This is a genomic window from Ruegeria sp. AB11 (assembly GCF_056536325.1).
On sequence record NZ_JBQFJO010000001.1, the window covers coordinates 2,328,073 to 2,383,466 of the forward strand.

60 protein-coding genes (2 of these 60 only partly in view) are annotated in these 55,394 nt (G+C 56.6%); 31 read left to right on the forward strand and 29 right to left on the reverse strand.

The genetic code is table 11. The features are described 5' to 3' along the window. A protein-coding gene (locus tag ACR3EJ_RS11725) for a carnitine 3-dehydrogenase (protein ID WP_170540188.1) crosses the window boundary here: on the forward strand, window positions 1–398 show its 3' end. 1,069 nt of this gene lie to the left of the window's left edge; 398 of the gene's 1,467 nt are visible here — the last part of the coding sequence; its start codon lies off the left edge, out of view; it ends in the stop codon at window positions 396–398. Next, the gene (locus ACR3EJ_RS11730) at window positions 395–1,156 is read left to right on the forward strand and encodes an SDR family oxidoreductase (RefSeq protein WP_170540184.1); all 762 of its coding nucleotides are present in this window, start codon (window positions 395–397) and stop codon (window positions 1,154–1,156) included. The genes ACR3EJ_RS11725 and ACR3EJ_RS11730 overlap by 4 nt, the downstream gene beginning before the upstream one ends. Before the next feature lies 1 nt (window position 1,157). On the opposite strand, the gene ACR3EJ_RS11735 is transcribed toward ACR3EJ_RS11730, so the two are convergent. Beyond that, entirely contained in the window at window positions 1,158–1,340 is a 183-nt protein-coding gene (locus ACR3EJ_RS11735; RefSeq protein WP_010440418.1) for a hypothetical protein, read from the reverse strand. Window positions 1,341–1,416: 76 nt separating this feature from the next. Next, window positions 1,417–2,283 carry a helix-turn-helix domain-containing protein gene (locus ACR3EJ_RS11740; RefSeq protein WP_170540181.1) on the reverse strand — a complete coding sequence of 289 codons (867 nt, stop codon included), beginning with the start codon at window positions 2,281–2,283 and terminating at the stop codon, window positions 1,417–1,419. A 108-nt stretch (window positions 2,284–2,391) separates the two neighbouring features. Here ACR3EJ_RS11740 and ACR3EJ_RS11745 point away from each other — a divergent pair, with 108 nt between their 5' ends. The 3 genes from ACR3EJ_RS11745 to ACR3EJ_RS11755 are packed head-to-tail and all read left to right on the forward strand — an operon-like array spanning window position 2,392 to window position 4,414. Beyond that, on the forward strand, window positions 2,392–2,595 hold the full coding sequence (locus tag ACR3EJ_RS11745) for a DUF2061 domain-containing protein (protein WP_010440411.1): 204 nt from the start codon (window positions 2,392–2,394) through the stop codon (window positions 2,593–2,595). Then, a complete protein-coding gene (locus tag ACR3EJ_RS11750) occupies window positions 2,588–3,490 on the forward strand; it encodes a fatty acid desaturase (protein WP_170540178.1) in 903 nt (300 codons plus the stop codon). The genes ACR3EJ_RS11745 and ACR3EJ_RS11750 overlap by 8 nt, the downstream gene beginning before the upstream one ends. 21 nt (window positions 3,491–3,511) lie before the next feature. After that, complete coding sequence (locus ACR3EJ_RS11755) at window positions 3,512–4,414, forward strand: EamA family transporter (protein ID WP_170540175.1); 903 nt, start codon at window positions 3,512–3,514, stop codon at window positions 4,412–4,414. Here the strand turns inward: ACR3EJ_RS11755 and ACR3EJ_RS11760 are convergent. From ACR3EJ_RS11760 to ACR3EJ_RS11770, 3 genes are all read right to left on the reverse strand, one after another. After that, entirely contained in the window at window positions 4,411–5,763 is a 1,353-nt protein-coding gene (locus ACR3EJ_RS11760) for a DEAD/DEAH box helicase (RefSeq protein ID WP_170540172.1), read from the reverse strand. The two genes, ACR3EJ_RS11755 and ACR3EJ_RS11760, sit on opposite strands and share 4 nt — an antisense overlap. Window positions 5,764–5,946: 183 nt before the next feature. Next, complete coding sequence (locus ACR3EJ_RS11765; protein ID WP_170540169.1) at window positions 5,947–6,852, reverse strand: glycosyltransferase family 2 protein; 906 nt, start codon at window positions 6,850–6,852, stop codon at window positions 5,947–5,949. A 41-nt stretch (window positions 6,853–6,893) separates the two neighbouring features. Next, window positions 6,894–8,498 carry a peptide chain release factor 3 gene (locus ACR3EJ_RS11770; protein ID WP_170540165.1) on the reverse strand — a complete coding sequence of 535 codons (1,605 nt, stop codon included), beginning with the start codon at window positions 8,496–8,498 and terminating at the stop codon, window positions 6,894–6,896. A gap of 109 nt (window positions 8,499–8,607) precedes the next feature. Here ACR3EJ_RS11770 and ACR3EJ_RS11775 point away from each other — a divergent pair, with 109 nt between their 5' ends. From ACR3EJ_RS11775 to ACR3EJ_RS11810, 8 genes are all read left to right on the forward strand, one after another. Next, a complete protein-coding gene (locus ACR3EJ_RS11775; RefSeq protein WP_170540162.1) occupies window positions 8,608–8,970 on the forward strand; it encodes a SnoaL-like domain-containing protein in 363 nt (120 codons plus the stop codon). A 70-nt stretch (window positions 8,971–9,040) separates the two neighbouring features. Beyond that, window positions 9,041–9,820 carry an SDR family oxidoreductase gene (locus ACR3EJ_RS11780; RefSeq protein ID WP_170540158.1) on the forward strand — a complete coding sequence of 260 codons (780 nt, stop codon included), beginning with the start codon at window positions 9,041–9,043 and terminating at the stop codon, window positions 9,818–9,820. 2 nt (window positions 9,821–9,822) lie between these two features. Continuing rightward, window positions 9,823–10,935, forward strand: a complete 1,113-nt coding sequence (locus tag ACR3EJ_RS11785) for a hypothetical protein (RefSeq protein ID WP_170540151.1) — start codon at window positions 9,823–9,825, stop codon at window positions 10,933–10,935. Between the two features lie 97 nt (window positions 10,936–11,032). Beyond that, window positions 11,033–12,079 (forward strand): methyltransferase domain-containing protein, encoded by a 1,047-nt coding sequence (locus tag ACR3EJ_RS11790; RefSeq protein ID WP_170540149.1) that lies wholly within the window; start codon window positions 11,033–11,035, stop codon window positions 12,077–12,079. A gap of 80 nt (window positions 12,080–12,159) precedes the next feature. After that, on the forward strand, window positions 12,160–13,245 hold the full coding sequence (locus tag ACR3EJ_RS11795; RefSeq protein ID WP_029621845.1) for an ABC transporter ATP-binding protein: 1,086 nt from the start codon (window positions 12,160–12,162) through the stop codon (window positions 13,243–13,245). Between the two features lie 118 nt (window positions 13,246–13,363). Next, window positions 13,364–14,146 (forward strand): 5'/3'-nucleotidase SurE, encoded by a 783-nt coding sequence (gene surE, locus ACR3EJ_RS11800; RefSeq protein ID WP_170470720.1) that lies wholly within the window; start codon window positions 13,364–13,366, stop codon window positions 14,144–14,146. After that, the gene (locus ACR3EJ_RS11805) at window positions 14,143–14,793 is read left to right on the forward strand and encodes a protein-L-isoaspartate(D-aspartate) O-methyltransferase (protein WP_010440386.1); all 651 of its coding nucleotides are present in this window, start codon (window positions 14,143–14,145) and stop codon (window positions 14,791–14,793) included. The genes surE and ACR3EJ_RS11805 overlap by 4 nt, the downstream gene beginning before the upstream one ends. Window positions 14,794–14,852: 59 nt before the next feature. Then, a complete protein-coding gene (locus ACR3EJ_RS11810) occupies window positions 14,853–16,016 on the forward strand; it encodes a peptidoglycan DD-metalloendopeptidase family protein (RefSeq protein WP_170540141.1) in 1,164 nt (387 codons plus the stop codon). A 63-nt stretch (window positions 16,017–16,079) separates the two neighbouring features. Here ACR3EJ_RS11810 and ACR3EJ_RS11815 read toward each other — a convergent pair whose 3' ends face one another. Together ACR3EJ_RS11815 and ACR3EJ_RS11820 are read right to left on the reverse strand one after the other, a co-directional pair. Continuing rightward, on the reverse strand, window positions 16,080–16,751 hold the full coding sequence (locus ACR3EJ_RS11815) for a helix-turn-helix transcriptional regulator (protein WP_170540139.1): 672 nt from the start codon (window positions 16,749–16,751) through the stop codon (window positions 16,080–16,082). Between the two features lie 21 nt (window positions 16,752–16,772). Further along, window positions 16,773–17,078 carry a hypothetical protein gene (locus tag ACR3EJ_RS11820; protein WP_010440382.1) on the reverse strand — a complete coding sequence of 102 codons (306 nt, stop codon included), beginning with the start codon at window positions 17,076–17,078 and terminating at the stop codon, window positions 16,773–16,775. A gap of 219 nt (window positions 17,079–17,297) precedes the next feature. Between ACR3EJ_RS11820 and ACR3EJ_RS11825 the strand changes: the two genes are divergently transcribed. From ACR3EJ_RS11825 to ACR3EJ_RS11840, 4 genes are all read left to right on the forward strand, one after another. After that, window positions 17,298–17,513, forward strand: coding sequence for a twin-arginine translocase TatA/TatE family subunit (locus tag ACR3EJ_RS11825; RefSeq protein WP_010440381.1), 216 nt, complete (start codon window positions 17,298–17,300; stop codon window positions 17,511–17,513). A gap of 6 nt (window positions 17,514–17,519) precedes the next feature. Then, window positions 17,520–17,978, forward strand: a complete 459-nt coding sequence (gene tatB / locus ACR3EJ_RS11830) for a Sec-independent protein translocase protein TatB (RefSeq protein ID WP_170470712.1) — start codon at window positions 17,520–17,522, stop codon at window positions 17,976–17,978. Beyond that, window positions 17,975–18,898, forward strand: coding sequence for a twin-arginine translocase subunit TatC (gene tatC / locus ACR3EJ_RS11835; protein ID WP_010440379.1), 924 nt, complete (start codon window positions 17,975–17,977; stop codon window positions 18,896–18,898). The genes tatB and tatC overlap by 4 nt, the downstream gene beginning before the upstream one ends. A 114-nt stretch (window positions 18,899–19,012) precedes the next feature. Then, window positions 19,013–19,855 (forward strand): ATP-binding protein, encoded by an 843-nt coding sequence (locus ACR3EJ_RS11840; protein WP_170540135.1) that lies wholly within the window; start codon window positions 19,013–19,015, stop codon window positions 19,853–19,855. Between the two features lie 59 nt (window positions 19,856–19,914). Here ACR3EJ_RS11840 and ACR3EJ_RS11845 read toward each other — a convergent pair whose 3' ends face one another. From ACR3EJ_RS11845 to ACR3EJ_RS11870, 6 genes are all read right to left on the reverse strand, one after another. Continuing rightward, a complete protein-coding gene (locus ACR3EJ_RS11845) occupies window positions 19,915–20,559 on the reverse strand; it encodes an SDR family NAD(P)-dependent oxidoreductase (protein ID WP_170540132.1) in 645 nt (214 codons plus the stop codon). Between the two features lie 42 nt (window positions 20,560–20,601). After that, entirely contained in the window at window positions 20,602–20,850 is a 249-nt protein-coding gene (locus ACR3EJ_RS11850; RefSeq protein ID WP_029621843.1) for a hypothetical protein, read from the reverse strand. Window positions 20,851–21,088: 238 nt separating this feature from the next. Continuing rightward, the gene (gene purF / locus ACR3EJ_RS11855; RefSeq protein WP_170540129.1) at window positions 21,089–22,609 is read right to left on the reverse strand and encodes an amidophosphoribosyltransferase; all 1,521 of its coding nucleotides are present in this window, start codon (window positions 22,607–22,609) and stop codon (window positions 21,089–21,091) included. Window positions 22,610–22,625: 16 nt separating this feature from the next. Then, window positions 22,626–22,781, reverse strand: a complete 156-nt coding sequence (locus ACR3EJ_RS11860) for a hypothetical protein (protein WP_010440374.1) — start codon at window positions 22,779–22,781, stop codon at window positions 22,626–22,628. 329 nt (window positions 22,782–23,110) lie between these two features. Further along, a complete protein-coding gene (locus ACR3EJ_RS11865) occupies window positions 23,111–23,443 on the reverse strand; it encodes a hypothetical protein (protein ID WP_170540126.1) in 333 nt (110 codons plus the stop codon). 150 nt (window positions 23,444–23,593) lie between these two features. Then, complete coding sequence (locus tag ACR3EJ_RS11870) at window positions 23,594–24,061, reverse strand: Lrp/AsnC family transcriptional regulator (RefSeq protein WP_480423342.1); 468 nt, start codon at window positions 24,059–24,061, stop codon at window positions 23,594–23,596. A gap of 489 nt (window positions 24,062–24,550) precedes the next feature. On the opposite strand from ACR3EJ_RS11870, the gene ACR3EJ_RS11875 reads away from it, so the two are divergent. From ACR3EJ_RS11875 to ACR3EJ_RS11895, 5 genes are all read left to right on the forward strand, one after another. After that, on the forward strand, window positions 24,551–25,642 hold the full coding sequence (locus ACR3EJ_RS11875) for an aromatic ring-hydroxylating oxygenase subunit alpha (RefSeq protein WP_170540123.1): 1,092 nt from the start codon (window positions 24,551–24,553) through the stop codon (window positions 25,640–25,642). A 19-nt stretch (window positions 25,643–25,661) separates the two neighbouring features. Beyond that, window positions 25,662–26,096 carry a lactoylglutathione lyase gene (gene gloA / locus ACR3EJ_RS11880; RefSeq protein WP_010440370.1) on the forward strand — a complete coding sequence of 145 codons (435 nt, stop codon included), beginning with the start codon at window positions 25,662–25,664 and terminating at the stop codon, window positions 26,094–26,096. A gap of 4 nt (window positions 26,097–26,100) precedes the next feature. After that, window positions 26,101–26,499, forward strand: a complete 399-nt coding sequence (locus ACR3EJ_RS11885; RefSeq protein ID WP_170470699.1) for a cupin domain-containing protein — start codon at window positions 26,101–26,103, stop codon at window positions 26,497–26,499. Between the two features lie 101 nt (window positions 26,500–26,600). Continuing rightward, window positions 26,601–28,040 (forward strand): glutamine synthetase family protein, encoded by a 1,440-nt coding sequence (locus ACR3EJ_RS11890; protein ID WP_170540120.1) that lies wholly within the window; start codon window positions 26,601–26,603, stop codon window positions 28,038–28,040. Between the two features lie 19 nt (window positions 28,041–28,059). Then, window positions 28,060–29,073 (forward strand): alpha/beta fold hydrolase, encoded by a 1,014-nt coding sequence (locus ACR3EJ_RS11895; protein ID WP_170540117.1) that lies wholly within the window; start codon window positions 28,060–28,062, stop codon window positions 29,071–29,073. A gap of 305 nt (window positions 29,074–29,378) precedes the next feature. Here the strand turns inward: ACR3EJ_RS11895 and ACR3EJ_RS11900 are convergent, their stop codons facing one another. From ACR3EJ_RS11900 to ACR3EJ_RS11970, 15 genes are all read right to left on the reverse strand, one after another. After that, the gene (locus ACR3EJ_RS11900; RefSeq protein ID WP_170540114.1) at window positions 29,379–29,960 is read right to left on the reverse strand and encodes a CvpA family protein; all 582 of its coding nucleotides are present in this window, start codon (window positions 29,958–29,960) and stop codon (window positions 29,379–29,381) included. 40 nt (window positions 29,961–30,000) lie between these two features. Then, window positions 30,001–31,365: a DNA repair protein RadA gene (gene radA / locus ACR3EJ_RS11905; protein WP_170470696.1), complete on the reverse strand. Its 1,365-nt coding sequence runs from the start codon at window positions 31,363–31,365 to the stop codon at window positions 30,001–30,003. A gap of 121 nt (window positions 31,366–31,486) precedes the next feature. Then, window positions 31,487–32,263, reverse strand: a complete 777-nt coding sequence (locus ACR3EJ_RS11910; RefSeq protein ID WP_170540111.1) for a DNA repair protein — start codon at window positions 32,261–32,263, stop codon at window positions 31,487–31,489. A 148-nt stretch (window positions 32,264–32,411) separates the two neighbouring features. Beyond that, entirely contained in the window at window positions 32,412–32,864 is a 453-nt protein-coding gene (locus ACR3EJ_RS11915; RefSeq protein ID WP_170540108.1) for a paraquat-inducible protein A, read from the reverse strand. Between the two features lie 10 nt (window positions 32,865–32,874). Further along, on the reverse strand, window positions 32,875–33,267 hold the full coding sequence (locus ACR3EJ_RS11920) for a hypothetical protein (RefSeq protein ID WP_170540106.1): 393 nt from the start codon (window positions 33,265–33,267) through the stop codon (window positions 32,875–32,877). After that, window positions 33,267–34,013, reverse strand: coding sequence for an ABC transporter ATP-binding protein (locus tag ACR3EJ_RS11925; protein WP_170540103.1), 747 nt, complete (start codon window positions 34,011–34,013; stop codon window positions 33,267–33,269). The genes ACR3EJ_RS11920 and ACR3EJ_RS11925 overlap by 1 nt, the downstream gene beginning before the upstream one ends. After that, window positions 34,010–34,792: an MlaE family ABC transporter permease gene (locus ACR3EJ_RS11930; protein WP_170540100.1), complete on the reverse strand. Its 783-nt coding sequence runs from the start codon at window positions 34,790–34,792 to the stop codon at window positions 34,010–34,012. The genes ACR3EJ_RS11925 and ACR3EJ_RS11930 overlap by 4 nt, the downstream gene beginning before the upstream one ends. After that, complete coding sequence (alr, locus tag ACR3EJ_RS11935) at window positions 34,789–35,823, reverse strand: alanine racemase (RefSeq protein WP_170540097.1); 1,035 nt, start codon at window positions 35,821–35,823, stop codon at window positions 34,789–34,791. Before alr ends, ACR3EJ_RS11930 begins: the two co-directional genes overlap by 4 nt. Window positions 35,824–35,871: 48 nt before the next feature. Beyond that, window positions 35,872–36,810 carry a 2OG-Fe(II) oxygenase family protein gene (locus ACR3EJ_RS11940; RefSeq protein ID WP_170540094.1) on the reverse strand — a complete coding sequence of 313 codons (939 nt, stop codon included), beginning with the start codon at window positions 36,808–36,810 and terminating at the stop codon, window positions 35,872–35,874. A gap of 166 nt (window positions 36,811–36,976) precedes the next feature. Further along, window positions 36,977–38,467, reverse strand: a complete 1,491-nt coding sequence (locus ACR3EJ_RS11945) for a replicative DNA helicase (RefSeq protein WP_170470688.1) — start codon at window positions 38,465–38,467, stop codon at window positions 36,977–36,979. A 199-nt stretch (window positions 38,468–38,666) separates the two neighbouring features. Next, on the reverse strand, window positions 38,667–39,344 hold the full coding sequence (locus ACR3EJ_RS11950) for an orotate phosphoribosyltransferase (protein ID WP_170540091.1): 678 nt from the start codon (window positions 39,342–39,344) through the stop codon (window positions 38,667–38,669). A 140-nt stretch (window positions 39,345–39,484) separates the two neighbouring features. Next, the gene (locus tag ACR3EJ_RS11955; protein WP_170540088.1) at window positions 39,485–40,666 is read right to left on the reverse strand and encodes an ammonium transporter; all 1,182 of its coding nucleotides are present in this window, start codon (window positions 40,664–40,666) and stop codon (window positions 39,485–39,487) included. 199 nt (window positions 40,667–40,865) lie between these two features. After that, window positions 40,866–41,342, reverse strand: coding sequence for a CinA family protein (locus ACR3EJ_RS11960; protein ID WP_170540085.1), 477 nt, complete (start codon window positions 41,340–41,342; stop codon window positions 40,866–40,868). Then, window positions 41,339–41,836 (reverse strand): phosphatidylglycerophosphatase A family protein, encoded by a 498-nt coding sequence (locus ACR3EJ_RS11965; RefSeq protein WP_170540082.1) that lies wholly within the window; start codon window positions 41,834–41,836, stop codon window positions 41,339–41,341. The genes ACR3EJ_RS11960 and ACR3EJ_RS11965 overlap by 4 nt, the downstream gene beginning before the upstream one ends. Then, window positions 41,833–42,963 (reverse strand): bifunctional 2-C-methyl-D-erythritol 4-phosphate cytidylyltransferase/2-C-methyl-D-erythritol 2,4-cyclodiphosphate synthase, encoded by a 1,131-nt coding sequence (locus ACR3EJ_RS11970; protein ID WP_170540079.1) that lies wholly within the window; start codon window positions 42,961–42,963, stop codon window positions 41,833–41,835. Before ACR3EJ_RS11970 ends, ACR3EJ_RS11965 begins: the two co-directional genes overlap by 4 nt. 178 nt (window positions 42,964–43,141) lie before the next feature. Here ACR3EJ_RS11970 and dusB point away from each other — a divergent pair, with 178 nt between their 5' ends. The 7 genes from dusB to ACR3EJ_RS12005 all read left to right on the forward strand — a co-directional run bounded on the left by dusB (window position 43,142) and on the right by ACR3EJ_RS12005 (window position 52,196). After that, window positions 43,142–44,125: a tRNA dihydrouridine synthase DusB gene (dusB, locus tag ACR3EJ_RS11975; RefSeq protein WP_480422944.1), complete on the forward strand. Its 984-nt coding sequence runs from the start codon at window positions 43,142–43,144 to the stop codon at window positions 44,123–44,125. Next, the gene (locus ACR3EJ_RS11980) at window positions 44,122–45,201 is read left to right on the forward strand and encodes an ATP-binding protein (protein WP_170540072.1); all 1,080 of its coding nucleotides are present in this window, start codon (window positions 44,122–44,124) and stop codon (window positions 45,199–45,201) included. Before dusB ends, ACR3EJ_RS11980 begins: the two co-directional genes overlap by 4 nt. Further along, window positions 45,201–46,568, forward strand: coding sequence for a sigma-54-dependent transcriptional regulator (locus ACR3EJ_RS11985; protein WP_170540069.1), 1,368 nt, complete (start codon window positions 45,201–45,203; stop codon window positions 46,566–46,568). The genes ACR3EJ_RS11980 and ACR3EJ_RS11985 overlap by 1 nt, the downstream gene beginning before the upstream one ends. Before the next feature lie 162 nt (window positions 46,569–46,730). Further along, window positions 46,731–48,956 (forward strand): sensor histidine kinase NtrY-like, encoded by a 2,226-nt coding sequence (locus ACR3EJ_RS11990; RefSeq protein WP_260026359.1) that lies wholly within the window; start codon window positions 46,731–46,733, stop codon window positions 48,954–48,956. Next, complete coding sequence (gene ntrX / locus ACR3EJ_RS11995) at window positions 48,953–50,362, forward strand: nitrogen assimilation response regulator NtrX (protein WP_170540063.1); 1,410 nt, start codon at window positions 48,953–48,955, stop codon at window positions 50,360–50,362. The genes ACR3EJ_RS11990 and ntrX overlap by 4 nt, the downstream gene beginning before the upstream one ends. A 9-nt stretch (window positions 50,363–50,371) precedes the next feature. Further along, window positions 50,372–50,959, forward strand: coding sequence for a helix-turn-helix domain-containing protein (locus tag ACR3EJ_RS12000; RefSeq protein WP_170540060.1), 588 nt, complete (start codon window positions 50,372–50,374; stop codon window positions 50,957–50,959). A gap of 43 nt (window positions 50,960–51,002) precedes the next feature. Then, complete coding sequence (locus tag ACR3EJ_RS12005; RefSeq protein WP_170703192.1) at window positions 51,003–52,196, forward strand: MFS transporter; 1,194 nt, start codon at window positions 51,003–51,005, stop codon at window positions 52,194–52,196. Here the strand turns inward: ACR3EJ_RS12005 and ACR3EJ_RS12010 are convergent. After that, a complete protein-coding gene (locus tag ACR3EJ_RS12010) occupies window positions 52,161–52,640 on the reverse strand; it encodes a hypothetical protein (RefSeq protein ID WP_170540054.1) in 480 nt (159 codons plus the stop codon). The two genes, ACR3EJ_RS12005 and ACR3EJ_RS12010, sit on opposite strands and share 36 nt — an antisense overlap. A 96-nt stretch (window positions 52,641–52,736) precedes the next feature. On the opposite strand from ACR3EJ_RS12010, the gene trkA reads away from it, so the two are divergent. Together trkA and ACR3EJ_RS12020 are read left to right on the forward strand one after the other, a co-directional pair. Next, the gene (gene trkA, locus ACR3EJ_RS12015; protein ID WP_010440342.1) at window positions 52,737–54,113 is read left to right on the forward strand and encodes a Trk system potassium transporter TrkA; all 1,377 of its coding nucleotides are present in this window, start codon (window positions 52,737–52,739) and stop codon (window positions 54,111–54,113) included. Beyond that, a protein-coding gene (locus tag ACR3EJ_RS12020; protein ID WP_170540051.1) for a TrkH family potassium uptake protein crosses the window boundary here: on the forward strand, window positions 54,113–55,394 show its 5' portion. Its footprint extends 260 nt past the window's final position; only the first 1,282 of its 1,542 coding nucleotides appear in the window; the start codon lies at window positions 54,113–54,115; its stop codon lies off the right edge, out of view. The genes trkA and ACR3EJ_RS12020 overlap by 1 nt, the downstream gene beginning before the upstream one ends.

The following is a 55,394-nucleotide window of genomic DNA, read 5'->3' on the forward strand; positions in this document are numbered from 1 at the left end:
TGAACGAGGCCAAATACCTTGAAGCTTTTGCAGCCGCCACGGATCGGTTCATGGAGATAATCGGCTGCGACATGGAGTATATCTCGACTGGCGGCAGCTATTTCACCGCCGAGAACCACATCCGATATATGCAAGAGACCCATGCCGGTTCGCGGATCGAGTGCCGTACGCAGATGCTGTTGGGGCAGGGCAAGAAGCTGCATGTCTTCCACAGCATGTACGAAGGTGAGACGTTGTTGGCCACTGGCGAAAGCTTTTTGTTGCATGTCAGCCTTGAAACCCGCCGCCCCAGTCCGCCATCACCCGAAATCGAGGCTGCAATGGCGCGGATTGCTGAGGCGCAGGCCGGATTGCCTTATCCGGAAGGTGCGGGCGCTGCGATCCGTAAGCCTGCATGAGCAGCCGGGTTCTGATTACTGCCGGCGCCTCGGGTGTCGGTCGCGCAATGGCGGAGGCGTTTGATGCTGCCGGGGCGCAGGTCTGGGTGGCGGATATTGACGTAGATGCGCTGGCAGAATGTCCATCAGACTGGAAGCAAAGTCTATTGGACGTTTCGGATGAAACCGCTGTTTCATCTACATTCAAAGAAGTTGAGGCAGCGTGGGGTGGGCTCGACGTGCTGTGCGCGAATGCAGGGGTCGCCGGGCCGACCGCTGCGGTTGAGGATGTGCCTCTAACTGATTGGCGTTTTTGTCTTTCAGTAAATCTGGAAGGGGCGTTTTTGTGTTCCAAATACGCTGCTCCAATAATGAAGCAGCAGAGGAGTGGTGCGATCCTGATCACGTCTTCGACTGCAGGCCAATACGGCTATCCCAACCGCGCGCCTTATGCGGCGGCGAAATGGGGCATGGTGGGCCTGGGCAAAACGCTGGCGATGGAACTGGGGCCGCACGGAATCCGATGCAATGTTATCTGCCCCGGTTCAGTAGAAGGACCACGCATGGAGGGCGTGCTGCAACGCGAAGCCGTTGCAAAGGGCATGACCCGGGATCAGGTTTACAACGGTTACGCCTCGGGCACGTCCATGGGCCGCTTCGTCGAGGGGCGGGACATTGCAAACATGGCTGTATTTTTGGCGTCAGATGCGGCGCGGCTGGTGTCGGGTCAGGTGATCGCGGTGGATGGTCATACAGTCAATCCTGACCCGAAACTGTAGATCAGCCCTGATTGGGGCCGCGGATCTGGCGGATGGCGCTGCGGACGGCTTTCCAGTCCTGCGCCTCCTGCTGGTTTCCGGCGGCTTGGCTTTCGCGCATTTTCTGCGCAGCTTCGGCCTCGGCCCGATCTCCATGAGCCGTGTAGAGGGCACGTGCGTATTCTGCGGTTTTGAGTGCGTCCATTCCCGTCTTCCTCCATCTCAGATCGGAATGTCTATGGGTTCGCGCCAAGTGACTATACAACAGGATATCACTCAGGTCATGTCTGTGTAATTTCGGCACGCAATTGCTGCAAATGCGTTGGGAAATCACGGGCGGTCATCTCCGCCTCGCGTACAAGCCGATCGAAATGAAGCGTGAACACCTCAATCCGGTCGCGGTCGCGGAAGGCCATATAGTGGCTTCCAGCATAGAATACACATAGAAGCGGACCGAATATTGTAACCGGGGCAGAGTAAAGCCGTTTGGCATCAAACAGATAAATGCGAAGGCGGGGGTAGAGCTGTTTGCATAGGCTTAGCAGATGGTCGATCTGATCCAGCCGGACCTGCAGGGGCAGCCCCTCGTAGTATCCGGTGGCGTGAGCAAAGCTGTGGAGCTCATAAAGCGGCATCGCAATTTCATAATCGGACTGAGCGCTACGCATCCAGGCCAGCCGGTCCGCCGAAGCGCCAATGGCTTGATCCGCAGTACGGCCCAAATGCGGAGCGTATTCCCATTCCAAAACTGCACGGGTCTTGAGCATGTCGGGCAGGGTGGCGGGGACATAACGTATTTTGTAGCCGGCGGCCTCTTGGTGCCATTCAAAGATTCGCTCATCTACAAGGGCTCGCGCGGCCTCAGTCAGCGTAAGGGAGCTGGCCAGCAATTCCGCCGCGCTTTCAGGTCGGTTGGAGAGGCCCAACAACCAGTCGGCGGATACCCCGAGCGCCGAGGCGCAGCTGCCAACCACATGCGCATTAGGCAGGCGTGCGCCTGCTCCGGTCAGCAATTGTGAGACAGTTGATCGGTCAACACCGATGCTACGTGCCAGCACACTCTGACTGACGTCGCGATCTTGCATCGCCCTGGCCAGGCGTTGCCGGAACTGCGAGGCACGATCCCGTTTGTCGATTTTTTCAATCATATGGTGATTTATATCACCTATGTTGTGAATTGTTAATCATATTCAGAATTCCCGACCCTTGGATGTGCCTGTAACGCTGGTGTTACAAAAACAAGAATGGGGTCTGGAATGGAAACGCGACGCAGGTCGGTCGTGAAAGCGCTGGTGTGGAATGCGATGGGACTGGCGATGATGACGCTGGTTGGTTTGATCGCTACAGGCTCGGCAGCGCTTGGGGGAATGGTTGCTCTGGTCAACACGGCCATTGGTCTGACGATGTACGTGATTTACGAACGCGTATGGGCCGGGATTTCGTGGGGCCGCAATGGCTGATCCCACCACACCCAAATCGCCCGAGTGGGCGACATTTGCCCTGATCCTCGCGTGTTATTCCGTTTGGCTTGGTGTGATCTTCTGGCTGGCTGATGTGTCTCTTTGGCTGGCAATCCCAGTCATGGGGCTGGTGGCCGCTTTGCATTCCTCGCTGACCCATGAGGCGCTGCACGGGCATCCCTTTCACCAGAAATGGCTAAATGAGGCGCTGATGGCACTGCCGCTGACCTTGTTCATTCCATACAATCGGTTTCGGGACCTGCATCTGGCGCATCACTGTGATGCGAACCTGACCGATCCTTACGATGACCCTGAGACCAACTATCTTGACCCGCAGGTCTGGGCGTCTCTGGCCGGTTGGCAGAGGCGGATGTATCAGGTGAACAATACTCTGCTTGGGCGGATGGTTCTGGGGCCTGCAATTGGGCAGATTGCGTTCCTGAGGGATGAAATACGAGGTGCATTGCGCGGGGATCGGGAGATTCTGTTGGCATGGGCGTTACATTTGCCCGGCGTTGTTGCGGTGCTTTGGATCGCCGCACTTTCGCAAATGCCGATTTGGGCCTTTGCCTTATCTGCATATATCGGGCTGGGTCTGGTCAAGATCCGCACATTCCTGGAGCATCGCGCCCATGAGAAATCCCGTGCCCGGACTGTGATTGTTGAAGACCGTGGAATCCTTGCATTTCTGTTTCTTAACAACAATTTGCACGTCGTTCATCATATGAATCCAGCCGCGCCGTGGTACCGTTTGCCGACACTCTACCGTGCAGGAAAAGAGCGCTATCTGGCTTGTAACGAGGCCTATGTATACCGTTCATATACGCAGATATTTCGGGAATATTTCTGGCGCGCCAAGGATCCGGTGGCGCATCCGCTCTGGCCAAAGCCTTGATTTAACGACAGAAGGGAAACCATGAGTTTATGGATTCCCGTCACTATCGCAGCCGCATCGTTCCAGACGGTGCGGTTCATGCTGCAGAAATCGCTGAGCAGTGCGAAACTTACGGCTGCCGGGGCGACATTTGCACGATTTGCCTATTCGATGCCGTTGGCCTTGTTGGGGCTTATTATAGCCTTGGGCGCGACAGGGTACGAATTACCAGCGTTGACGGCGAAGTTCTGGATCTTTGCAGTCATCGGCGGGACCTCGCAGATATTGGCCACGATCTGTGTGGTGGCGCTGTTCAAGCAGCGTAACTTTGCGGTTGGGATTACGTTCAAGAAAACCGAGGTTATTCAAACCGCTATCGTTGGGTTCCTCATCCTTGGAGATCAGGTGTCAACCGGGGCGCTTGGAGCAATTCTGCTTGGATTGTTGGCCGTTCTGCTGCTGTCAAAAACACCCGGAGGCACCGGGGCTTGGTGGCAACATCTAACAAACAAAGCCTCGCGCCTTGGTCTGGGCTCAGGCGTATTGTTCGCCTTTTCCTCGGTCAGCTATCGCGGTGCCTCACTGCAACTGGGCGATATCGATGCGTGGTTCCGGGCACTGGTGACGCTGGCTGCGGTGGTCACGTTCCAGTTCCTCAGCATGTGGCTTTGGCTGTTGTGGCGAGACCGGGCCGAGTTGCGCGCAGTGTGGGAAACCCGTCAGACCGGGATCTTCGTAGGTCTGACCAGCCTATGCGGTTCGTTCTGCTGGTTCTTTGCATTCACACTACAGAACGCGGCCTATGTGAAGGCGCTGGGTCAGATCGAACTGATCCTAAGCCTGTTCGCATCTCTGCTGTTTTTCCGCGAAACCATTACCCGGCGAGAGGTCGCCGGGATGGCGTTATTGGGCCTGTCGATATTGGCGCTTGTACTCGCGATCTAACCGGCGCGACGCTCGTCAAAGCTGAGGGCGATAAAGCTGGGAAGGTGATCCCCCATGCCCACAACTGCTGGCCCGCCATCGTCGCGGCGCCCACGGCCACGACTTTTGGGCTCACGATCTTTCCGGCTTTCGCTTTTCTTGCTGTCTGCGGCCTTGGCCTTTTTCTCAGGCTTTGGCGCTTCGGGCTTGGGCTCGTCTACCTTGACCGGATTGTCGATGCGCGGAATGTCCTTCTGGATCAGGCTCTCGATCGCGGCCAGCGCCTTTTCATCGCGGCCCGAACAGATCGTGATCGCTTTGCCTTCACGTCCAGCCCGACCAGTACGACCGATACGGTGGACATAATCCTCGGCATGGCCGGGAACGTCGAAGTTGAACACATGGCTGACCGAGGGGATATCCAGACCCCGCGCCGCGACGTCTGACGCAACAAGTAACCGCAAGGATCCATCGCGGAACCCGTCCAGCGTTTTCATCCGCTGAGACTGGTCTAGATCGCCATGAATGGCAGCGGCGTTATAGCCGTATTTCTTCAGCGACTTGGCGCAGATATCTACATCGGTCTTGCGGTTGCAGAAGATGATTGCGTTGGTGCACTTTTCACCTTCGGCATCGATCAACGCGCGCAAGGTCTTGCGTTTCTGGCTGGCTTCGCGATCACGACGGCCGCCTTTGAACATCACCACACCCTGTTCGATAGTTTCCGAAGCTGTGGCCTGTCGGGCAACCTCGACACGGGTGGGGGCCGACAGGAAGGTGTCAGTGATCCGTTCGATCTCGGGCGCCATGGTGGCTGAGAAGAACAGGGTCTGGCGGGTAAATGGCGTCAGCGAGAAGATGCGCTCGATATCCGGGATAAAGCCCATGTCGAGCATCCGGTCGGCCTCATCCACAACCATGATCTGCACGCCGGTCAGCAACAGTTTGCCACGCTCGAAATGATCCAGCAGACGGCCCGGAGTGGCGATCAACACGTCAACACCGCGATCGATCAGGGCATCTTGTTCCTTGAACGAAACGCCACCGATCAGCAGCGCTTTGGTCAGCTTAAGGTGCTTGGCGTAGGTATCGAAGTTCTCGGCCACTTGTGCCGCCAGTTCCCGCGTCGGGCACAGCACTAGCGAGCGAGGCATACGTGCGCGGGCACGCCCACGGGCCAACAGAGTGATCATCGGCAGGGTGAAGCTGGCGGTTTTGCCGGTGCCAGTCTGGGCGATCCCAAGAACATCGCGCCCTTCCAGTGCGGCTGGAATTGCGCCTTCCTGGATCGGGGTCGGAGTTTCGTATCCGGCTTCCTCAATGGCTTTGAGGACCTTCGGGTTCAGGTTCAGTTCGTTAAATTTTGTCATGTATGTCCGGTTCATGCGGACACTCGACCTGGCCCGCGCGTCAGAATATGCCGGGCCCGGATGGCCATGCGCCTCATGCGCGTTTCGGCTGTGGCGCGGGCATAACAAAAACGTGGGGCAGGGTCAAATGAAGTCGACTTAACCTTTTCCATATCCGCCGATAACAGGGATTTCCGCAACAATTCAGATGCTTCCGGGGAAGTGTTTCGCGACTTTCCGGTCCAGATCCAGCGGGCGGTGGCGCATCATGTCATTATCTTCAAGCCGTTCTAGAACCTCAGGGTCAGCGGCACTGATTTCATCATAGAATTCCTTAAGACCATCTAGCCCGTATTCGGCTTCCAGAAGTGTGAACAATTCGAACCTGTCGAGCGCGCCGATCTTTCGCGGGCGATCCGGGCTGGCCTGGTACGAGCCGCGTTCAAGGCGGAAGCGGTAATGCGCCAGCCAATGCTCCCAATCCGGGGCGTGGCGGTGGCAGAGATCGATCTGCGGCAGTTCTTTTCTGACCGGTAGAAATTCGCCGTGCTGATAAAGATTGTGGATGCGGTCGCTCAGTTTCTTGAGGCCACTGCGCACGAACAGTTTGCCCTGAATGTGGCTCATGAAACCGGCCAGAACATAAGCGCCGAATTTGGGGTAGAGCGACTCGACCAGCGCCTGTCTGTTCTTTCCTTCGGGAATGAAGGCTTTGTAGAGGTCATCGCCCCCCGCCAGAGCCTCTATCGGGCGGACGCGGACGGCGGGGGTGTCATCCGGAATTTGGCTCAGCAGATCTGGGATCGGGGACATCGGCCAAAGGAACTCGTCGACGTCGATATGCGCGACCCAGTCCAGATCGGTCCGATTATAGATCAAATTGGCATTCGACGATTGCCGGACCTGATGTTTGTCCGGCCTCTCACGACCGCGACGCTTCCAGAACGCCGCATCGCAAGCGCGCACCCGGATCCGGGGGTGTTCGCGCAGGGCGGTGATGTCGCCTTGGACCGGCTCGTCCAGAAAGATGTGAATCCGGTCCGCGCCGATATCGAGGTGGTGGGCGGCAAAGCGCAAAATATCCTTACGCGGGGCACGGATGGTGGTCACAATTCCCCATGTGGTCTTATCTGGATTGGCCGCAGAATCCGTCAGGTCATCATTTCCTTCGTCGCGGTCAGGTTCAGCGCTGGATAGTCACGAACCACCCGGTCAATATCCCATTGCAGACGCGTCAGATAGACGATGTCGCCGTCATGGTCATGCGCGATGTGCTGTTTGTTGGCGTTAACGAATTTGTCGACCTCGGGCTTGTCACCGCTGACCCAGCGGGCCGAGGTGAATTGAGACGCCTCAAACCGCACAGGGAGACCGTATTCCATCTCGATCCTACTGGCGAGCACTTCGAATTGCAGCGCACCGACAACCCCGACGATAAAGCCTGAGCCGATCGAGGGTTTAAAGACCTTGGCCGCGCCTTCCTCGGCAAACTGCATCAGGGCTTTTTCCAGATGCTTGGCCTTCATTGGGTCACCAGCGCGCACCGTTTGCAGCAGTTCTGGTGCGAAGGAGGGGATGCCGGTTACTCGGATTGCCTCACCCTCGGTCAGCGTGTCACCGATGCGCAGTTGACCGTGGTTAGGGATGCCAATGATGTCTCCGGCCCAGGCTTCTTCGGCCAGTTCCCGGTCGGACGCGAGGAACAGGACGGGGTTCGAGATCGCCATCGGCTTTTTCGACCGTACATGGGTCAACTTCATGCCACGTTTGAAATGACCGCTTGCCATGCGGACAAAGGCCACCCGGTCGCGGTGCTTGGGGTCCATATTGGCTTGAACTTTAAACACGAACCCGGCCACTTTCTTCTCATCAGGTGCGATCTGACGCGGTTCTGCCGACTGAACCTGAGGCTGCGGGCCATAGGCGCCGATGCCCTCCATCAACTCTTTCACACCAAATGAGTTGATCGCCGAGCCGAACCAGATCGGGGTCATGTGCCCTTCCAACACCGCCTGCGGGTCGAGTTTAGGCAGCAATTCGCGCGCCATCTCGACCTCTTCCAGCAGTTTGTCCAGCAGTTCAGCCGGCACATGCTCGGCCAGCTTGGGGTCATCCAGCCCGTTGATCTGGATGCTTTCGGCCACCTTGTTGCGATCGGCGCGGTCCATCAGCTCGAGCCGGTCACGCAGCATGTCGTAGCAACCAATAAAATCGCGACCCACACCAATCGGCCACGCGGCAGGCGTGACGTCGATGGCCAGCATCTCCTGAATTTCGTCGATGATCTCGAATGTATCGCGGCTTTCGCGGTCCATCTTGTTACAGAAGGTCAGGATCGGCAGATCGCGCAGGCGGCAGACCTCGAACAGTTTCTGCGTTTGGCTTTCCACACCTTTCGCACCGTCAATGACCATAACGGCGGCGTCTACGGCGGTCAGCGTGCGATAGGTATCTTCCGAGAAATCCGAGTGGCCGGGGGTGTCCACCAGATTGAACCGGAAATTCCCGTAGTCGAAGGACATCGCCGAGGCCGAGACCGAGATACCGCGATCTTTCTCCATCTGCATAAAGTCCGACCGCGTGCGCCGTGCCTCACCCTTGGCGCGCACCTGACCGGCCATTTGAATGGCACCCCCGTAAAGCAGGAACTTTTCCGTCAGCGTTGTCTTGCCCGCATCCGGGTGCGAGATAATGGCGAATGTCCGGCGACGGGCAATCTCGGGCGGCAGGGTGGGTTGGTTCGAGGTATCAAGCATAAACGCGCGTATAGGCGGGGAATCCTGCTGAGGCAAGACAAAGGGGATGGTTCGAATCGTGGGGGTATGGCAATAAGAACATATAGTGAACAAAATATGGAGTGGACCAATGAATTTGAGAGAAATCGCAGACGAATTGGTTGCGGGTTGCCGAGAAAACCGAGCCAAAGAAAATCTGGACAAGCTTTACGCAGCGGATGCTGTCTCGGTCGAGGCTGCGGATGCAATGGGCATGGGGCGCGAAACTCATGGCCGTGACGCAATACGAGGCAAACATGAGTGGTGGGAAGGCGCACACGAGGTTTCAGACGCGTCTGTGAGTGATCCGTTCCCGCATGGCGAAGACCGCTTTGCCGTCATCTTCGAAGTTCAGGGCAAGGTGAAGGAGTCTGGTGAGAGCTTTGATATGCGCGAAGTTGCTGTTTATCACGTCGCCGACGGCAAGATCGTGCGGGAAGAGTTCTTCTATTGAGCCACTGATCCGTTTCTGGCCTTCCTTGTCGGGCCGATGCTAAATGAAGGCAAAGATAGGGAGGGTCAGAATGGATCTTGGAATTCGTGGAAAACGTGCGTTGGTTTGCGCCAGCAGCAAAGGTTTGGGTCTGGGCTGCGCCGAGGCGTTGGCCGAAGCCGGTGTCGACCTGGTGATGAACGCACGCGGGGCTGAGGCGCTGGAAGCCGAGGCAACGCGTTTACGGTCGTCATATGGCGTTGCCGTACAGACCGTCGCTTGTGACGTCACTACATCTGAGGGTCAGGCTGAGGTGATAAACGCCGCGCAGGGAGTTGATATCCTTGTTACAAACGCAGGTGGGCCACCTCCGGGGCTTTGGTCTGATTGGGAACGCGACGACTTCATCAAAGCGCTGGATGCAAACATGCTGACACCGATTGCGTTCATGAAGGCTCTGCTTCCGGGAATGATGGATAAAGGCTGGGGCCGTGTGGTGAATATCACCTCACAATCCGTACGTGCACCGATCGCTGTTTTGGGTTTGTCAAATGCGGCGCGTACTGGTCTGACCGGATACGTGGCGGGCACTTCGCGTCAGGTGGCCCCGCATGGGGTAACAATTAACAATCTGCTGCCAGGAATCCATGCAACCGATCGGGCGGACGCACTGGATGGCGGCGTGTCGGCGCAGAAGGGGATCTCGATCGATGATGCACGGGCAGAGCGCGCCGCGACCATTCCAGCGCGCCGCTATGGAACGCGGGAAGAATTCGGGGCGACTTGCGCGTTTTTATGTTCGCAACATGCCGGTTTCATCGTCGGGCAGAATATTTTGCTGGATGGTGGGGGCACTAATCTGACGATGTAAGCATGGCGCAAAACTTTTCTCTGAAAGATCAACTCTTCAACGCTGAAAAAGTAAGCTATTTTGCGGGCTTGTTCGCGGAAGCTGACCCTCATTTCGACGCAGGTGCACTCGAAGCACGAATAATGTCGCGATTGCTTGAGCTGGAATTGAAAGAGCGGATGGCCTGGATTGCAGAATGTTTGCAAGAAACCGTTCCGGGTGATCTTCCAACGGTTGCCCCGGTCATTTTGGATGCGCTGCCGCCGCCGCTTGATCCCGGCCAGAGTGATAATGACTTCGGCGATTTCATTTTTGCGCCTCTGGGCGATTGGGTCTGCGCGATCGGGCTGGATCACCCTGAATTGTCGCTGGACGTCTTGGAAGAGCTTACGCAACGCTTTTCTATGGAATGGGCGATCCGCCCTTTCCTGAACCACCATCCCGAGAAAGTTTTTGAGCGTATGCAGAACTGGTGTTGCCATCCCAGCTACCACGTGCGTCGTTTGGTCAGTGAAGGGACGCGACCACGTTTGCCTTGGGGGCAGGCCGTTGGCTTGGACGTGTCCGATCCTTTGCCGTTGCTTGACCAGCTGCATGGGGATCAGACGCGGTACGTGACACGTTCAGTCGCCAACCATCTGAATGACATCACCAAGAAAGACCCCGGTCTGGTGCTGGAACGACTGCGTAAGTGGGAGGAGGAACAGCAACAGGATCCGGAAGAGTTGCAGTGGATGACAGCGCACGCTTTGCGGGGTCTGGTAAAGTCTGGGCACCCGGGCGCGATGAGAGCTCTTGGGTATGATCCCGATGCTGATATCGCGGTCGAAGTTCAGGTGAATGGTCCGGCTCGGATTGGTGAGGCGCTTGATTTCGAAGCGCGATTGAAGGGTGCGAACGGACAGCTTGTGTTGATCGATTATATCGTACATTTTCAAAGGCCTGGGGGGAAGGTTTCACCTAAAGTTCACAAGTTCAAACAAACCAGTTTGGAAGAAGGACGATTGGTCGTCACAAAGCGCCACAAGCTCAAGGGCAACGCGACCACATTCAAACTGGTGCCCGGGCCACATCGGTTAGAGATTCAGGTGAACGGACGGGTGCGTACGGGCGTGGATTTCGAACTGCTGGGCTGAGCGCAGTCACGGTATCGTCAAATCGGACGGTGTTGGATTGCACGGTTCGGCTTGCTGCATTAACTGCAGTGCAACCAGTGATAAAAGGAATGCCGCGATGAAGCATGAAGCTGTGCAGAACTACTATGGCGAAGTGCTGCAAGGCAGTGCGGATTTGCAAACGAATGCATGCTGTACCCCGGATGATATGCCGGATCACGTCAAGAAAATTCTATCGCAAATTCATGATGATGTGCTGACACGTTACTATGGGTGTGGGCTAATTGCTCCGCTGGATCTGGAAGGAATGCACATCCTTGATCTGGGCTGTGGTGCGGGGCGGGATGTGTATGCTCTGTCGGCGATGGTTGGTGAGAATGGCCGTGTTGTCGGCGTCGACATGACGCCAGAACAGTTGGATGTTGCGCGCGCTCAACAGGATTATCACGCTGAGGCATTTGGGCATTCCAAAAGCAATGTAGAGTTTCATCACGGTTTTATCGAAAAGCTGGATGAGCTGGACCTAGAACCGGGATCGTTCGATATCATTGTCTCGAACTGCGTAATCAATCTGGCGACTGACAAGGCTGCTGTACTGCGCGGGGCCCATCGTTTGCTGAAAAAAGGCGGTGAGATGTATTTCTCGGACGTCTATGCCGACCGCCGGGTGCCCAAAGCCATGGCCGAAGATGAGGTGCTGTACGGTGAGTGCTTGTCGGGGGCGCTCTATTGGAATGACTTCCTGTCGATGTCGCGCGCTGCCGGGTTTGGTGATCCGCGTAGGGTCACGCATCGTCCTTTGACGATCGAGAACTCTGCTCTGGAGGAAAGGGTGGCACCGCTCAGCTTTATTTCGGCCACATACCGTCTGTTCAAGCTGCCCGAGCTTGAGCCGGCTTGCGAAGACTACGGTCAGGCTGTGATCTACAAGGGCACAGTGCCGCATGCGCCGCATGAATTTGTGCTGGATGATCACCACACGATTGAGACTGGCAAAGTGTTCCCGGTCTGTGGCAATACATGGATGATGTTGCAAGACACTCGTTTTGCACGACATTTCGAATTCATCGGCGATTTCTCAACCCACTATGGGATCTTCGAAGGATGCGGCGGTGATAGCCCGTTTGTTGTACAGGGCGAAGCTGCGTCAACTGGGTGTTGCTGATCCCTTGCGCCTGAAGGGCGGGGTTGCTATCCCCGCCTAAGCCCGATGGAATTGATCGGGAAATGCAACGGGGTCCATCGGTGACAGTGACGACAACTCCTCCTCGATTGGAAATCCGCAATCTGGTTGCGCGCTTTGCTGGGCGGACGGTTGTGGATGATGTGTCCTTGACCGTTCAGGCAGGGCAGGTGACCTGTCTGCTGGGACCGTCAGGTTGTGGCAAGTCAACCACCTTGCGCATGATCGCTGGCGTCGAGATGCAGACCTCGGGCGAGATTTATGTCGATGGCAAATTGATCTGCGACACTGTGTTTCGAGTGCCCCCTGAGCGGCGCGAGATTGGGCTGATGTTTCAGGATTTTGCCCTGTTTCCGCACCTCAGCGTGGCAGACAACGTCGCGTTTGGCCTGAAGGGCAGCAAAGAACAGAAACGCGCACGGGTCGAAGAGTTGCTGACCAAAGTCGATTTGATGCGGTTTATTGATGGATTTCCGCATCAGTTGTCGGGAGGGGAGCAACAGCGTGTCGCTCTGGCGCGGGCGCTTGCACCACGTCCACGGATCATGCTGATGGATGAGCCGTTCTCGGGCCTCGATAACCGTCTAAGAGACGGTATTCGGGATGAGACGCTGGCGGTCCTTAAGGAAGAGGATGCTGCCGTTCTGTTGGTCACGCATGAGCCGGACGAGGCGATGCGGATGGCCGATGAGATCGCGCTGATGCGCCGCGGCAAGATTGTGCAGCAAGGGGCGCCGTACAATGTCTATACCCGTCCTGCAGACAAGGCTGCAGTTGCATTCTTTAGTGATGTCAATGTGTTGAAGTCCCAAGTTAATGGTGCTTTGGCGCATACTCCGTTTGGCCGTTTTCTCGCGCCAGGTGTGCCGGACGCAACCGATGTTGAAATCGTGTTCCGGCCCCAGCATGTCAAACTGGATTTCGACCGCAATGGCAAAGGGCCTGCGCCGACACCTACAGACGGTGTTGCAGCCCGAGGCGTGGTTGAGCGTGCTCGATTTCTGGGAAATGAAAGCCTTGTCGAGTTTCGCATGGACTACGATGGCTCGATCCTGAAGGCCACGGTTCCGAACGTCTTTGTGCCCAAAGAGGGCCGGGTCATGTGGCTGACAATTCGCCGCGACCGGTGTTTTGTGTTCCCGGCCTGACGCTCAGACCCTGCATTTTCACCCAAGTGGTGCGTGAAAGCCTCAGATTGCGTATGCGCATTGCTTGTCGCAGCGCAGAGGCGGGTCTATCAAGGGCAAAACGAGGGGTGGACCGGGCATGCGAATTCTTCTGACCAATGATGACGGCATCAACGCGCCGGGACTGATCGTGCTGGAAGCGATTGCAGCTGAACTGGCTGGCCCCGAAGGCGAGGTTTGGGTGGTCGCACCTGCATTTGAGCAATCAGGCGTCGGTCATTGCATCAGCTATACCCACCCGATGATGGTGGCCAAACTGGGTGAGCGTCGCTTTGCCGCCGAAGGGTCTCCCGCGGATTGCGTTTTGGCCGGCCTGCACGACGTGATGAAAGACGCTCCGCCCGATCTGGTGTTGTCCGGGGTGAACCGGGGCAATAACTCGGCTGAAAACACCTTGTATTCCGGTACGATCGGTGGGGCGATGGAGGCTGCCCTGCAGGGTCTGCCCGCGATTGCCTTGTCACAGTATTTTGGCCCGCGCAATTTGGGGCTGGAAGATCCGTTTGAGGCAGCAGCCCGTTACGGAGCGGGGCTTGTTCGGCGCATTTTGGATGCCACCCCGCCAGAATCGGGCGATTACCGCCTGTTCTACAACGTAAATTTTCCACCGGTTCCCGCTGATGAAGTGCTGGGTGCCCGGGTAGCACCGCAGGGATTCCGCCGCGATACGCATTTCTCGGTCGAACCCCACAGCTCGCCGTCGGGGCGGCGGTTCCTGTGGATCAAGGGCGGATATCAGCACAACCCGACTGCTCCGGGCACGGATGCCGCCGTTAACCTTGAAGGGTATATCTCGGTGACACCGATGCGAGCCGATCTGACCGCCCACGACACGCTTGAGGCGTTGAAGGTCATCGAATGACAGGACCAAGCGCTGAAACCATCATGCAGTTCCTATTTGCGCTGCGTTCGCGCGGGGTCACTGATGCGCGCGTTCTGGCCGCAATGGAGCAAATCGACAGGGGGCAGTTTGTGAGGGGCCTGTTTGCCCAGCGGGCCTATGAGGACACACCGTTGCCGATTGCCTGTGGTCAGACCATCAGCCAACCGTCGGTTGTGGGTCTGATGACGCAAGCTTTGCAAGTGCGCCCGCGGGACACGGTTCTAGAGGTGGGCACCGGATCGGGTTATCAGGCGGCGATTCTGTCCAAACTGGCGCGCCGGGTTTATACTGTTGAACGCCATAAACGGCTGGTGCGTGAAACCGGTGAGCTGTTTCGTGAGTTGGGGCTGACAAATGTGACGGCGATGCTGTCGGATGGTTCTTTTGGATTGTCCGAACAGGCACCGTTCGACCGTATCATTGTAACCGCTGCCGCCGAAGATCCTCCGGGGCCACTCTTGGCGCAGTTGAAAATCGGCGGTATCATGGTGTTACCCGTGGGCCAGTCGGATGCGGTGCAGACCCTGATCCGGGTCACGCGTACCGAGACCGGTCTGGATTACGACGAATTGTTGCCGGTCCGTTTTGTGCCTCTGCTTGAGGGGCTGGGAAAAGACGGAGCGTAAAGGTATATTAAGAGGCGCCGGAACCCCGGAGAACAGGGGCAGGTGTTGAGGACAGAAAAATGAGAGCAGTTTCCAATTCAGCAATGCGCCGTTGTGTAACGGGCGTGGCCGCGCTGGCAATTCTGGCCGGGTGCGAAGGACCGTTCGACTATGACTTGCGCGGGAATGTGGGCGGGTTTTCTACGACCGATGCCGCTCTGGCAGCCACCGCCAGCCGACCGTCGCCGGATGCACGGGGAGTGATAACCTATCCAAACTATCAAGTGGCAGTGGCCCGCAGGGGGGATACGGTTGGTGATGTCGCTGCCCGTATCGGCATGCCAGTGGCCGAACTGGCGCGATTTAATGGTTTGCAGCCGAATGACTCTCTACGGGACGGCGAAGTGCTTGCACTGCCGCGTTCAGTCGGTACTTCGAGTGGTGTTGATATTGCAACCATAGCCGGGACTGCGATTGATGACGCACCCGATACCGGTTCGGTTCAGACATCCACCCTGCAACCTGCGCAACCCGCCGCGACCCCGGCGCCTGCTGCATCCGGGCCAGAGCCCATTCGGCATAAGGTAAAACGCGGCGAAACCGCCTATACGATTTCGCGTCTCTATCAGGTGTCTGTAGAATCGCTCGCTGAATGGAACGGGTTAGGATCGGATTTCACCGTGCGTGAGGACCAGTATCTGCTGATCCCCGTCAAGGATCAGGCAGCGCCGCGCGTTGCCGCACCAGCAGCAACCGCGACGGCTGTGACACAGCCGGGAGAAGGCTCTCCGACGCCAACGCCACCAAGCGCGACACAGCCATTGCCGGATGAGAAGGTTGCCGCTGCAACACCTGCACCAGATGTAACTGCCGAAGCCCCTACGAATTCAGGCAGTTCAGCATTGGCAGCGCCTGTGAACGGGAGGATCATTCGCACTTATGCCAAAGGCAAGAACGAAGGGATCGACATTGCGGCGTCTCCAGGTGCTTCTGTAACGGCGGCCGAGGCGGGCACAGTTGCAGCGATCACGGAAGACGCCGATCAGGTTCCGATCATTGTGGTCAAGCACAACAATGATTTACTGACCGTCTACGCCAATGTCGACAATATCACTGTGAAGAAGGGTGACAGGGTGCGACGGGGTCAGAAAATCGCCGCGCTGCGTGGTGGCGACAATGCCTATGTGCATTTTGAGGTGCGTCAGGGGTTCGAGTCGGTTGATCCTGAGCCCTATCTGAAGTGACCTGAATGGCCCGTTCCGGGCCATGCCTCCGGCGGGGATATTTGTGGCCAGATGAAGGGCGGTTCACCCATAGGGGTCATAGTCGCTAAGCCGTTTTCCGGGTTCGTCTGAAAAGAGTTCTGGCAAGGGTGTGATGGCCTCGATCAGGTCGATGCGGAAAACGCGGAAGCCATTGCGAAGTTCGCACCATGCGGTGAGGGTCCAGACGCGGCCCCAGTATTCCATGTGCAACGGGCGGATGGTGCGGTCGGTCAGGATCCCGTCAATGCGGCGGTAACTCAGTTGTAATTTCTGGCGCGATTTGATCGCGGCGCGGATCGGGGCCATGTGGGCCAATCCGCGCGCAGCATCGGCAAACGGGTAGACGGCGAATTTCCAGGTGTCGGCCTCTGCCACGACTTGAGTGGGCAGTACGGCGTCAATCTTGTCGGCCAGAGATTCAGCGGCGGACTTGAGATCGGGATCGGCGGCTTCAGCCACGATGGCCATGCCGAGGTTCAGAGCCTCAAGCTCGGCAGGTGTCAGGTTCAGCGGGGGTAGGGTGATCTGTTCCCGCACCATGTAACCCACGCCGCGTTCACCTTCGACCGGCACGCCCGACGCCACCAGCGTATCCATATCGCGATAGATCGTGCGGACCGACACCTCGAGCCGGTCCGCGATGTCCTGAGCGCGGTGCAGTTTACCGTCGCGCAGGATCTGAATGATGTCGAACAGGCGGTCAGTGCGACGCATGACACGCCGTCTGAGCCGCGTTTACGCGGTCATATTCCATAGCACGGTCTCGTGGCGCATCTGAGCGCTTTCGGGATTGATTGCCGCCATCAGAGCGGGTGCAAAATCTTGTTGCATGAAAGCAGCCGCAGCATCTTTGGCGGATTTCATATCTGCCCAGACAACATAATCCGTCCAGCGTCCATCTTCGCCCTGACTCAGTTGACGATGGGCAAAGCCGGGGGCGGCGCGGACAAATGCTTCGGATGCTTGGCTCAGTTTCACGAACTGTTCGGGTTTTGTGCCCTCGGCAAGTGTGAAAGTGACGATTTCTGCGACATGGGTCATGTGGTTCTCCGTTGACCAGATTTCGATATCGTCCTTCTAGGCCACTACAACTGACATAAACCTGTCAGTTGGGAAATGCCAGCCGGCAAAAAATGTGCGATCCGTTCAAATTCGCGCGCGGAATTGATCTGGCGCACTTTTGCAATGGCCCGTACGGGCGTAGACACAGGGCCAGATCGTATTCCCGGCGCTATGCGCCGACGTAGAAGGAGACAAGACATGCTCAACAATATTGGCCTTCCGGGTATCCTGCTCATTGCTGTTGTGGTTCTCGTCCTATTTGGACGTGGCAAGATCAGCTCGTTGATGGGTGAAGTGGGTAAAGGCATCACCTCGTTCAAGAAAGGCATCAAGGAAGGTTCGGAAGAGCTGGAACAGGACGCCTCCGAGCTGGCTAAAGACGTCACCCCTGAGACCGACAAAGACAAGGTCTGAGCTTAGATGTTTGATCTGGGCTGGACCGAGCTTCTGGTCATCGGCATCGTTGCACTGATCGTGGTGGGGCCGAAGGACCTGCCAGTGCTGTTTCGCAATGTCGGGCGGTTCGTCGGCAAGGCACGCGGTATGGCGCGTGAGTTCAGCACTGCGATGAACGAAGCGGCGGATGAAGCTGGCGTCAATGATATCAAGAAGGGCCTGAACGCGGCGACTAATCCAGTTAGTACCGCGATGGACGGGATCAACGAGGCCGCGCGTGACGTGGCCAAATCCATTGACCCGACCAAGTTCGACCCTGATAGCGAGACCGGCAAACTGGCTGCTGAACGGGCAGAGCAGGCAAAGAAGATCCAAGCCTCCACGGCCCGTGCGGCCGCTGAACGCAAGGCTAAGGAAGCCGCAGATGCGCTTGCAAAGGCGGAAGAGGCCGAAGCCGCGTTGAAAACTGAAAGCAAGTCATGACTAAAACCGACGAGATCGAGGACAGCTCGGCGCCTCTGATCGAGCATCTAGCCGAGCTTCGCACCCGGCTGATCCGGTCGGTGCTTGCCTTTATCGTGGGGATTGTTCTTGCCTTCATAGTGGCCGAACCGATCCTGCAGTTTTTAGTGCGTCCGATCGAGGCGACCCTGCGAGAGCTTGGTGATCCGTCACCAACACTGCAATACACCTCTCCACAGGAATACTTGTTCACACTGTTTCGGATATCGATGGTCTTCGGGTTTGCACTGGCATTCCCCGTGATCTCATATCAGCTGTGGCGGTTTGTAGCTCCGGGGCTTTACAAGTCAGAGAAGGGGGCTTTCCTACCGTTTCTGATCGCATCACCGTTTATGTTCCTGTTGGGGGCGGCTTTTGCGCAGTTTGTTGTGACACCGTTGGCGATGCAGTTTTTCCTTGGGTTTGCAGATGTCAGTTCGATCTTTGCAAATCTGCTGGCCCCGGCGGCCGATGATGTCCCGGAAGAGATCATTGTTGTCCCCGAAACAACAGAAGGTGTGAAAATCACCTTCTTCGGGAAGGTCAATGAATCTCTGGATATTACGCTAAAGTTTATTCTTGCCTTTGGCCTGTGCTTCCAGTTGCCGGTTCTGCTGACACTGATGGGCAAGGCTGGGCTGGTCTCGGCCGAGGGTCTGGGTGCCGTTCGCAAATACGCGATGGTCGGTATTCTGGTTCTGGCTGCTTTGGTGACACCACCAGATGTGATCACGCAGCTGATCCTGTTCACCGTGGTCTATGGATTATACGAAGTGTCGATCTTCCTTGTCGCCCGCGTCGAGAAAAAACGTGAAGAACAACTGCGCGCCGACGGCTACTATGACGATGAAGAGGCCGAGGCGGATGCGGAAATGATGCAGGATTACGACGAGACAAAGTAGCCTGTATCCTGATTTCATAAGGCGCGTCCACATTCGGCGCGCCTTTTTCATGCGCGGGCCTTGTTGTGTAGTTCGTAACATGGTTCAACTCAGCCGGAATACCCGGAGGAGCCGATGGACGATCAAGCCCTGAACCGTATCGCCGACGCGTTGGAACGCATGGCGCCCGCGCCGCTGGACGCACCCGATTTCAACACGGCCCCTGCATTTGTCTGGCATGTGGATCCGGACCGGCTGGTGCCCGTCTCTGAGGTTAACCGCGTCGATCTGGATCTGTTGGTCGGCATCAACCGATCCCGCGATACGCTGCTAGACAACACCCGCCGGTTCGCGGCTGGGTACAAGGCCAACAACGCGCTGCTCTGGGGCGCGCGAGGTATGGGAAAATCCAGCCTTGTCAAGGCAGTGCACGGCACTTTGCAAGCAGATCACCCGGATTTGAAACTTGTCGAACTACAACGGGAAGACATGTCCTCAGTCGCGCGTCTGCTGAACCACCTGAGGTTAGCGCCGCACCGGTTCATTCTGTTTTGCGATGACCTTTCGTTCAGCCACGATGATCAACACTATAAGTCACTCAAAGCTGTTCTGGATGGCGGCATCGAAGGTCGTCCGGAAAACGTGGTGTTCTATGCCACTTCAAATCGCCGCCACCTGATGCCACGCGACATGATCGAAAACGAACGCTCCAGCGCTATTAATCCATCTGAGGCTGTTGAAGAAAAGGTATCCTTGTCGGACCGCTTCGGCCTGTGGTTAGGCTTTCACCCCTGCGATCAGGACGAATATCTCGCCATGATCGACCGCTACTGTGCCGCCAATGGCGTCACGATCGACCAGGAAATCCTGCGCGCCGAGGCCATCGAATGGCAAGCCACGCGAGGGGCTCGATCAGGTCGCGTGGCCTGGCAGTTCTTTGTCGATCTCGCCGGGCGCAACGGTGTCCACATCGCGTAAACCGCCTGCTTCATCTGGCCACAAATATCCCCGCCGGAGGCATGGCCCGTCAGGGCCAATCAAAGCCCGGCCACAATCCGCGCAGCCTCATCTGCGGGACTGGTCAGCGCCTCGCGGTCTTCACCGGGATGGAATCGTGCACGCACCGCTGTAGGCATCGGCGCGGGTTCAAGGATCGTAACCCGTGGACCTGTGCGAGCTGTCTCGGCTGCCCAACTACGGGCCAAAGCCATTTGCGCGGCTTTGGTGGCACCGTAGATGCCATAGAACTTTTCACCTGCCTTGGGATCATCAAAGAACACCGCGTGACCTGCATCGCCTAAAAGGGGCGACACATAGGGAATCAGAACCGAGGTGGCTGTCGCGTTAGTGCTGACCGCTTTGGTCCATTCCTTGGGGTCAACAAAGTTTGCTGGTGTCAGGGCCGAGGTATGGACAGCTGTATGCAGCCAAAGGTCAACCTTACCCCAGCGGTCGTGAATGCCACGGCAAAGTGTCGCCATTGCATTGGGATCGGAGATGTCCATCGGGGCCAAAGTGGCCGAGCCACCCTTGGCCTGAATGCGATCGTCCAGCTCTTCCAGCCCGCCTTGGGTGCGGGCGACGGCAACGATGTGATACTCGGGGGAAAGGGCTTCGGCCAGTGCCGCGCCCAGCCCGCGTGAGGCCCCGGTAATCAGGGCGATTTTGGTCTGATCGGTCATAGGTGGGGTTTGAACCCGTGCGCACAAGGCGTCAAGTCTGGATCAACTGCCAGGTATGTCGATCCTGCGGTTCTGGCCGCTTTGTCGCAGCACGACACCTTCCTCGTCAATGGCGATCACCTTGCCCGAGGCGACACGGCTGCCTGGCTTTACTTTCTTTACCCGCCCCGAGGACAGACGAACCAGAGCGCGCAACTCGGACTTAGGGCCAAAAATGCCCAGCACAGAGACCGAGTTTTTCTTTAGCGCACCGGCTTGCGTTGCGGCGCTTTTGACCGTTGAATTTGCCATGATCTGTGGCCGGATCGTGTGCCCGGGCCCTGCCTTGTGAGTGGTTTTCGGCGATCAGGTATCATGCGGCCGTTCGATCCAAAAGGGTTGCAATCCCATTTTCAATAGGTCGCTAACCCAGGTCGCCCAACCCTTTGCAAACGCATCTTGTTCAACAGAGAGTTGTCGGCGGATTCTGACCTATGACTGCCGCCCCACCTCAGGGAAATGACCTGTCGCTATCATTTGATTCGCCTGATCAGCCCGACGCCAGTTTGGCTGCGTTCCACGAACCGCCAACGACCTGCATATCCTCGCGTTTCTTGCTGACTCGGCTGCTGTTTTCAAGACTGTCCAGATAGTCCTCATCTACCCCGGTGATGTAGTTTCCATCAAAGCACGAACAGTCAAAGGATTCGATCTCGGGATTGCCTTCCTTGGCGGCCCAGATCAGATCGTCGAGATTCTGGTAGAACAGCGCATCCGCACCCAGCTCTTCACGGATTTCTTCGATCTCTTTACCATTGGCAACCAGTTCGGCCTTGGTGGGCATGTCGATTCCATAGACATTAGGGTATTTTACGGGTGGAGAAGCGCTGGCGATGTACACCTTCTTTGCACCAGCCTCGCGGCACATCTGGACGATCTTCTTGATCGTATTGCCGCGCACGATCGAGTCATCGATCAGCAGCACATTATGTCCGTCGAATTCCAACGGCACGGCGTTCAGCTTACGGCGCACGGATTTTTGGCGCTCGGCCTGACCTGGCATGATGAAGGTTCGGCCTACATAGCGGTTCTTGACCAGCCCCTCTCGATAGGGAATGCCGGTAATCTTGGCGGCTTCAAGGGCGACGGGGCGGGCGCTATCTGGCACAGGGATGATCCGGTCGATCTCCAGCCCCGAATCCTGAATCTGCTTGGCGAGTGTTTGGCCCATGCGCATCTGGGTTTTGTATACCGACACGCCATCAAGCAGCGAATCCGGGCGTGCCAGATAGACATACTCGAAAATGCAGGGCGTCAGTTTGCCTTCGACGGCCTGGAACTCATGCATATTCCCGTCGAGATCGATCAGGATCGCCTCACCGGGTCGCAGATCGCGCAATTTGTCGAAACCATTGATGCCAAACGCTACGTCTTCCGAGGCAAAGGCGAAATCATCACCGTCACCGGGCGCTTCTCGTTTGGCGACCGACAGGGGCCGGATACCATACGGATCGCGGAAGGCGAGCATACCAACACCGGCGACCAGACAGATCACAGAATAAGCACCCTGCACCCGCTCCATGGTCATCTTCACACCTGCAAACAAGTTGCGGATCGGGTCGGCATTGCCATTGACCTTGATGGCGTCCGCTACCTTGTCGGCCAACACGTTTAGCAACACTTCGGAATCCGAGGTGGTGCGCAGGTGACGGCTGTATTTCGCGGTCACTTTTTCGCGCTGTTCTTCGGTGTTGGTGATATTGCCGTTATGGACAAGGTAAATTCCGTAGGGCGCGTTCACAAAGAAAGGCTGGGCCTCGGTGGCGCTTAGCGATCCTGCGGTGGGATAGCGGACGTGACCCATGCCGATCTTGCCCAGTAGGGTTTCAGCATCGCTGGCGTTGAAGACGTCCTTGACCAGACCATTGGCTTTTTTCTCGCGGAAGAATTCGCCGTTGTAGGTGACGATCCCCGAGGCGTCCTGACCCCGGTGCTGCAGCATCAGCAACCCGTCATAGATTTCCGCAAAGACATCATGTGTCCGGCTTGCGATCCCCAAAATCCCACACATACACGGGCTCCAATTTCTATGACTTGATCTGGCTGGTGTTCAGGTCGGATCGACTGCTACTGCGTATCTGATTGGGTTGTTGCAGCCGGAATGTATGGCATGCATGCACAAGCGCCAAAGCGGCCAATGCAGAATAGAACAAATACAGCAAGATCGGCAGCTCCGATTCCATGTCGGTTCGGCTCCGACATACTGCCTATTGCCGCGCGTGTCACCAAAGGATCACATTCGCGATTTGCCGCAGGCCTGAAATGCGCCGCTCGCGGGTTTAAGATGACAAATGAGCCGACCTGTGCTGTGCTTTAGGTCAGGTGTCTGCTCCAGATGCCCGATAGTTTGGGATGGAAAATAGCCATGTGGCAGCACAAGCAAAACAATCCCAAGGAAAAGCCCGTCAAGCGTCGGTGTCACCGATGCCGAGGATCAGGCCGTGCACCCTGTGAGATCTGCAAAGGATCTGGAACGGTCGTCAAAAGCCGCGACCAGTATGGCAAACCAATCTCAAGCCGTTGCGACGGGTGCTTTGGATTGAAAGCCATTCGCTGCAATATCTGCGGCGGTGAAGGGTTCGTTTGATTTTGGATGAATCTGACACAGAATATGCGAGCGCCGAATTTTAATGCTGAGAATGTTGTAAGGCGCGCTGTTTTTCCGTTTCCGACAGGTTTTTTTTACAAATGAGGCCAACCTAAACGCTAAAATGATCTTTGGGGTATCTGGTGATCCAAGTTCAGCAATTGATATCCGCATTGTGGGGCTTACCGGCTGTTCACTTGCTTTAGTTCGATGACCAATCGCCAACGCGAAACAGTTGCTTGCTGCTGGCTTCGACATTCAAAATGACTTGTTTGGCAAAAATCGAACGCAAAATTCAAAAACCGGCTATTGTCGGGGCCGGCACTATGATCAGCGCTGAGTATCTAGCAAAAGAAATTTGTTGAAGTCCTCTCGCTCTATCACTTTTAGCGATCGACTTCTTCCTAATCACTCCTTTGCACCCTGCTTTAGGAGGAACTGGTTCTTGAAATTCTTCAGCCCCGGCATGACGTCGGCCTTGGCAATATCGTTATTCGCGTGGATTTCATGTTCCAGAAAATCTTTTAGTGCGTCGCTATCGTCGCTCACCAGCTCGATAATCAGATCATAACGACCTGCGACCCACAGGATGAATACAACACGTGGGTTTCTTTCAAGTCGCTCGGCCACCTGTCTTGGGGTCACGCCGGTCGCCACGTTCAAGCCAATCATCGCGTCAGTCGTGTATTCCGTTGCCACCGGATCCGACATCGCGACAATCCGCAGCATGTTGTTGTCTCGCAGTCCGCTCACCCTGTTGCGAATGGTTCCCTCCGACACATCCAGTTGCTGCGCAATTTCAGAAAATGCCATCCGACCATCCTGCTGTAAGAGCCGGATGATCTGCTGGTTTAAATCATCCTTGGGGGATCGAATGCTCTGGGCGGCACGCGCGTTCGGTTGCTTTTTGACTGACATAGGCCTGATGCTCGATTGCTGTATTCGCAGCCAAGGTTAAGATAGCGCATCGAAATCCGCAATTAACTCTTAGGATTCCTCTGGAAGGAAGTGCGGAAAACGACATGCTTTGATCTTCCCGCCACAGTTTCCGAAGGCCAGATTGCCGAAATTTCTATTATTTAATGCTGGATTTGTGGATCTGATAGCCAGAGCAACTAATATATTCGAAATTCGTATCGAAATGCCGCTTTTTGACCAGATCACTTCCGATTCTTACCCGATAATCCAATGTATAAGCGAATATCGAAGGGGAATAGCCCAAAATAATCCGATATTCGTAGAGGTAAGATCTAAGCCCGTCGCGGCGGTACGGAGCCTGAAAATAGGCTATCCGCGAGAAACGGTGAATCCATGCGCATGCCGTTGGATCGGCGGACGCTGGTGTCAGTGTCGAAGGGAGGACAAATGACAATTGCCGAGCGAAAAGCACAGGCTTCTTGCGGGCCTCAGCACGGTCTGACCGCCGACGCATATCGCAGCGAGGAGTTCTGGCAACGGGAATGCCAGACGGTTCTGGCCAAGAACTGGGTGTTTGTTGGATTTGCCCATCAGATGAGCAACCCAGGCGATGCACAACCTATCACCTGTGCCGGCTTGCCACTGCTGGCGGTGCGTGGTCGCGATGGTGACATTCAGGTGTTTCACAATGTTTGCCTGCACCGCTGCATGACGTTGGTTGATAGGCCAAAGAATGTCGGCAAACTGATCCGCTGCCCTTATCATGCCTGGGCCTATGATCTGGATGGCCGCCTGCGGGCCGCTCCACATTTTGCAGGCACCGGCAAGCAAGAGTTCGACGGATTTGACATCAAAGAACATCGGCTGAAATCCGTACGCACTTATGTCTGGCATGACTGGATTTTCGTCAATCTGGATGGGAGCGCGCCAGAATTCGAAGACTATGCCGCGCCATTGATGAACCAGTTGTCGGGGATGGATTACAGCAAGTTGGAACCCATTGGCCTGCTCGATTTTGGTGAGATCGACACCAACTGGAAGTTAATAATGGAGAACTTTATCGAGCCTTACCACGTCCAGTTTGTACATTCCTCGACGACGGATCAGCCGTTGGAGGATCACTATACCATCATTGATGGCACCTGCATCGGCAGTGCCGTGGACCTTGAGGAAGAGTTGGGCACATCCGGCAGCTTGGGTGTGAGCTCGCGCTATCTGACGTTGTATCCCAACTTTATTCTGGGCCGCTATTTCCCGGATCAACTGGGCGTCTATCTTAACGTGCCCGTCGGCCCCGGAAAGATGCGCCAGTACCGAGCGCTTTACACCACTGAAGGCCAAAAGCTGAGCGCTGAGGAAATAGAGGCCCTCAGAAACCTCTGGTGGGACGTCCACAAGGAAGATCACGAGATGGTTGAACGCATGTTTGAGGGTCGCAAATCCCCGGTCGCCGAAGATGGGGGCCTGTTATCGCCTGCCTGGGAAGATAGCGTGCGCGCCTTTCAGGATTTGATCGAGCGTGACGTGGCCGGCGCATAAGTAAGAAGGAACAAGATCAATGAGCAACTCCATATCCAAAGGGTTTCGTCTGGCCCATACGATGATGCGGGTCACAGACATGGAGAAGTCGCTGGATTTCTATTGCGGAATCTTGGGCATGGAGGTGCTGCGGCGCACGGATTATCCCGAAGGGAAATTCACCAACACGTTTATCGGTTATGGGCCCGAGGCCGAGTTTCCCACGCTGGAGCTGACCGCCAATTGGGATCAGGACACGCCTTATGACAAGGGCGACGGTTGGGGCCATATCTGCATTGAAACTCCAGACGTTTACGCCGCCTGCGAGCAACTGGCGGCTGCCGGTGTGAATATCACCCGCCCGCCGGGGCCTATGAAAAATGGCACAAGGGTCATCGCCTTCTGCGAGGATCCTGACGGTTACAAGGTCGAATTGAACGAATCCATACTGAAACACTTGGCGCAGGAAGGCTGACCCAATGGGTGATACACCTCAACTTTTCAAATTCGATCTGGTTCAGAAACGCTACGACACGATGGGCGACAGCGATACGTACATTAAACCGATGGTGACCAGCGAGTTCAGCAAATCCATGTGCGGCGGCATCAACGTTCTGAACAACATCAAGGTGCCGTGGGATCTGACCTGCGACGAGATCATTTATTGCCTCGAGGGGACGTTCCGATTGGTCTGTGAGGGCAAAAGCTATGTCTGCAATCGTGGTGACGTGCTGTTTGTCCCCAAGGACAATCACATTTCCTACGAGGCGGACGGTAAATGCGTGATCTTCTATGCTGCCTACCCACACAACTGGAAACAACTGGCGGGGATCACGCAAGTTCCCGGCATAGACCCTGACGATTTTGTCCCCGGCTGAACATTTTTCCGCCGCTTGACTGAGCAAACGAAACCTAAACCAACACCGAGGTGTCACCTCGGTGATGCAAATCCGATTTCTATTCGATGGGAGGACGCCGAATGCCCAAGGACAATGCCAACGCCCGTATTTATTACGAGACATTTCACGACGCTGTGGAGCGGAATCGCCCGCGTATCCCAGAAGTTCAACAACGTTTGGAAGAGGCTGGCGTAAAATATGTGATGGCCGCGTGGATCGACCTGCATGGCATTCCAAAAACCAAGCCCGTCCCGATGAGCGATTTTGAACCGCTATGCCTCGGGAAAGGACCGCAATTTGCGGTGCATTCGATTTCTTACGTGCCCGAACTCAGCCCCGCTGACAGCGATCAGGTGGTCGTGCCGGATCTTGACGCCGTCTACGTCTGTCCGTGGGACACATCGATGGCAATCATCTTCTCTGATCTGTATTGGGAAGACGCGCCTTATAACGTCTGTCCGCGTCAGGCCCTGAAACGCGCCATGCACGAGGCTGCGCTGGAAGGATACACAGGCTATGCTGGCGTTGAACCCGAGTTCATCGTGATGAAATACGATGATGCCGGTCAGCCGGTGAAGGCCTTTGACGACGACCCTGCTATCGGGGTCCGTCCACGCCGTCAGGCATTTGGCTATGACGTTGAATACTCGATCGACTCGATGGCATTTTTGAAAGACATGATCGACATCATCGAAGGTCTGGGTTGGAACCTGCATGATGTAGTCGCCGAGGGTGCGTATTCACAATTCGAACTGGATTTTCACTATACCAACATGCTGGAGATGTCCGACCGTCTGGCGTTTCTGCGGATTACCTTGAAAGAGGTGGCAAAAAAGCACGGGATGTTCGTAACCTTTATGCCAAAACCGACAGTGGGCGACTGGCGATCGGGTGCGCATATCAACATGTCGATGCAACATGAAAGCCGTCCCGGTGAAAACATCTTTGAAACCCCCGACGGCGAATGGAGCGACGAAAGCCGCTGGGCCGTTGGCGGATTGATGCAGCACGCCGAAGCGATCACCGCGATCACCTGTCCGACCGTGAATTCCTATAATGGTCTCGTGCCTCGCGTAGGTGGATTTGAGGGTGGCACTGTCACTTGGGCTCCGACCAATATCACCTATGGTTTCAACAATCGCTCTGCCCAGTTCCGCCTGCCGCAAAGCCGCCATTGCATCGAAAACCGCGCCTGCGATATGACCATGAATGTCTATCTGGCAATGGCGATGCATCTGAGTTGCAGTGTCAAGGGGATCAAACACAAGATCGACCCAGGCAAACCAACGGATTTTGATCTCTACTCAAAAACCGAAGCTGAACTTGCTGAACTGGGGATCCGTCGATTGCCTCGCACTCTGTTCAATGCGATCGAGGCTTTACGGGGCGACACCATGGCAGAACATGTGATGGGACCCGTGATGCGTAAGTCCTATCTAGAATACAAGAATGATGAATGGGAGCGATACCACCAATCGGTCACCGATTGGGAAGTGCAGGAATACCTTCGGCTCTACTAAAAGCGGGAAGGGCCAGACAATGGCGGATTATCAGATCTACGAGTTGGGTGACCTTCCGCTCTTGTCGGGTGAGGTGCTGAAGGATGCCAAGCTCGCCTATCAGACCTACGGCACATTGTCTGTGGCAGGTGATAATGTCATCGTTCTGCCGACATTTTACACCGGCACAAATACCCGTAACGAAGGCTTCTTTGGCCCGGGTCGCGCGATTGATCCGGCGCGGCATTTCATCGTCAGCCCCAACCTGTTTGGCAATGGACGTTCGTCATCACCATCGAATACGCCTGCACCGCAGGACGGGCCGCGTTTCCCGCTGGTACAAATGTGGGACAACATTGCTGCCCAGCACCAATTGGTCCGCGAACATCTGGGGATCGAAAAAATCGCCCTTGTCGCGGGTTGGTCTATGGCGGGCTGTCAGTCCTACCAGTGGGCAGCGCAATACCCAGACATGGTTCAGGCGATCCTGCCATTCTGCGCCTCTGCCAAAACCTCACCACACAATTTCGTCTTCCTCGAAGGGGTTAAGGCGGCCCTTTGTGCGGATCAAAATTGGAATGGTGGCAATTATGCTAGCCCACCCGAAGCAGGGCTGAAGGCCTTTGGTCGAGTTTACGCAGGCTGGGCTTTCTCTCAGACTTTTTATCGCGAGGGACTTTATCGGCAGATGGGTTTCGAAACTATCGAGGAGTTGTTGCAGGATTGGGAGCGTGATCATGTGCAGGGCTGGGATGCCAACGACCTGTTGGCAAAGCTTGCAACTTGGCAGGCAGGCGATATCTCTTCCGGACCGCTTTACAATGGGGATTACAAACTGGCACTGGGTGCCATCAAAGCTCGTGCCATCCTGATGCCTTGCACGCAGGATTTATACTTTCCACCAGAAGACAATGAAATTGAAGCCAGCTTCATGCCCAACGCCATCTTCCGCCCGTATCATTCTCCCTGGGGCCATTGCGCTGCAAACCCAGGAAGTGACAAGGGCTTCACGACGCAGCTAGATGCCAATATTCGTGAACTTCTTAAAAGGTAGCACTTGTTGAAAAACTACGGGGCAGTAGAAATTCACTAATCACCCGTTTCTTCCTTCGAATGAAGGGCGAACTTCCGCAACCGAAACGCAAACTGCTAGCTTTGAACAGTTAGGGTTATTTCTTTGACGTTCAAAAGTCCGCTTTATTACGTGCAGCAGTCGCTAATACCAACCGCTACACTGGTCCAATTGAGCTCACAGCTACACTGCGCACTTGTCGTAGACCAGCTAGCATGGTCTGTGACAAGAGCCGGAACGGGATGGATTAATCACCTCGTTCCTTATTACAGGCCTAAAGGGCGTGATCAGCCGTCGGATGCGTCCGTTGAATTATCTGCAGTGCAGCTTGCGACCAGCTCCTCGTACTGAGCGGTGACCCAGCCCAGCGCGTCTTCGGGGTTTTGTTCTTCGATCTTGCCGCTGAACTGTTCAAAGACTTTTGCCGAGCGGCTTTCGTCGACCATCGTGTAAGACTGGCCGGTCATTACGGTGTCGTAGACAAAAAAGGCAATCGCAACCAGCAGGATGCCGCGTGCGATGCCGAAGAAGAACCCAAGTGCCTGATCCAGACCACCGATCGCCGAACGCTGCACCAGAGAAGAGAACAGCGGTGTAAAGATACTGACCACGATCAAGGCAACAGCAAAAACGGCGGCAAAGCCGGTGATAACCGAAAGCTCACAACTGTCGCGCAGGAATTCTCCGACGACGGGCACTTCTTTGACCAGTGGCACGGCCTGCGGCGCGAAGATGAAGGCCAGTACGGCAGCGGCAACCCAGCCAGCGATGGCGAGAACCTCGCGCATGAAACCACGCGAATAGGCCAACAAGCCCGACAGCACGATGATCAGGGCCACAACCCCGTCAATTATTGTAAAACCTTCCATGGCCCTCGCCTGTTCGTTTTCTGCCTCTCAAGGCGCAACTTTAACCTGCTCCGAACGTTTCGCCAACAAACCCCACCAAATCAGAGGGTCGGGTGAGTGTCAGACCTGCCACAGTGCCAGTTTTGCCACCCGCCGGAGCAATTGCCGCTGTGAAACCAAGTTTTTGCGCTTCTTTCAACCTGTTTTCTGTCTGAGGGGCCGGTCTAAGTGCCCCAGATAGCGAGATTTCTCCGAAAACGACGGTATCGGCGGGTAGGGCAGTATCTTCACGGGCACTTAGCAGCGCAGCTGCCACGGCGAGGTCTGCGGCAGGTTCGCTGACTTTTAGTCCTCCGGCGACGTTTAGATAGACATCGAGCCCAGCAAAGGGGATGCCGCAGCGGGCCTCGAGCACCGCAAGGATCATCGCAAGACGTCCGCTATCCCAGCCCACAACGGTACGGCGGGGCTGCGAATGAGGCGATGGAGCAACCAGTGCTTGCAACTCGACCAGCACGGGGCGGGTACCTTCAATGCCTGCGAACACCGCCGAACCGGGGCTCGGTGTGCCGCGTTCGGAAAGGAAGAGGGCCGAGGGGTTGGTGACCTGCGCCAAGCCCTTGCCGGTCATCTCAAAAACGCCAATCTCATCTGCAGGGCCAAAGCGGTTCTTTACCGCGCGCAGAATACGAAATTGATGGCCGCGTTCGCCTTCGAAATAGAGCACTGTGTCGACCATATGTTCGACCACACGCGGACCTGCGATCTGACCTTCTTTGGTGACATGGCCGACCATGATGATCGAAACGCCGTGGCGTTTGGCAAAAGTGGTCAGTTCGTGCGCGGCGGCACGAACCTGTGAAACTGAGCCTGGTGCGCTGTCCACATTGTCCGCCCACATGGTCTGGATCGAGTCGATGATGGCGAGGCCGGGTTTTTCGGCCTCTAGCGTGGTGAGGATATCCCGCAAATTGGTTTCGGCTGCCAGTTGAACGGGAGATTCTTCCAAACCCAACCGACGTGCACGCATCCTGACCTGCGCGCTGGCTTCTTCACCTGAGACATAGATTGTTTTGATACCGTTGCGCGCGAAGCGCGCGGCAGCTTGCAGCAGGAGGGTTGATTTGCCTATTCCGGGATCGCCCCCCACCAATAGGGCCGAGGCGGGGACGAGGCCGCCACCGAGGACACGATCGAGTTCTTCAACTCCACACAAGGTGCGGGGCGGGGGTGTCTCCTCGGTCGAAAGATCGGAGAGCGTGATCGACTGGCCACGCTTGCCGCCAAGCGATTTCTTGGCCGGTCCAGCGGAGAGGGGCGCTTCCTGAATGATAGTGTTCCATTCGCCGCAGCCATCGCAGCGGCCGGACCATCTTGTATGTGAGGCACCGCAGGCGGAGCAGGTGAAGGATTGTGTCTTTGCCATGTCGCCCTTCGTGCCCGAGGAAGGGCGGTTCTTCAAGCCCTCGCGGGCTTTCCTCACCGCCGATAGCGTGCCGCGTCCTCAGGCCCTGCGGACCATCGTTCGCGACAGGCGCTGATCGCGCCTATTCCGCAGCCCGCGGCGGGGTCATGGCGACCACGCTGGCGGGGAATTTATCGTCGTTAGGCGATTGCAGTTGTGCCGAGAGTTCGGGCAGCAGGTCGAACAACTCGTCCCTTAGCCGCGCCAGTTGGGATTTGGCGATGGATTCTTCGATCTCGATATCTCGGGTCCATTGGCGCAGTTCGTGTTGGATAATCTGGGCCTCTTCTATGCGATGCTGAAACTGCTCGATCTCTTCCTGCCTTTGCTGCAGGAAGGTTCGGGCGCGCGAGACCTTTGCCTCGGAATAGGTATCGGCAAGCTCCTGGCTGATCTGGCTCATCTGAGCGGCCAGTTCCAAAACCTGCGGTTCCAACGATTGCAGATCGGGGTGATCACGCAGAAAGGCCATTCGTTCTTTCACAGCGTCGAATTCAGAGGACAGTGCAAAGGCGCCGCTGCGGTCGGCGGCATGGGCGACCTGATAGGCCCCGGCCACGTCCTGCATGTTCATCGTGAACTTACGATGGGTGTTTTCAAGCGCCATCATGCGCGCGTTTGATGGCAGGTAGAAGACCAGCATCAGGATCAGGGCGGTCAATCCGGCCTGAACATATAGACCTGCGTCAATCGTTGCACCGGTGCTGAGACCGGCCTGCAACGAGAGCCAGGGGAGGATGCCAAACGCGGATAAAATGGTGGTCGTCACCGCGAACAATGCTGCGGCGCAGATCAGGAAAAAAGTGAGCCTTAATAAGGTATTCTGAAATTGCAATGTTATTGTGTGGAGGGCGGCCATGATCGTCGTTCTCCTTCTTCAACCGGTACACAAACCGGGCCGAAGCGGAGGGGTAAATAAACTTAGGGTGATCCGCTACGGACCCGCAAACTACAAAACTGACTGCTCGAAATATAAAGATGTTACTCAGAAATCTGTTTTCAATCAATTAGGTCTGAGGTTTTCGTGATCCGGATGTCATCTCTGTAATGTGGCCCAAGGCAAGCGAAGCGAGAATGCAGCCGGTGAACAGGTAGAGGCCCCACGCGGTTTCGATGGTCGCGTAGGAGATGCCCTTGGCCAGTGTGATGTAAAGCGCGATGAGGAAGATATCGGCCATCGCCAATTTGCCCAGGATGTTGAGCGCGGGTTGGACCCGTGGGTCCAACATATCCCATTGGACAAGCGCGGTGCCAATGGTTTTGACGTATGGCGCGAAGAGGGCGAAGACGGTGACGACCAGCGCGAGGAAGATGTCGGATTTCCACAAGGACTGGAGGCCGGTGATGACGCTGATCTCGCTGAGGCCGAAGATCGGCAGGAGGCCTGCACGCATCAGCGGGGCGAACCATGCGATGGGGTAGAGGATCAGGAGGGAGAGGGTGGCGAGGCGGAGGGTCATATCCGATACGCTAGTTGATCATGTTTCGAACGGAAACCATCCAACCCACAATGAACAGCAAGGTAATGCCGCCAACAAGGCCATATGACATTCTTTTGTCTGCGACAGTGATAAGTAGTTTCCGATGCAGCAGAAGTCCTGAAATGACATACCCAACGGACAAAGGAACACCCGAGAGCGGTTCTTCAATGTTCAGCGTTTTTACCAATAGAATCGACGCGAGCATTCCCGGAAAGGCACCCTGCAAAGCGGAGATTATGACAGGAACGAAAATGACTTCGGTTCGCAGCGAGCGCGGGACTCCCGACTTCTCGCCTATGAAATGAATGGTAAACCAAGCTAGCACAACCGAAATGAAGTAGAGAAACGGAAGCTGTTCAATGAGCAGTTTCACGAATTCCACTACCGCACCGCCTCAATCGGCCCCTCTGCACTCCCGCTGATGAACTGCTCGACATAAGGATCACCTGAGGCGTCCATCTGGCTGACCGGGCCGGTCCATTGGATCAGGCCTCCGTGCAACATGGCCACGTTGTCGGCAATCGCGCGGACCGAGCTCATGTCGTGGGTGATGGTCATCGCGGTGGCGCCCATCTCGGTCACAATCTCGCGGATCAGGTCGTTGATGACGCCGGACATGATGGGGTCAAGGCCTGTGGTGGGCTCATCAAAAAAGATGATCTCGGGCTCGGCGGCGATGGCGCGGGCGAGGCCGACGCGTTTTTGCATGCCACCGGACAGCTCGGCCGGGAAGCGGTCAGCGACGTTGGATTTCAGGCCCACACGGCGCAGTTTCTCGATGGCGATCTCGCGGGCCTCATCAGCGGGGCGTTTCAGTGAGCCGCGCAGCAGGCGGAAGGCGACGTTTTGCCAGACGGGCAGCGAGTCAAACAGCGCCGCGCCCTGAAACAGCATCCCGAAGCGGGCCAGAAACGCATCGCGGTCGCCTTTGGTGGCGTCCTTGCCGTCGACATAGATCATGCCGCTGTCGGGTTTGATCAGGCCGAGGATACATTTCAGCGCCACGGATTTGCCGGTACCCGAACCACCGATGATGACCATCGAGGTGCCTTTGGGAATCTCAAGGTTCATGCCTTGCAAGACGTGGTTGTCGTCAAAGGCTTTCGTTACGTTCTCCATCCGGATCATAGCGAGAAGAACACCCCTGTGAGTACGAAATTGGCGGCGAGGATAAGGACGGCAGCAGCCTCGACCGAGCCTTTGGTGGCGCGGCCCACGCCCTGCGCGCCGCGGCCCGAGGACATGCCGTAGTAGCAGCCCATGATGGCGGCGATCACGCCGAAGGCCGCGCCTTTGACCAGCGACGAGACAATGTCGCGTAGTTCAAGGAAATCAACGGTGTTTTTCAGATAGGCCGCCGGGTTGAAGCCCAGATTCTGCGTGGCGACGGTGTAGCCGCCTGCAATGCCGATGATATCTCCGACCGCAACCAGCAGGGGCACGGTGAGCAAAGCGGCCAGAACGCGCGGGGCGGTGAGGTATTTCATCGGGTGTGTGGACAGTGTGACCAGAGCGTCGATCTGCTCGGTCACTTTCATCGTTGCAATTTCAGCGGCGATGGAGGACGTCACGCGGGCGGCGATCATCAGGCCGACCAGCACCGGTCCAAGCTCTCGCACCATGCCAATGGCGACGATCTGGGGCACCACAGCTTCGGCATTGAAACGCGCGCCACCGGCGTAGATCTGCAGCGCGAGTGCGCCGCCAGTGAAGATGGCGGTCAGACCGACCACGGGCAGGGACAGCCAGCCGATATTCAGCAAGGCGATGCCGAACTCGCGTGGATAAAACGGCGGTCGGAAAATATGCGAAACCGCGTCGAGCGCGAACAGCGCGACGCGGCCAAACGCGGCCAGCATGTTCAGTATGGCGCGTCCCAGCTCACCCAGCAATGAGATGGGGCTCATTCCACGTAGCCTCGGGAATAGCGGCTGCCGAGTGAAGTCAGTATCTCATAACCGATGGTTCCGGCGGCTTCGGCCAGATCATCGACGGTTTGGTGCCCATTCAGGATACGCAGGCGTTCAGGAGTGTATGGCAAGTCGGTAACATCCACGGTGATCAGGTCCATCGAGATACGTCCTACCACCGGGCAGGGCTGATCACCAGCGAATGCGTCAATGCCGCCGCCAATGGCACGATGCAGCCCATCGGCATAACCTGCCGCCACGGTTGCGATCTTGGACGGCCGGCGCGCGGTCCAACTGTTTCCGTAGCCCACGGTTTCGCCGACGGAGACATCGCGCACCTGGATGATGGGCAGATCGACGGTCACAACCGGTTTGGCCCCGGCAAAGGGCAGCCCGCCATACAAGCCGATCCCCGGACGACAGAAATCAAAGTGAAATTCGGGTCCCATCAATGTGCCACCGGTGGCTGCAAGCGAACGCGGTGCATCCACCCCATCAGTCATTTGTTTGAAAGTCCGCAACTGCTGCTGATTCATCGGATGTTCCGGTTCATCCCCGCAAGCCAGATGAGACATAACCACTAGCGGATTCAGCGCAAGGGCCTCATGGCGCAGTTCTGCCCAATCAGCAGGTTCAAGCCCCAGACGGTTCATTCCACTGTCAAGTTGAATGCCGAAGCGGTGGTCGGGCAAGGCCTCGCGATGGCGTTTGAACTGTTCGGGGGAGTTGAGCAGAGGTGTCAGAGCATGATTGCGCAACAGATCAGCGTCGCCCTCCATATGGCCTGAAAAGACCGCGACAAGTGGGCCGGGGCCAACCGCCTCACGTACGACCGCACCTTCTTCGGCGACAGCGACAAAAAACTTGCGCACCCCTTCTTCGGCCAAAGCCCAAGCGACGGGTTCGGCACCCAATCCGTAGGCGTCGGCCTTTACGACAGCCCCGGTTTCGACGTTGGTTTTTGCGTCGAGCGCACGCCAGTTATGTGTCAGTGCGTGCAGATTAATCGTAAGATGTGCGGTACTCATAAAAGCTGTTCATGCCATTGTGCGGCCGACGTCAAGGGGGGGATTGATCTAATTTTTGCCTGGTTTGTGCGCCTCATAAGCTGCTTCTAGCTCAGAACGCAGGAAATTTCCGAATATCAGGGGGTTGTGCCTGGGATGACCAGTGCCAGGTAGAGGTTGAACGATTGTATTCACATGCGGATCAAAGAAGAAGGGAACGCTGTATCGTTCACGCCCTGAGCGATTGATAACGCGGTGAGGTGTTGACATGAGCTGACCGTTGCTCATGCGGTGCAACATGTCGCCCACATTCACGACAAACGCATCCGGGTTTGTCGGAACATCGACCCAGTTTCCCGCTGGTGTCTGAACCTGCAATCCGCCGACCTGATCCTGGGCCAGCAAGGTCAGACATCCGAAATCCGTATGCGGCGCAGAACCGAACAGGTCGTCCGGACTGGCCTTGGACTGCGGTGGATAGTGCAGAAGGCGCAACCAGATAGTAGGCTCGTCAAAGGCGGATAGGATCGAGAAATCAGTGGCCCCGCACGCCAAAAGTGCAATCCCCATCAGTCGGCGGCCCAATCCGGACATGACCTCGACATAGGTCTCAAGTGCTTCACGGAACTGCGGCAATTCTGGCCAACGATTGGGTCCAGAGAGATAGATATTCGGGTCAACGGATGCGTCCTCGCGCATCATCATGAAACTGGCGGATTGATTTGGTTTGGTGACATCAGCGAGGGAGGAGTTCACATCAGTCGACGTATTGATTGCAATATAGCCGCGATGGGTTGTATCGACCGCGATTGCCTGTTTTTCGGCCAATGGCAATGCGTGAAATTGCCTGGAGACTTCGAAGACAGCTTGAATCAGGGCCTGATCGATACCGTGATCAACAATATATCCAAAGCCGGTTGCTCCGTAGGCAGCGCGGAAATCGTCGGCGATTTCCTCGTCAGATCGTTCACCCAGTCGCACGACCGGGATTTCTGTGAATTCTGTCATTTCTCTCTCGCTTTGTTGGGATGGTTTCAGGGGCGAAGCGTGCCCCCGGTCTATCCCGCAAAGCGTTTGCGCCGATGTCCGTAGTGGCGTGCGAGTATGACGCGACGTGGCAAAGGTTGAAGAGAATACCGCATGGCAGGATTAGTTCATTGAGATTTGGTAAACGTCAATATCCATCGATCTGACCTTCCTGCTGCCAGGGTTTGACCAGATTTCCGAAGCGGGTGAACTGGGCTTCAAACGAAAGCTCTACCGTGCCTATGGGGCCGTGGCGTTGCTTGCCGACGATGACTTCGGCTTTGCCATGCAGGCGCTCCATGGCTTGCTTCCACTCTTCCATCTTTTCCAACTCGTGATCGCCGGGTTTCTCGCGTTCTTTGTAGTATTCCTCGCGGAATACGAACATGACCACGTCAGCGTCCTGTTCGATCGATCCTGATTCCCGAAGGTCTGACAGTTGTGGGCGCTTGTCGTCGCGGTTTTCCACCTGACGGCTGAGCTGTGACAGGGCAATGACCGGGATGTTCAGTTCCTTGGCGATGGCCTTCATGCCCATCGAAATCTCGGCAATCTCGTTGACCCGGTTCTCAGCCATGCCCCGGCAGAGTTGCAGATAGTCGATGACCAGCAAATCCAACCCATGCGTACGCTTCAACCTCCGCGCACGCGCTGCAAGCTGAGAGATCGGGAGGGCGGGGGTGTCGTCAATGAACAGCGGGCAGGCTTCTAATTCCTTGGCCGCATCCACAAAGCGACGGAACTCGGATTCTGTCATGTCGCCTTGGCGGATCTTGTGCGAAGAAATCTCCGAGGCTTCGGCCAGTACACGTCCCGCGAGTTGTTCGGCGCTCATCTCCAGCGAGAAGAACCCGACGACACCGCCGTCAACTGCGCCTTCGCTGCCATCGGGTTTCTGCCCGCGCTTGTAAGCCTTGGCCACGTTGAACGCGACGTTGGTCGCCAATGAGGTTTTACCCATCGACGGACGCCCGGCCAGAATGATCAGGTCAGACGGGTGCAACCCGCCTAATTGCTTGTCGAGATCGGCCAGACCGGTGGAAATCCCCGCCATGCCGCCACCGCGCTGGTACGCCTCGTTGGTGACGTTGACGGCTTCTGTGACCGCCTTAAGGAAGGATTGAAAACCTTGTTCGGTCTGGCCCTGCTCGGATAACTGATAAAGCTGTTGTTCGGCCTCGACGATTTGTTCCTTGGGTTCACTGGCCACATCGACCCGCGCTGCCTTGTCCGAAATGTCCCGGCCCAGGCGGATTAATTCGCGTCGGATGGCAAGGTCATAGATCATCTGGGCGTAGTCATGCACAGCAAAGGCACTGATTGAAGCGCCCGCCAGTTTTACCAGATAGGCCGGACCACCCAGTTCTTTCAGACCCTCATCTTCAGCCATGAATGATTTTAGCGTGACGGGTGAAGCCAGCGCATTTTTTGCGATACGAGTTGATGCGACTTCGTATATGCGCGCATGAACCGGATCATAGAAATGCTCAGCCCCAATAATCGATGCGACGCGATCATACAGATCGTTGTTCGTCAGAATCGCACCCAGAAGCTGCTGCTCGGCCTCGATGGAGTGCGGCATTGTTTCCGGATTCTGAATCTGTGCGGCTGCCTGCTCGATACTGCTGATCTCGTTCATTGCTGCTCTCTATGCCCCTTGGGCATGTTCCATAGCCGAGCCCCGTGAGTCGGGGCAAATTGTATGTTTTTGGGGATAGGCTGTGCATATCTCCAGACCCCATCATATTGAAGGATGATGAGGTTGTTCGTCAACATATTGTACGATTGGATCGCATTGCGCGATAATTGTTTCCAAGGCGCACACAGATGCCGTTGCGCTAGCTTTTGTGGGCTTCCTGCCATGCACGTGGGTCGTTGAGGAAGGCCTCGACCCCGTCCAGCGTCTCATTGTCGAACGCTTTCTGCACCTTAGCCTCTGCCAGCACATCCCACCAGGTGCAAAGGCTGTGCAGCTTTACGCCATGATCGCCCAGTGTCTTCTCGGTTTCGGGGAAAATGCCATAGTAGAAGATTACTGCGGTATGGCCGCAGGTCGCACCCGTCTCACGGATCGCATCAACAAAAGACAGTTTCGAGCCGCCATCGGTGGTCAGATCCTCAACCAGCAGCACACGTTCGCCCTCGGTCATCGCGCCCTCGATACGGGCATTGCGGCCATAGCCTTTGGGTTTCTTACGCACATAGGTCATTGGCAGGGCCATGCGCTCGGCAACCATGGCCGCGAACGGGATGCCTGCAGTCTCGCCGCCAGCGATGTTGTCGAATGCCTCGAAACCGGCCTCACGCATCACTGTGACAGTCAGGAAGTCCATCAGGGTTGAGCGGATGCGCGGGTAGGAGATTAGCTTGCGGCAGTCGATATAGGTCGGGCTGGGCAGGCCGGATGCCAGTGTAAAGGGCTCGCGCGAGTTGAAATGAACCGCCTTGATCTCCAGCAGCATCCGCGCAGTCAGGCGGGCGATTTCGGTGCTGTCGGGGAAAGAACTGGGGATCATGGCGCAAACCTCTGGTCTGGAAGGGTGTCGCAGGCTGATAGCCCGTCCTCTGGCCCAGAGTCGAGGGGGCTGACCAAAAGAAAAGCGGACCCCCAAGAGGTGCGCTTTGCCCTTACGGGCGGCAGAGCGCCAAGGTGGGCTTAGCTGCTCATATCGTAGGCGCGTTCCCCATGTACTGAGAGGTCGAGCCCGTTTGTTTCGGTCTCGGCGTCTACGCGAAGCGGGGTGATGAGTGCAACCACCTTAACCAACACAATCGTGACAACTGCCGTAAAGGCACCCACGATGACCAAGCCGCCCAGTTGCGCAGTCCAAGTTCCCAGACCGAAAAGTGCAATCATCAGAGTACCAAAGATACCCCCGACACCGTGAACGGCGAAAACGTCCAGCGTGTCGTCGATGTTCAGCTTATTACGGATCACATTGACGGCCTCCTGACACAGGATACCGGCAACCGCACCGATGATCAGAGCCTGAACCGGACCCACAAAGCCCGAGGCCGGGGTGATCGACGCCAGACCAGCAATGGTGCCAGTAACAAGGCCGACCATCGAGGCTTTGCCAAAACGGATGCGCTCCCATAACGCCCATGTCAGCGACGCTGTTGCGGCAGACAGATGGGTGACAGTCATGGCCATCGCTGCGCCGCCGTCGGCAGCCAGTTGTGAACCGCCATTGAAACCGAACCAACCGACCCACAGCATTGCAGCGCCCACCATTACATAGCCGGGGTTATGTGGAGGTGTCGTGCGATTGCGCCGCGGTCCAAGGATAACTGCGATGATCAGCGCGGCCAGGCCGGCGGTTTCGTGGACGACAATGCCACCCGCAAAGTCGCGCACGCCGATTTCGCCAAGAATGCCTCCGTCCGCCAGCATGCCGCCGCCCCAGATCCAATGGACAACGGGCGCATAGCACAGCAGCATCCACAGCGCCGAAAAGGTGAGGACAAAGCCAAAGCCAACACGCTCCACATATGCGCCGATGATCAGGGCAGGGGTGATGATGGCGAAGGTCATCTGGAAAGCGAAGAACAGCACTTCGGGTAAGGTTCCCGCAAGGCTGTCAGCGTCAACGCCGATCAGGAACGCTTTGCCCAAACCACCCCAGAGGCCGTTTTCACCCGGTCCGAAGGCGATCGAATACCCTGCGACCAGCCACAGAATGCTCATCAAACAGGCAATCGAGAAGCAGTGCATGAAAACGCTGAGTACATTTCGGGCACGCACAAGCCCACCATAGAACAGGGCAAGACCCGGCAGTGTCATGAACAGGACCAGTGCTGTTGCCACAATGATCCACGCTGTATCGGCTCCGTTCATGGGCCGCTCTCCTTTCCCTATTGGGGTGTCGGATGAGCAATCCAATTCTACCTCCGACACCGCTTGAGTGGTGTGGAGCGGGTTGAAGCCGAGCTGAGGTGGGGAAAAAAGAGGCAGCTATACAAAAAGCCGCCCGTTTAGGCGGCTTTTTTTCAACTGGTGATCAATTTTGCGCCTATCGGGCGTATTTGCCCCAAATTTAGGCGGACTGCGAAACGCCGCTCAGCAGCATAAGTAGTGCATGATCGCGAGCGGCTTTGCGCACGTTTTCACGCCCCAGAGCGCCGAATTCGACAGTCTCGGTGCGGGTTGGTTGGCCATCTGCTGCCAAACCAAAGCAAACGCGGCCTTCGGGTTTGTGCTCGGACCCGCCGGGGCCTGCAATGCCGGTGATCGAGACCGCCAGTTGCGCCTGTGAGTGGTGCAGCGCACCCTCAGCCATCTCCTGAGCAACCTCTTCCGAGACTGCGCCATGGGCCTCAAGCGTGTCGACGTGTACGCCAAGCATTTCTTGTTTGGCGGTGTTGGTGTAGGTGACAAATCCGCGCTCGACTACGGCTGAGCTGCCTGGGATGTCAGTCAGTGCGGCGGCGACCATGCCGCCGGTGCAGCTTTCGGCCGTTGCGATCATCACACCCTGCGACTTGGCGCGGTTCAACAGGTCGATCACGGTCATATGCCCATCACCCCATGCGCGATGCCAGCAAGGATCACGACGCCGACGGCTGCAAAAATGCCCGCGATCACGTCATCCAGCATGACACCCAATGGATCACCGCGCCGGTCGGCCCAACCGATGGGGCCGGGTTTGGTGATGTCGAACAGCCGGAACAGCAGGAAGCCTGCGATCCAGCCAGGCCAGAGCGCCGTGATATCGATTCCATGGGCCCATGACGGGTAGGAGATCGCCCAGATTGCGATGAACTGACCTGCGACTTCATCGATGACTATCTCGGACGGGTCGTGATCATCCTGTCCTGCCGTCATCACACGCGTGGCCCAAAGGCCGCCGAAGAATGCTGTCAACGTCCCGATGACCAGTAGCGGAAAGCCGCCCAGTGTGTGCAGAACCCATGCCAGTGGCAATGCAGCCAGTGATCCCCAGGTGCCGGGGGCAGGGCGCAGATAGCCGACGCCGCCGACGGTTCCGATCAAGCGCGCCGCGGTCATGACTTCACCAGACAGGCAGTCGCAAGCGACGCAATCCCCTCGCTGCGACCGGTAAAGCCCAGCCGCTCGGAGGTGGTGGCCTTGACCGAGACTTGATCGGTGCGAAGGCCCATGATCTGCGCCATCTCGGCGCGCATCGCGTCGGCATGAGGGCCGATCTTGGGATATTCGCAGACCAGCGTGCAATCGACATTAGAGATCGCATAGCCCAGTTGCCCGGCCAACTCGACGGCGTGGCGCAAGAAAATGTCGCTGGCCGCACCTTTCCACTGTGGGTCGGAGGGTGGGAAATGCTGCCCGATATCGCCCCGTGCCAGCGCGCCATAGATCGCGTCGGTCACCGCATGCATGCCCACGTCGGCATCAGAATGGCCTTGAAGTCCACGCTTATGTGGCACTTTCACACCGCAAAGGATAACGTGATCTCCATCCCCAAATCGGTGCACGTCGTAGCCGTTGCCCAGCCTTACATCCATGTTCATACCCATTATGCGTTCCGCCCGTTCGAAATCTTCGGGCCGGGTTATTTTTAGGTTATCCGCATCGCCCGGAACGATCGCCACATCAATCCCGGCAGCACGTGCAACTTCGACGTCATCTGCCGCGCCTCCGGGATGGGAGGCGTGGGCGGTCGTGATCGCGCCATAGTGAAACCCCTGCGGCGTCTGCGCGGCGTAAAGAGCAGACCGATCCTGTGTTCCTGTCACCACCGATCCATCTCCGGTCCAGAGTGCGTCAGTGACGGCCAAACCCGGAGCCGCTGCAGAATGTGCATCGAGCGCAGCCAGCACATCCTGGATTACCCTCGCGCTGACACAGGGACGAGCGACATCGTGGATCAAGACCTTTTCGACGCTGTGTGCTTCCAACGCCCGCAGGCCACTATGCACAGATCCGGCCCGGTCGCTGCCACCCGGTGCAAGAATCAGGTCTGTTGCAGAGAATTCTTTCCAGGCAGATGTATCGTCTTCCGCCAGAACAAGAACGATATGATCGACGAGCCCTTTGAAGCGATCAATGGTCCAATCTGCCACGCGCTGCCCACCCAAAGCGCGCCACTGTTTAGGCACTCCGCCTCCGGCGCGCTGGCCGCGCCCGGCGGCGACGATGATGGCGGCTGTGGTCATCTGCGGGTTCTCCTGATTGGGCATTGTTTAGGGGGCGGTGAATGCAGAGGCAATCACCCAAGTCAATCTGCCTAAAAATTAAGCATCTGATGATTTAGCGGGCTTGAATGCCGTCGATTTGTTGTTCATATGCTGCAATTTCGATATTAAAAGCGCAACTGCTCAAGGATTAAGCACATTGACCCTGCGTCTTGCTGAGAAGGACCTGACCCCGCCGGTGCTGCTGGCACCTATGGCCGGAATCACCGACCGGCCTTTTCGGGATCTTGTGATGCGCTTCGGTGCAGGCATGGTGGTCAGCGAAATGGTTGCCAGCCAAGAGATGGTGCAGGCCAAACCAGGCGTCCGTGAACGGGCAGAACTGTCGGCGGATGTTGAGAACACGGCGGTGCAATTGGCCGGTCGCGAGGCGCACTGGATGGCCGAGGCTGCCCGGCAGGTCGTCGACCGGGGCGCCCGAGTGATCGACATCAACATGGGATGTCCAGCTAAGAAGGTGACCAACGGCTATTCCGGTTCAGCCCTGCTGAAGACGCCGGATCACGCGCTGACGCTGATAGAGGCCGTGGTGGATGCTGTGGGCGTACCCGTCACGTTGAAGACGCGCCTGGGGTGGGATGACAAATTGCTGAACGCGCCGGATGTGGCGCGACGGGCGCAGGATGCTGGCATCCTGATGGTGACGATTCATGGTCGTACACGGTGCCAGTTCTACAAAGGTCGGGCAGATTGGCAGGCGATCCGGGCGGTGAAAGAGGCGGTCTCGATCCCGGTCATCGCAAATGGCGACATCGTTGATACCCAGGCCGCGCAGACCGCGCTGGATCAGTCCGGGGCAGACGGAGTGATGGTGGGTCGAGGCGCGCAGGGTAAGCCATGGCTGCTGGCGCAGATCTGTCACGATCTATATGGAGCTGCGGCTCCGGACATTCCGGTGGGTGCCGACCTGATCGAGATGGTGCGCGCCCACTATCAGGCGATGCTCTCATTCTACGGCATTGAGCTGGGCTTGCGCGTCGCACGCAAGCATTTGGGATGGTACATGGATGAGGCCGGGACGTCTGCCACCTTACGGCGCGCAGTACTTACATCACGCGATACGGATGAAGTTCTGCAGCTACTGGGCGATGCTTTGAACAGCTCTGCAGAGGTGGCGGCATGACCTCGGATCAGAGTATCTGGACCTCGCTGCCGGTTCCGACCTTTATCATCGATCCTGACGACCGCATATCGGATGTCAATTCTTCAGGTGAGGGGTTCCTGAACGCTTCGCGCAAAGCTGTAATCGGGCATCCAGTCTGGGATCAGATCGCAGTCGATGCGCCTTTGGAAGAGGCTTTCATACGCGCCCGTCAGCAGAGCACGCCCCTGTTTGTGAATGATGTGGATGTGGGCTCGGGTAATCGCGCGCCGCTGCAATGTGCCCTGCAGATCGCGCCATTAATGGGGCATCCCGGTTCCATGATTATGATCATCTCACCACGTGAATTGTCTGGGCGGATGACCCGAGGCAATACCGTGAAGTCGGCGGCGCAATCGGCCATTGGCATGGCCGAGATGCTGGCGCATGAAATCAAAAACCCTCTGGCCGGGATCACCGGTGCGGCACAGTTGCTCAGCATGAATATCTCACAACAAGATCTTGAATTAACAGATCTTATTGTCGAGGAAAGCCGTCGTATTGTGAAGCTACTGGAACAGGTGGAACAGTTCGGAAACCTGTCTCAGCCCGATTTCAAGCCAGTCAATATACACGACGTTTTGGACCGCGCGCGCAGATCGGCGCTGCTTGGGTTTGGCGCTCATATGACCATCGTTGAGGATTACGATCCATCTTTGCCAATGGCGTACGGAGACCCGGACCAGTTTTTGCAGGTGATTTTGAATTTGCTTAAGAATGCCTCTGAGGCTGCTGATGGCAGTGGCATAATCCGGCTTCGCACCTATTTCGAACATTCATTCCGGCTGCGTCGCAGTGATGGTTCCGGTCACTCGCTGCCTTTGCAAATCGAGATCATCGATGACGGTCCCGGACTGCCGGAGAAAATTCAGGGCGAGATTTTCGATCCGTTTGTTTCGGGTAAAGAAAACGGAACCGGCCTGGGGCTGGCGCTGGTCAGCAAGATCATATCCGACCACGACGGATGGATATCAGCGGAATCGGTGCCTGGGCGCACTGTATTCCGTTTGTCCCTGCGGCGCGCGCCACAGGGCACATATGACAAGGAGAGCATCTGATGGATGGCACAGTTCTGGTTGCCGATGACGACCGCACGATCCGCACGGTTCTGACACAGGCCCTCACGCGGGCGGGGTGCAAGGTGCATGCCACATCTTCGCTGACCACGCTCATGCGCTGGGTGGCCGAAGGCAAGGGCGACGTGGTGATCTCGGATGTAGTGATGCCGGATGGAAACGGGCTCGAGATGTTGCCAAAGATCGCACAGGATCGACCTGGATTGCCGGTCATCGTGATCTCGGCCCAGAACACCATCATGACGGCCATTCAGGCTGCCGAGGCGGATGCCTATGACTATCTGCCCAAGCCCTTCGATTTGCCTGATCTGATGAAGCGGACTGCACGGGCGCTTGATCAGAAACAGCATGCTCAGGCTGAGCCTGTCGAAGCCAGCGAAGATCGTCCAGACGAGTTGCCGCTTGTTGGGCGCACCCCAGTTATGCAAGCGCTCTATCGTCTCGTGGCGCGGGTGATGAACACCGATCTGTCAGTGATGATATCGGGTGAAAGTGGTACAGGTAAATCTCTGATTGCGCGCGCTATTCACGATTTTTCAGACCGTCGAACTCTGCCGTTTGTCACCGTGACTGCCGCTGATCTAAGTGATCTGGAAGGTCCGGCGCGAGTCATGGCACGTGTGAGGGGCGGCACGCTGTTGATCGATGAGATCGCCGATATCGATGACGAGATTCAGGCCCGGATCGTGCGCATGATGGACACTCCGGGCGATCATGTGCCGCGTTTCATGGCCACCAGCCAATCTGACCTGACTGACGCCATGGAGAGTGGCCGCGTGCGGCAGGACCTTTATTATCGTCTCTGCGGTGCGACAGTACATGTTCCTGCTCTGCGAGAACGCGTTGATGATATCACGTTGCTCACCGACCATTTTCTTGCGAGGGAAGAGCGCGAAAGCGGAACGAAACGCCGCCTCAGCTCCGAAGCTGTGGAGCTTGTGCGTCGATATTCCTGGCCTGGGAATGTCCGGCAGCTGGAAAATGCCATCCGTCGTCTCAGCCTGACAAGCCGTGCAGAAGAAATCTCGCGCACCGAAGTTGAGATGGTTTTGGGCAGTCAGCCTGAGGCTGAGCCGGTTCTGGGGGATGGCGAGCGTGAAAAACTGTCAGCTTCGGTGGGGCGTCACCTGCGGCGATACTTCGATTTACACGGGAATATCCTACCACCGCCCGGGCTCTATCAGCGTATTTTGCGTGAAGTCGAAGCGCCTCTGATCGAAATTGCGCTGGATGCGACCGGTGGAAATCAAGCAAAATGTGCTGATCTTCTGGGGATTAACCGAAATACGTTGCGGAAAAAGATTACCGACCTCGATATTCAGGTGACACGCCGCCGCAAACTGATGTAATATCGCCACACAAACCGTGGCATTCGGGTTCGACCCCGGGAACGACCACGACATATGGCGGTAAGCCGCGCAGGCGGCACATCAGAATGAGGGCAGACGGTGGCAACCCGGGCACAGAACGGGCCGATCCTATCGATCAACCGGTGGCGCAAGTCCCGGAGGATGCGCAATTTCAGTACCTTGGGTCTGGTCGTGTTGGGCCCCATTCTGGCGCTGGCAACTTATCTGGTCATTGGTCCCTTTGATTTAGGCGCGGCGGCGCCGACGCTGAGGCTGATTCTGCTGGCCGATCTGGTTTATGTGCTGGTCGTCGCAGCGTTGGTGTTGGGGCAGTTATTCAGTCTGATCGCCGCCCGACGCGCGAAATCAGCAGGGTCACGGCTTCACCTGCGCTTGATCGGCGCGTTTACGCTGCTGGCTCTGGTGCCGACAGTTACGGTTGCAATTTTTGCAGGGCTCACGGTGAATATCGGCCTTGAAGGCTGGTTCTCGGATCGGGTTCGGCAGGTTGTTGGGTCATCTCTTACGGCCGCCGAAGCCTACGAACAAGAGCACCGCGAAGGGCTGACGCAGGACGCGATCGTTCTGGCGCGATTTCTGGATAACGCGCGATCACTAGATTACTACATCTCAGATGCCGAATTGCGTGAGGTTCTGGCGCAGGGGCAGTCCCAGATTCAACGCGGTTTGCGTGAGGCCTATGTAATTGATGGCAGTGCTGAAATTCGGTCGCGTGGTGATCGCTCCTACCTGTTCGACTACGAGGCACCGACGCCCGAAGAGATGATTGAGGCCAATGATCAGGGTGTGGCGATTATCGCAGATTGGGAGAACAGCGAGTTCCGCGCTCTTGTACCATTGCAGGCCTATCTGGACCGATACCTATATGTCAGCCGCGAGGTTGACGGACAGCTTTTGACCCTACTGGATGAGACCAAAGAAACCGCGCAGTTTTACAGTCAGCTCGAAAGTGAGCGTGGTCGGGTACTGTTCGAGTTCGGTCTTCTGTATCTGGGTTTCGCGGTGATCCTGATATTGGCGGCTATGTCGCTGGGCATGTGGTTTGCCGAGCGCCTTTCACGTCCCGTAGGGCGGCTGACAACGGCTGCGCAACGGGTCGGTGCAGGTGATCTGAGCGTTCAGGTCATCGAAGAGGCCAGCGATGATGAAATCGCGATGCTGGGCCGATACTTCAATCAGATGACCCGCCAGTTGAAGGGGCAGCGCGATACCTTGCTGGAGAATACGCGCCAGATCGAACGCCGCCGAAGGTTGTTCGACTCGGTGCTCAGTTCGGTGACGTCGGGGGTTGTGGGCGTTGATTCCGAAGGGTGCGTAACTTTTGTGAACCGGTCCGCAGAGCGCCTGTTGGGTTGGTCGGGCGGTGAGCATCATCTTGCGATAGGCATAGCCGTGCCCGAATTCTTGCCATTGTTCGAAACGCTCAAGGACAGCGGGCAGGAGGCTGTTCAGGGCGAAGTGAAAGTGACTCGAAAGGGTCAATTAGAGAACTTGCTGGTACGCATGGCGACGCGTCGAGGTGAAGATGGCGGCTTGGAAGGCTACGTTGTGGCCTTCGACGATGTGACCGATTTGGTCAGTGCACAGCGCATGGCGGCTTGGGGCGATGTGGCCCGTCGCATTGCGCATGAGATCAAGAATCCTCTGACCCCGATCCAGCTGAGCGCCGAGCGGATCAAACGTAAGTTTTCGCGCAAGCTGAATGAAGAAGACTGCAGTAGCCTTGAATCGATGACAGATGTGATCGTGCGTCAGACCAATGATCTGCGACGGATCGTCGATGAGTTCTCGAAGTTCGCGCGGATGCCCGAGCCGGAGCGGCGCGAAGAAAACATTGTGACGCTGGTGCGTGAGGCGGTGTTGTTGCAGCAGGCGGGCCAACCCGATGTTCAGATCGACGCGGATCTGCCCGAACAGCCTATTCTGGCGGATGTGGATTCGACCATGTTGAGCCAGGCCTTGACGAACCTGATCAAGAACGCGGGCGAGGCTATTGAAACGCTGAAAGAAAAAGGCGCCCCGGACAATCTTGAACCTCAGATTAAGGTGGCGGTCAGCAATGACGATGCGGGAACGCAGATTACCATTGCCGATAACGGCATCGGCCTGCCAGAAGATCGGGCGCGGCTGTTTGAACCTTATGTAACCACGCGTGACGAAGGCACGGGCTTGGGCCTGCCTATCGTCAAAAAGATAATCGAAGAACATGGCGGAGCGCTGACATTAGAAGATGCGCCCACATTTGACGGACAGGACCATTACGGCGCGATGGCTGTCATTCGTCTTCCCGGGGCCTCAGGCGGCTCGACAGATGCGCCGGAAAAACAGGCGATTAAAACAAACAAACTGAAAGCAGGCCAAAGATGAGCGACATTCTGATCGTAGATGACGAACGCGATATTCGCGAATTGGTGTCCGATATTCTAGAGGACGAAGGCTATTCCACACGGCTGGCGGCAAACTCGGATGAGTGCATGTCGTCGATCAATGCCGAACCTCCCGGACTGTTGATCTTGGATATCTGGCTGAAAGACAGTCGCATGGATGGGATTGACATCCTGAAGGCGGTGAAACGCGACAACCCGGATGTGCCGGTGGTGATCATTTCCGGGCACGGCAATATCGAGATTGCGGTCGCGGCGATCAAACAGGGGGCATACGATTTTATCGAAAAGCCTTTTAATATTGATCAGTTGATGGTGGTTATCCGCCGCGCGATGGAAACTTCGCGCCTGCGCCGCGAGAATGCTTCGTTGAAACGGCAGGAAGTCAGCTGTTCCGATATGATCGGCAAATCGGCTTCGTTCCGGGCGATGCAGGGGCAGTTGGATAAGGTGACCAAGTCCAATGGTCGGGTCATGCTCAGCGGTCCGGCGGGCTCGGGCAAAGAGATCGCAGCACGTTATATCCATGCCCATTCCAATCGCGCCAATGCACCATTCGTCACGGTAAACTGCGCCGGGATCGAGCCTGAGAGGGTCGAAGAGGTTCTGTTCGGCCGTGAATCCTCGGAGCGTGGTGTCGAGTCAGGCCTGCTGGAAGAGGCCCATGGCGGGGTTGTCTATTTCGACGAAGTCGCTGATATGCCGCTGGGGACGCAGTCCAAAATCTTGCGCGTGCTTGTCGATCAGCAGTTTCAGCGCGTCGGCGGGTCAGACAAAGTGAGGGTTGATCTGCGCGTCATCTCTTCGACCAACCGCGATCTGGAACAGGAAATTGCAGCAGAGCGGTTCCGCGAAGAACTGTATCATCGTCTGAACGTTGTACCGATCTCAGTTCCATCTTTGGAAGAGCGCCGCGAAGACATACCGGTTTTGGCGCAGCATTTTATCGAGATGTGCAACGACACGCAGGGCCTGCCAGTGCGTGAACTTTCCGATGAGGCCGTCGCGCTGCTTCAAACGATGACATGGCCAGGCAATGTGCGTCAGCTCAAGAACCTGATCGAACGGGTACTGATCCTTGGGGATAGTACCGGCCCGATTGAGGCACGCGAACTGCCCAATGAAGAAGAGAAGGCAGATGAAACCGGACGGGTGGTCCTGTCCGGTGCTCTGGCAACGCTGCCGCTTCGCGAGGCCCGCGAAGCATTCGAGCGTGAGTATCTGCTGACGCAGATCAATCGGTTTGGTGGTAACATCAGCCGCACTGCCAGCTTCGTCGGAATGGAGCGCAGCGCCTTGCACCGCAAGCTCAAGTCATTGGGGGTCGTGACCTCGAACAAGTCAGGTGCGCGGGTGGCGCAGATTGATGAGCCCGAACCCGCAGAGTGATTTGCTTCAATGACCGCAGATTGCTCGAAGACCACAGCCGTTTCCATTGGCTTTCCAGCCTTTGGAAAGCGGCTGAAACGGCTGCGCCGCGTGGTTGGCTTAAAGCAATCTGCCCTTGCTGATCTGATCGAGGTTGATCAGGCCACGATTTCTAGGTGGGAAAATGGTGGCCAAACCCCTTCGGCCCATGTTCAACAGGTTGTTTTTGCGGCGCTTGGTCCGGCAAAGGCACAGGATTCCGCGCTTAAACGTCTGGTGGTAAATTCGTCCGAGTGCCTACACCTTGTTGAAGAAGCCACACACACTTGCCTTGCCTATTCGGCCAGTCGTGCACGAGATTGGAAAACCTCTCAGCACGCGTTGCTGGGTGTATCACTCTGGCAATTTGCGACGGATGAGATCCGACAGGCCGAGGCGGAACTCCAACTCGATGGTTGGTGGGATTTGCACTCGCCTGCGCCCAAGGCGTTTCTGACCTCGGAAGCCGTGCATGACCAAATCAGAATCAGCGCTGGACGGATCGTTTGGGAGCGATTGTATCTTTCGGATGGCACCCCGGTTCGTCTGGTCAGCGGTCGGCGAGAGGGTGCCGCATAATTTATGCGTTCCGCTGGTGTGTAGGTCGCGATAGACCGAGTTCATGAGCGACTCTTTCCGAACATTTCTGCAAGTTTTGCTGATTTGGTTCGCAGGCCTCGGGGCTGCGACCCAGTTTGCCAAGATCGCCGTTCCGTTTGCTGACATTGGATTGCTTTATCCCGATCATGCGGCGGTGATCGGCTGGCTGCTATCGATTATCAGCCTGATGGGAGCAGCGCTGGGTGCGATGTCGGGTGCGATTGCGGCGCGGATCGGGCCAAACCGTCTGCTTTTGTCGGGTTTGGTTCTTGGGGGTGCATTGTCAATATTGCAAGCAAGTCTGCCGGGATTCCAATTGATGTTGCTCAGCCGGGTGGTCGAAGGGCTATCCCATCTTGCGATTGTTGTCGCGGCGCCGACCTTGATTGCACAGATCACAACCGGTCGCGCTAGGTACAACTCTATGGTGCTATGGAGTACGTTTTTTGGCGTAGCCTTTGCGTTGAATGCCTGGTTCGGGTTGCCAATTGTCGACCGCTATGGATTGCCGGTGTATTTTGCCCTGCATGGCGGATTGATGTTGGTGATTGCCGCGCTGATAGCGTCCAGCAAATTGAAGATCGAAATAGATCAGCCAGCCGGCACGAGGTGGAGTTTATCTTCTTTGCTTGGTGTGCACCTAAGGACCTATCGCTCGCCATTCATCTCGGCTCCGGCGATCGGATGGTTCTTCTACACGCTCACTTTCGTCTCACTTCTGGCAATTCTGCCGGGGCGCTTACCCGAAGGGCAGGGTGCATCGATCGCAGCATTGATGCCGTTGGCCGGGATCGTGTTGTCATGGTTGCTGGTACCGCTGCTTTTGACCGTGCTGTCCTGCGTCAGTGTCGTGAATCTGGGATTCGCCATGGGGATTCTGACGATCATTTCGCTGTTTCTGGGGGCTCCGCTTGCCTTCGGATGCATCGCATTGTTTGCGGTTCTTGGGCTTGTTCAGGGCGGTAGTTTCGCTGCTGTGCCCGAGTTGAACGACACTGCCGAGACCCAGGCGTTAAGCTACGGCGCAATGGCGCAGATGGGGAATGCAGGAAATCTGCTAGGGACGCCAGTTTTACTGGCAGTTCTTTTGGGCGCAAAAGAGGTCGGTATGTTTTTGGCCGTGGCTGCATTCTATGGCATCGCCATATTTGCTCATCTCGCACTGGCCAAGCGTCGCAAATCAGCCGGCCTGTCCTGGGGTGATGATTTGAAATGACCCGTCTTCAAACTTCACGAAACACGACTCAGTGCTCAGCGGTGGAAGAGTTGTGGTACGTGCGGGTGCAACCCGCGATTTGACACCTTGTTTGCAAGGCGGCAGGCTGACCGGGCGGTACCCTTTCTGTGCCATACACTGTGCCTCGACCTTGTTTCTTAGCCCCTGATTCACGTCAACGGTATAGATCCGTCCGGGTTCCCACCATCCAGGGTTGCGATAGCAACGCCCACGGCCATCACAATAGGTGCGCCCGGGCCAGTATACCGGTGGGCTCTGACGGACCTGATTGGCGACAGGGGCGTCTTTAAGAGCTTGCACCTGACAGTTCGTGGTTTCGGTCTGCATGCGCGCAACGCTTTCGCCCTCGCGGTAATACAGCGAAAGCGGACCACAGGCAGATAGTGTCAGCAAGCAAATCAGAGCGGGCAGAATTGTTTTCATACAGTTACTTTGGCTCAGCTTGTCATCCATGACAATTCAATTGACCGCTTTGGGGGCATCTGTCATTCAAAGATTTCAGGCAGAAAGGCCAAGAGTATGAAGGTCATCATATGCGGTGCCGGCCAAGTGGGCTGGCAGATTGCGCGTCACCTTTCGGGCGAACTGAACGATGTAACGGTGGTCGACAACAACCCTGATCTGGTGCGTCGCGCGACTGAGACGCTGGACGTGCAGGGGATCGCTGGATTCGCAAGTTATCCGGATGTGCTGGATCGGGCAGGGGCCCGCGACGCTGATATGATCATTGCTGCAACCCATTCGGACGAGGTGAACATGGTCACCTGCCAGATGGCGCACTCGGTTTTTTCGATCCAGCGCAAGATCGCGCGTCTGAGGTCTAAATCCTATCTCGAAGCGATCCATTCTGATCTTTATCGCCGCGATCATCTGCCCATCGATGTGGTAATCAGCCCTGAACGCGAGGTCGCTGCCGCTGCAATGCGCCGTCTGTCGGCTCCGTCGGCTTTCGATACCGAGATTTTCATGGACGGTAAGGCGCAGCTGCTGGGTATTCGGGTTGAAGAAGACTGTCCAATCGTCAACACTCCGCTGCGCCAGCTGACTGATTTGTTCTCGACGCTCAGTTCAATCGTTGTTGGTGTTCGTCGTGAAGGGACGTTGTTCGCGCCTGAATCCGAGGATCAGCTGTTTGTTGGTGACGAATGCTATGTCTTTACCAGCGTCAAGGATGTTGATCGCACGATGGAGGTGTTCGGCAAAGCCCAACGTCAGCAAGATCGAGTCGTCATCGTGGGTGGCGGAAATGTCGGGTTGGAAGTTGCCCGCACGCTGGAAGAACGTGAAAGCCGCGTCCGTGCCAAGATCATCGAGCGTGACCGTCGATGCGCGGAAATCGCTGCCGAGGGGCTGGAGCGCACCATCGTATTGAATGGCGACGGTCTGGATTCGTCTTTGCTGAGCGAGGCAGGTATTGAACGCGCCGATGCGATGCTGGCAGTCACAGACGACGATCGCACCAACATGTTGGCTGCGGTGCGTGCCAAGGGCGAGGGCTGCCCGCTGGCCATCGCTTTGATCAATGACCCCAGTATGGTCGCCCTGATGGGGCCGCTGGGAATCGACGCTTATATCAATCCGCGTGCGACAACAGTAAGTTCGATCCTGCGCCACATCCGTCACGGTCGGGTGCGTCAGGTTTATTCTATTGGCGACGCCGAAGCCGAAGTTATTGAGGCCGAAGTCCTGTCGACTTCTCCGATGGCGGGGCAAAAGCTGCGTGATATTGATTTCCCCGAGGGCGTATTGGTCGGTGCCGTCCGCAAAGGAGACGAGGTGCTGCGCCCAACTGGAAGCCTCCGCATTGACGAGAAGGATGTCGTTGCAATCTTTGCTATGGCCAAAGACGTGCCCGAGGTTGAACGTCTGATGCAGGTCTCGATCGATTTCTTCTGATGTTGCAGGCACGTGGACAGCAACGGATCGGAGTATTGCGGCGACTACCGCTGTTGCTGATGATCTGGGGAATTGTCGCGCTGTCGATGTGGATTCCCGCTGCCTACGCGCTGGCACTGGATGATCACGATACCTCACGATCTTTCTTTTATTCCGGGCTGTTAGGTGTGTTCGTTGTCTTGATCATTGCGCTTGCGATGTCGAACCGAAAACCCCGGCGCGGGACGCTTGGCCAATTGGCGGTTCTACTTGCCGCGTTCACCTTGTTGCCAATCTTTCTGGCCATACCGTTTCATGATGCGCTGGGAACAACCAGTTTTCTAAATGCTTATTTTGATATGGTCAGTGCGCTGACAACAACCGGCGCTGACCTGTTCCCGGATCCCCAGCGTCTGTCTGCACCGCTGCATTTGTGGCGCGCTTTGGTTGGATGGATGGGGGGGCTGTTAATGTGGATTTCTGCGGCGGCGATCCTCGCGCCTTTGTCGTTGGGTGGATTCGAGGTAACCGCAAAAGGGCAACCTGGTCGACCGGTCTCGGGTGTTGCCCAAAGCGAAAAGACCGATCCAAGGGGCCATCTGATCCGTGTGTCGCGCGCTTTGGCTCCGATTTATGCCGGATTGACAGCGGTGATCTGGGTTCTTTTGCTGATCGCAGGCGAACAAGGCTTAACCGCAGTGTGCCACGCGATGTCGGTGATGGCGACCTCGGGTATTTCGCCTGTGGGCGGGTTGGAAGGATCAACAGCAGGTATAACCGGCGAAGCTATCATCTTCCTGTTCCTTTTCTTCGCGTTGTCGCGGCTGACCTTTTCGACCGATACAGCGACCTCGGGCTATTCGCGGCTGGACAAAGACCCTGAGTTTCGGATCGGTATCTTTATCGTGCTGGCGGTTGCGGTATTGTTGTTTATCCGAGTTCTGGCGGGAACGGCCGAGCTTGGTATTCAGATCGAGATTGTGCAGGCGTTGCACGTGGCTTGGGGTATGGTGTTCACTGGAATGTCTTTCCTGACAACAGCCGGATTTGAAAGCGCGAAATGGAACGATGCGCAGCAACTATCGGGCCTCGGGACACCTGGTTTGATCCTGATGGGTTTGGCGTTGATTGGCGGCGGTGTTGCAACAACCGCAGGAGGGGTCAAACTGCTGCGCGTTTTTGCACTTTATCTGAATGGTAAGCGCGAAATTGACCGACTGATCTATCCGTCTTCTGTCAGCGGCGAAGGCGGAGGCAACCGACGTATCCAAAGCGACGGGGCCTTCATCGCCTGGATCTTCC

Coding starts and splice junctions, on each gene's coding strand:
- ACR3EJ_RS11865 (WP_170540126.1), bottom strand. CDS start 23,443: ATGTCGAAGCCAGCAGCAAGCAACTGTTTCGCGTTGGCGATTGGTCAT.
- ACR3EJ_RS11930 (WP_170540100.1), bottom strand. CDS start 34,792: ATGAGCCCCATCTCATTGCTGGGTGAGCTGGGACGCGCCATACTGAAC.
- ACR3EJ_RS11990 (WP_260026359.1), top strand. CDS start 46,731: ATGCGCAATTTCAGTACCTTGGGTCTGGTCGTGTTGGGCCCCATTCTG.
- ACR3EJ_RS11960 (WP_170540085.1), bottom strand. CDS start 41,342: ATGACCGTGATCGACCTGTTGAACCGCGCCAAGTCGCAGGGTGTGATG.
- ACR3EJ_RS11825 (WP_010440381.1), top strand. CDS start 17,298: ATGCTCAACAATATTGGCCTTCCGGGTATCCTGCTCATTGCTGTTGTG.
- ACR3EJ_RS11840 (WP_170540135.1), top strand. CDS start 19,013: ATGGACGATCAAGCCCTGAACCGTATCGCCGACGCGTTGGAACGCATG.
- tatB (WP_170470712.1), top strand. CDS start 17,520: ATGTTTGATCTGGGCTGGACCGAGCTTCTGGTCATCGGCATCGTTGCA.
- ACR3EJ_RS11900 (WP_170540114.1), bottom strand. CDS start 29,960: ATGGAAGGTTTTACAATAATTGACGGGGTTGTGGCCCTGATCATCGTG.
- ACR3EJ_RS11810 (WP_170540141.1), top strand. CDS start 14,853: ATGAGAGCAGTTTCCAATTCAGCAATGCGCCGTTGTGTAACGGGCGTG.
- ACR3EJ_RS11950 (WP_170540091.1), bottom strand. CDS start 39,344: ATGATCCCCAGTTCTTTCCCCGACAGCACCGAAATCGCCCGCCTGACT.
- ACR3EJ_RS11955 (WP_170540088.1), bottom strand. CDS start 40,666: ATGAACGGAGCCGATACAGCGTGGATCATTGTGGCAACAGCACTGGTC.
- ntrX (WP_170540063.1), top strand. CDS start 48,953: ATGAGCGACATTCTGATCGTAGATGACGAACGCGATATTCGCGAATTG.
- ACR3EJ_RS11890 (WP_170540120.1), top strand. CDS start 26,601: ATGCCCAAGGACAATGCCAACGCCCGTATTTATTACGAGACATTTCAC.
- ACR3EJ_RS11965 (WP_170540082.1), bottom strand. CDS start 41,836: ATGACCGCGGCGCGCTTGATCGGAACCGTCGGCGGCGTCGGCTATCTG.
- ACR3EJ_RS11740 (WP_170540181.1), bottom strand. CDS start 2,283: ATGATTGAAAAAATCGACAAACGGGATCGTGCCTCGCAGTTCCGGCAA.
- ACR3EJ_RS11750 (WP_170540178.1), top strand. CDS start 2,588: ATGGCTGATCCCACCACACCCAAATCGCCCGAGTGGGCGACATTTGCC.
- ACR3EJ_RS11775 (WP_170540162.1), top strand. CDS start 8,608: ATGAATTTGAGAGAAATCGCAGACGAATTGGTTGCGGGTTGCCGAGAA.
- ACR3EJ_RS12000 (WP_170540060.1), top strand. CDS start 50,372: ATGACCGCAGATTGCTCGAAGACCACAGCCGTTTCCATTGGCTTTCCA.
- ACR3EJ_RS11845 (WP_170540132.1), bottom strand. CDS start 20,559: ATGACCGATCAGACCAAAATCGCCCTGATTACCGGGGCCTCACGCGGG.
- ACR3EJ_RS11885 (WP_170470699.1), top strand. CDS start 26,101: ATGGGTGATACACCTCAACTTTTCAAATTCGATCTGGTTCAGAAACGC.
- ACR3EJ_RS11875 (WP_170540123.1), top strand. CDS start 24,551: ATGACAATTGCCGAGCGAAAAGCACAGGCTTCTTGCGGGCCTCAGCAC.
- ACR3EJ_RS11985 (WP_170540069.1), top strand. CDS start 45,201: ATGGATGGCACAGTTCTGGTTGCCGATGACGACCGCACGATCCGCACG.
- ACR3EJ_RS11745 (WP_010440411.1), top strand. CDS start 2,392: ATGGAAACGCGACGCAGGTCGGTCGTGAAAGCGCTGGTGTGGAATGCG.
- ACR3EJ_RS11850 (WP_029621843.1), bottom strand. CDS start 20,850: ATGGCAAATTCAACGGTCAAAAGCGCCGCAACGCAAGCCGGTGCGCTA.
- ACR3EJ_RS11895 (WP_170540117.1), top strand. CDS start 28,060: ATGGCGGATTATCAGATCTACGAGTTGGGTGACCTTCCGCTCTTGTCG.
- ACR3EJ_RS11755 (WP_170540175.1), top strand. CDS start 3,512: ATGAGTTTATGGATTCCCGTCACTATCGCAGCCGCATCGTTCCAGACG.
- ACR3EJ_RS12010 (WP_170540054.1), bottom strand. CDS start 52,640: ATGAAAACAATTCTGCCCGCTCTGATTTGCTTGCTGACACTATCTGCC.
- ACR3EJ_RS11790 (WP_170540149.1), top strand. CDS start 11,033: ATGAAGCATGAAGCTGTGCAGAACTACTATGGCGAAGTGCTGCAAGGC.
- ACR3EJ_RS11940 (WP_170540094.1), bottom strand. CDS start 36,810: ATGACAGAATTCACAGAAATCCCGGTCGTGCGACTGGGTGAACGATCT.
- ACR3EJ_RS11915 (WP_170540108.1), bottom strand. CDS start 32,864: ATGACCCTCCGCCTCGCCACCCTCTCCCTCCTGATCCTCTACCCCATC.
- ACR3EJ_RS11780 (WP_170540158.1), top strand. CDS start 9,041: ATGGATCTTGGAATTCGTGGAAAACGTGCGTTGGTTTGCGCCAGCAGC.
- ACR3EJ_RS11770 (WP_170540165.1), bottom strand. CDS start 8,498: ATGCTTGATACCTCGAACCAACCCACCCTGCCGCCCGAGATTGCCCGT.
- tatC (WP_010440379.1), top strand. CDS start 17,975: ATGACTAAAACCGACGAGATCGAGGACAGCTCGGCGCCTCTGATCGAG.
- radA (WP_170470696.1), bottom strand. CDS start 31,365: ATGGCAAAGACACAATCCTTCACCTGCTCCGCCTGCGGTGCCTCACAT.
- ACR3EJ_RS12005 (WP_170703192.1), top strand. CDS start 51,003: ATGAGCGACTCTTTCCGAACATTTCTGCAAGTTTTGCTGATTTGGTTC.
- ACR3EJ_RS11860 (WP_010440374.1), bottom strand. CDS start 22,781: ATGGAATCGGAGCTGCCGATCTTGCTGTATTTGTTCTATTCTGCATTG.
- ACR3EJ_RS11815 (WP_170540139.1), bottom strand. CDS start 16,751: ATGCGTCGCACTGACCGCCTGTTCGACATCATTCAGATCCTGCGCGAC.
- ACR3EJ_RS11945 (WP_170470688.1), bottom strand. CDS start 38,467: ATGAACGAGATCAGCAGTATCGAGCAGGCAGCCGCACAGATTCAGAAT.
- alr (WP_170540097.1), bottom strand. CDS start 35,823: ATGAGTACCGCACATCTTACGATTAATCTGCACGCACTGACACATAAC.
- surE (WP_170470720.1), top strand. CDS start 13,364: ATGCGAATTCTTCTGACCAATGATGACGGCATCAACGCGCCGGGACTG.
- trkA (WP_010440342.1), top strand. CDS start 52,737: ATGAAGGTCATCATATGCGGTGCCGGCCAAGTGGGCTGGCAGATTGCG.
- purF (WP_170540129.1), bottom strand. CDS start 22,609: ATGTGTGGGATTTTGGGGATCGCAAGCCGGACACATGATGTCTTTGCG.
- ACR3EJ_RS11730 (WP_170540184.1), top strand. CDS start 395: ATGAGCAGCCGGGTTCTGATTACTGCCGGCGCCTCGGGTGTCGGTCGC.
- ACR3EJ_RS11925 (WP_170540103.1), bottom strand. CDS start 34,013: ATGATCCGGATGGAGAACGTAACGAAAGCCTTTGACGACAACCACGTC.
- ACR3EJ_RS11970 (WP_170540079.1), bottom strand. CDS start 42,963: ATGACCACAGCCGCCATCATCGTCGCCGCCGGGCGCGGCCAGCGCGCC.
- ACR3EJ_RS11735 (WP_010440418.1), bottom strand. CDS start 1,340: ATGGACGCACTCAAAACCGCAGAATACGCACGTGCCCTCTACACGGCT.
- ACR3EJ_RS11785 (WP_170540151.1), top strand. CDS start 9,823: ATGGCGCAAAACTTTTCTCTGAAAGATCAACTCTTCAACGCTGAAAAA.
- ACR3EJ_RS11820 (WP_010440382.1), bottom strand. CDS start 17,078: ATGACCCATGTCGCAGAAATCGTCACTTTCACACTTGCCGAGGGCACA.
- ACR3EJ_RS11980 (WP_170540072.1), top strand. CDS start 44,122: ATGACCTCGGATCAGAGTATCTGGACCTCGCTGCCGGTTCCGACCTTT.
- ACR3EJ_RS11910 (WP_170540111.1), bottom strand. CDS start 32,263: ATGGCCGCCCTCCACACAATAACATTGCAATTTCAGAATACCTTATTA.
- ACR3EJ_RS11805 (WP_010440386.1), top strand. CDS start 14,143: ATGACAGGACCAAGCGCTGAAACCATCATGCAGTTCCTATTTGCGCTG.
- ACR3EJ_RS11760 (WP_170540172.1), bottom strand. CDS start 5,763: ATGACAAAATTTAACGAACTGAACCTGAACCCGAAGGTCCTCAAAGCC.
- gloA (WP_010440370.1), top strand. CDS start 25,662: ATGAGCAACTCCATATCCAAAGGGTTTCGTCTGGCCCATACGATGATG.